We start from the raw sequence: 57671 nt of genomic DNA, 5'->3' as shown, positions 1-57671 counted from the left end.
TTTATCTGATTGAACAATCAGTTCAATGGCAATTTCGGCAGCCAATAGTCCAAATAAAGTAGAAAACTTGATGATCGGGTTCAGGGCTACCGATGATGTGTCTTTGTATGGATCACCAACAGTATCACCAATAATTGTAGCATCGTGTAATGGTGTGTTTTTCTCCTTTAAATCAACTTCAACCACTTTTTTAGCATTATCCCACGCACCGCCTGCGTTGGCCATATACATGGCCTGAAACAAACCAAAAATGGCAATGGAAATCAGATAGGCTACAAAGAAGTTCGGACTAAAGAAGGCAAATGCCAGTGTCAGGCATAAAATTACGGCAAAAATGTTCCACATTCCTGTTTGTGCATACTGAGTACAAATTCTCACAACATTTTTTGAATCTTCAATGTCGGCTTCTGTCTTGTCCAAATCAATATTCCTTTTGATGTATTCAACTGCACGATAAGCTCCGGTAGTAACAGCCTGCATGGATGCGCCCGAAAACCAGAAAATTACAGCCCCACCGGTAATCAAACCAAGAATAACAGATGGATCGGTCAATTGAATTTGCAGCAATGATTCACCATTCGAGAGAATAGTTCCCTTAAGCAAAAGGATAATTGCAAAAATCATTGTTGTTGCACCAATAACTGCAGTACCAATTAATACGGGTTTGGCCGTAGCTTTAAAGGTATTTCCGGCAGAGTCATTCTCTTCTAAATTGTGTTTGCCACTTACAAAATTAGGTTCAAAACCAAAATCATTAAGAATTTCTTCTTTAATGTTTGGAATCTTTTCTATCTGTGATAGTTCAAAAACCGATTGAGCATTATCGGTTACAGGGCCATAACTGTCAACAGCAATGGTAACTGGGCCCATTCCCAAGAAACCAAAAGCAACTAATCCAAAGGCGAAAATTCCAGGATAATCGCCAAATATGGCAATGTCTTGAACGGTGTAAAATGCAGTTGCCATCAAAGCCATCATTACCATACCTTTCCAAAAAGCAGAGAAATTACCGGCTACCATTCCCGAAAGAATCGTTAAGGAGGCACCGCCTTCCCGGGAAGCAGTAACCACTTCCTGAACATGACGGGAACTAGAACTGGTAAATGCTTTGGTTAATTCCGGAATAACCGCAGCAGCAAGTGTTCCGCAGGATATTATTGTTGAAAGTTTCCACCACAATCCTTCAGGCAGATCTGATATTAGGATGTCGCTGACTACATAAGTTACAACAATTGAAATAATCGAAGTAATCCAAACCAAGGAAGTCAATGGAGCTTCAAAATTAAAACGATCAGCTTGACTGTACCTTGCTTTTGCAATGGCTTGATTTACCAAATAAGCGAATACCGAAGTAAAAATCATCAGAACGCGCATAGCGAAAATCCAGACAATAAGAGTTGATGCAAAACCAACGTTTGGCATTAATCCGGTTTCACCAAACATCAAAATAATGAAAGTAATTAATGCAACACCGGTAACACCATAAGTCTCAAATCCATCAGCAGTTGGTCCAACACTATCACCAGCATTATCACCGGTACAATCGGCAATAACTCCAGGATTACGTGGGTCATCTTCACCAATTTTGAATACAATTTTCATTAAATCGGCACCAATGTCGGCAATCTTGGTGAAAATACCACCGGCAATCCGCAGAGCCGAAGCTGCTAATGATTCGCCAATAGCAAAACCTACGAAACAAGCACCGGCACTATCACCGGGTATAAACAGCAAAATAGCAATCATCATGATTAGCTCAATGCAAATTAAAAGAAGACCAACACTCATACCTGCCTGCAACGGAATAGACATTACATCAAAAGGCTTTTTCTTAAGCGCCGCAAAAGATGTGCGGCTGTTTGCGTAAGTATTTATCCTGATTCCAAACCAGGCAACTCCATACGATCCTAATATTCCCAGTACAGTCCAAAGCAGAATAAGCATAGTTTTTGGAATGGATACATGAGCTAAACCAATAAAATAATAGGAAATTGCAAAACCAATAATCAGAAAAAGAATAATTAGAAATTTGCCTTGCTGCAAAAGGTATGTTTTACAGGTTTCGTAAATAATGTTGGAAACCTTAGCCATTGAATGATGTACGGGAAGATTTTTAATTCTATTAAATTGAATCATTCCGAAGAATAAGCCCAGAACGATAACTACAATGCCATAAAATAACAAGTTCCAGCCATTTATGCCACCAAGTCCGTCAAAAATGCTCTGTCTTAAATCGGGAACAACCAGGTCTGCTTCACTGGCAAAACTTGCGAAAGGAGTTAGTAGTACCCCGAACACTAGTAGTAATAATGCTTTTTTCATAGGATAGAGATTAATTAGGTGAATTTCCTATCAAATTATGCATTATTGTAAAGTGAAACAAGACTTTATGGAATTACTTTTTTAAAAAGTAAACTTTATTATATTTTGATTGTATCCTGAATTTCTTATTTTTAACGTGTGAAAATTAGTTCCTTAGGTTAGGGAGCTATTGTTTTGGAATTAATTTAATTGCGGACTTTTAGAGTGTTGTTACCGGAGTAGTAAGTATTTCTATACTCTTTTAATTTGTACTTAGCCTCTGAATCATTAAAAGGCCATCCACCGGTCAACAAACTAAATTTACTTCCGCAAACAGGACATTCTGCGTAGGAACCTTCAATTTTCAGATGTTCTTCTGAATCTTTATCATTGGTGCAGGTTGCATCAAATACAGAAAATTCAGAGGTGCTTGTTCTTACTACAATAAATCCATGCCCGTTATATCCGACAGATGCGTCTATTTCATCAAAGTAAAGGGCATTGCCAACAGAATTTAGTTCGCTGTAAAAATTAAGATATATTGTTCCGTTAACTGGAACATAGGGGATGATTTCATCAACATTCGTATCTTTACTGCAGGAACAAAAAGTGATGTTTATCAAACAGAAAAGGAAAAAAAGTGGTAAATTTGATTTATTGTGACTCATTGCAGTTGGTTTTACTCTTTATATAACGTAATGGTTGCCGTTATTAGTGCAGGCATTCGCAAAATTAAGCTTTTAAATTAATTTTAACAGGATCAGTATGGACGATCATTGGGGGAATATATTATACTATGTTATCGTGGCACTCTTTGTTATTGTTGGTGCTCTCAAAAAAAAGAAGCCGGCAGCTGTTCAGCCTCCCGATGATGAGGAAATTCTTCAACGGTCGGAGCCTGAAATTCAGGGTGGATTCGAATCACTTTTTGAGAGCTTGTTGGGCAACGAAATACCCAAACCTTACGTTCAGCCCGTAGAAGACAAAACTCCCGAACCTGTGGAATCAGTGATGGAAGAATATACAAGATTGCAGAATATGAAGGCGGAGGACCGAGAAGAGAAAAAGAATCCTGTTTTTGCTGATTTAAAATCAATCTATAGTGAGAGTAAGGATGAGAATGAGTTGGAAGAAGATCAGGAAGAAGAAATCGATTGGCGCCAAGCCATTATTTACAAAGAGATTTTAGATAGAAGGTACACCTAAAGCAAAAAATAAAGTATACTTTTATTGATTCCTGTTATTTCATGCAGGAAAGGGTTCATTTATACTAAATTTGTATATTTGCATCCGGAAGAGTTTCGAAAAATCGAAATTCTTTTTGTTTTTTAGATCGTTGTCGATCAAATAGATTAGAATTATAAGAATTTAAATAGGAGGGAATTATGTCTGGTTATTCATATGTAACAGCCGAAGGACTAAAAAAACTAAGAGCAGAAGTGGAACATCTTGAGACGATCGAACGTCCTAATATTTCCAAACAAATTGGAGAAGCAATCGACAAAGGAGACTTGTCGGAAAATGCCGAGTACGATGCTGCAAAAGAAGCTCAGGGTTTATTGGAAGCCAAAATTTCACAATTAAGAAGTATTCTGGCAAACAGCCGGGTAATTGATGAGACTAAAATTGACACGTCAAAGGTTCAGATGATGACTAAGGTTACCATTAAGAATCAAAAAAATGGTGCTGTAATGGCTTATACTTTAGTATCCGAAACGGAGGCTGATTTTAAGAAAGGGAAACTATCAATCAATACACCAATTGCCAAAGGTTTAATAGGTAAGGTTATTGGTGATGTTGTTGAAATTCAGGTTCCAAATGGTTTAATTCCATTTGAAATTATAGATATTTCGTTATAATTACAACGGGTAAAAATCAGAAACACACGGATATGGCTTCAATTTTCACAAAAATAGTAAATGGCGAAATTCCTTGCCACAAAATAGCTGAAGATGAGAACTATTTTGCTTTTTTGGATATCAGTCCTTTGGCATTAGGTCACACTTTGGTAATACCAAAGCAGGAGGTTGACTATATTTTTGATTTGGATGATGATGTTTTAGCAGGACTAAATCTTTTTGCCAAACGCGTAGCAAAGGCAATTGAGAATACCATTGTATGCAAAAGAATTGGAATTGCTGTTATTGGTATAGAGGTTCCGCATACCCACATTCATCTGGTGCCGATAAATAATGTTGGAGATTTAAACTTTGCGAATCCAAAGTTGGAAATAGCATCGGATAAGCTGGCCGAAATTGCCGCAAAAATTAGAGAGAATTTTTAAATAGAATCAATTCTTCCAATAGAGATATCAGCCACTTTTTAAGTGGCTTTTTTTGTGATTCAATTAAAAATTATTTGACCCTGTCCGGATTTTTCTTAACAAAATCAGCCCAGGATTTTGGTTTACCTGCAGATGCAATGGCATTGCTCTGAAAAAAATGACACATTGCTATTGCAATGGCATCCGTTTCATCTGAATTTTGTGGGAATTCCTTCAGATTAAAAAAACGTTGAAGAACGGTTGCCAGTTGTTCTTTCGAAGCCAGTCCGGTTCCGGTAATCGCAAGTTTAATTTTTTTTGGTGCGTACTCAAAAATGGGAATATTGCGATGCAATGCTGCTGAAATTGCAACACCTTGAGCCCGGCCTAATTTAAGCATTGATTGAATGTTTTTTCCAAAAAACTGTGATTCAATAGCTAATTCATCGGGTTTGTACTCATCAATTACCTGCAGTGTACGTTGGAAAATTTTCTGAAGTTTAATGTAGGGATCAGAAATTTTTTTGAGATCCAAGACACCGGAAACCAGGATTTGCGGTTTTTTGTCTGCAATTCTTATTAGTCCGTAGCCCATTAGATTGGTGCCGGGATCGATTCCCATTATTATTCTGTCGTTACTCAATTGAATTGGTTTTTCGAATAAATTTTTGCAGTACAATACCCAAAATGATTAGGACCAGTCCTGCAAGAGTACTAAGATAGATAGATTCTCCGATAATAAGATGAACAAACAGCAAGGAAACAAACGGACTTAAAAAAACCAGATTGCTTATTTTATCTGTTGAACTTGTCATTTTTAATGCTTTTAACCAGAATACAGCTGCAATTCCACATTCTACGACACCGATATATACAGCAGCTAAAATACTTTTGTTGTCAGGCATGCGAAATTCAGAAAACAGGATGATAGATATCAGGATATAAAGAAAGCCAAAAGCCATGTTCAAAAATAGTTTACCCTTTTCTTCTCTTAAATCGCGAACATTAAATAACCAGAACAGAGCCCAAAATACGGAGCTGGAAAGAGCTAATAGTACTCCAAAGGTATTTGGGGTTTGAATGGATGTGAATGAACCTTTGTTAGCAATAATCACAACGCCCGAAAAACTTACCAATATGCATGAGATACTCTTCCATCCAATTTTATGTTTTAATAAAGGGATCGAAAGCAGTACCAAGGTAATTGGCCAAATGTAGTTCAGGCTCAAAGCAAATTGAGCAGGCAGTATCGAGTAAGCTTTTAAAAGCACCAAATAGTATAGAAATGGATTTAAAAAGCCCAATCCTGCCGATCGAATATAATCTTTTGTGCTTCCTGAAAAAGTTTTTTGTAATTGAGATGTGAATAAAAGTAAACAGCCCAAAAAAAGCACGGCTATTCCCGAAGAGATTAGCAGAAGATGAAGAAAATCCATTCCGCGTAATGCAATTTTAAATGCTGTGGCTACTGTTGACCAGCAAAAGATTGCTGACAGGGCGTAAATGTATGCTTTCTTTTGCGTATCCAAAGTCTTGGAAATTATGCTTCTTCCAGCAAGGATGAAAAACTCATTACCTGATTTCTGTATTTTGCTTCGAAAACAGCTTTGGCTCTTGGCTCGAAACTACAGTGATACTTAGTGAATAATTCTTTGCTTTTGAACAGAAGTTGAAGTGAATAGGTTAAACCTTCATTTTCTGTTGCAACCATTACTTTGCAAAAATAATTGGCGGAAAAAGTTCCCGTTTCTTTAAGTAAAGGGATAAATTTTATTTTCATCCATTCACAAAACTCTTTCTCCATAGAATTTTCGATCAAATAGCTGGTATTGTATATAATCATTGATTGTTGTCTTTAGTTTTTGCAAAGGTATTTAAATTTCACTTTCTTAAATCATTTAATTTTTTTCGGGCTTCAACAGAGTATATGCTGTCAGAATATTCAGTCACAATATTTTTGTAGTTCTCCATGGCTTTTTCTGTTTCGTTTAACTTCTGAAGCAGTTCTCCTTGTGTGAACAATGCCTTTGGCGCAAGAGTTTCGTATGGATGTTCTTCTATAATTTTGGACAAGGCCAAAAGTGCTTGTTCTGTTTTATTTGTTTTGATGAAAATTTCATATTTCAAAAAATAAACTTCATCAGTTAGTGAATGTCCCGGATTATTTTTAAGCAATTCATCCAGCTTAAGAAGGGCTAAAGAATCTTTTCGCTGATACATCAGAAATTCTGCTTCAGCATAGATTTTCATAGCTGTGTAGCTTGTATCTAAAGTAGTATTGTCACTAATCAATTGCGATAGGAAAATTGCATCGTTGGCTATTAGTTTCGAAGTACTTCCTTTTAGTGCGTCCAGCTGAGCTTTGGCCCATTTTAATTCGCCCATAAAGTAAGACACTTTGGCTTTTTTGAATTTTGCTTCGAAGCCGATCGTGTTGTTTTTGTTTGATTTTTCGATTTGTGAATACAGTAGAATTGCATCCCATTTTTCGTTGGTAAATAACTTGATGTCTGCCAGTTCAAGTTTTAATTCCGATCTGTTTTGTTGGCTAAGTCCTGAACTTGCCAATGCTTTTTCTAATAGTTCGGTTGATTCTGCCGTTTGATTCAAAAAGAATGAATTGATGTGTGCGTATTGTATTAGAACAGAACTGTTCTGCAAGGCAGTATTTTCTTCCGAAAAGAATTTTTTATATCGTCCGGAAAGCTCAAGCCAATCAGATTTTGAAGTTGAATTTTGTTTTTGAAGCAGAAGATAACGGGTTTCCAAATCACCAACGCGTGCATTTAAATAATTGGGCGATGAAGATCCTTTATCAACAACATGTTGATAACATTCAAGAGCAGTTTTAAAATCATCATTTGTTCTTGCAGCGCTTGCTAAGGATAGCAGGCGGGAACCATCTTCTTTTCCAATTAAATCTATCGATCTGGCTTGTGTGAAAGCAGCCTGAAATTGTTTTTTCTGCATAAAATACCATTGCAGCAATTCCTTAAGGCTGAGGTTTTCAGTTTCAGTTTGTATTTTTTGCAGCAATTGATTTTTGAGAATGGGATCCAAACTTGAATTGATATCCTGAAGGAGTGCGGATTGCAAATGGTTTTCTACAGTTTTTATTTGTGTTGGATCAACTGAAAGTGCCAGCAGGTATTCCGAAACCATCTTTTCAAAATCTCTCTGCGATAGGAAAATAGTTGCCAGTTCCATGTGAAAGAGATGCTCCTGATTGAGAAGTTTTCTGCCAATTTCGTATGTTTTAACGGCGAATTCATATTCGCGTTTTCTTACGAAAGTGTTAGCAATACTAGTGATTTCACTTCTGACAGGAATCAAGTCTTTTAAAACCTGATTGTATTGAGCCAGACTTTGATCATTTTCTCCTGCCGTTTTATAAACAAATCCCAGATCAATTAAAAAGCTTCGGTCGTCCGGATTTTTTTTAATTTCCTTTTTTATCGATTTCTCTGCTTCCTGATAATCTTCAAGTTGAATTAAGCAATCAATATAGTAGTTGAAATAAGTTCTTGACCGTGTAATTTTATGCAGGTTAAAGAATAGGGAAGATGCCGGTCTGTATTCTTTATCACGAAAGTAGTTAAAAGCCAGTTGACTTTCTGTTTGAATGTTGTTTTGTGAATAGCTGTATTCAGATCCTAAGAAGGAAATCAGAATAAGAAAGCTTACTATGAATTTTTTCAAAACCAGTTTTTTAAAGATGATACTCTACTCAAAAATATAAAAAAGCCCGGTTGTTTCGAACCGGGCCATAAAATTAAGTAAATATCTTTTAGTCGATTAGCTCAAATCCAGTGTAAGGAACCAATGCTTTTGGAATTCGGATTCCTTCAGGAGTTTGGTTGTTTTCAAGCAAGGCGGCCACAATTCTAGGCAATGCCAGTGCGCTTCCGTTCAAAGTATGTGCCAGTTCAGGTTTTTTCATATCCTTACCTTTGTATCGTAATTTCAAACGATTCGATTGGTAAGCTTCAAAATTAGAAACGGAACTTACTTCAAGCCATTTGTCCTGAGCTGCAGAAAATACTTCGAAATCGAAGGTAAGAGCCGCAGTAAAGCTGGTGTCACCACCACATAAACGAAGCAGGCGGTAAGGAAGTTCCAATTTCAGGATAAGACCCTCTACGTGGGCTACCATTCCTTCAAGAGCTTCATATGATTTATCAGGATGCTGTAATTGTACAATTTCTACTTTATCGAACTGGTGAAGACGATTTAAACCACGTACATCTTTTCCGTACGATCCGGCTTCTCTTCTAAAACAAGCAGAATAAGCGGTATTTTTTACCGGGAAATCTTCTTCTTTTAAAATAACATCGCGGTAAATGTTTGTTACCGGAACTTCAGCTGTAGGTATTAAATACAGGTTATCCTCAGTTACGTGATACATTTGCCCTTCTTTGTCAGGCAATTGTCCGGTTCCGTATCCTGAAGCTTCGTTAACAACCAATGGAGGAATTACTTCTTCGTAACCGGCTTTGCGGTTTTCATCCAAAAAGAAATTGATTAATGCTCTCTGAAGAATTGCACCTTTGCCTCTGTATAAAGGGAAACCAGCCCCGGTAATTTTATTTCCCAATTCAAAATCAATAATATTATATTTCTTAGCTAATTCCCAGTGAGGAATTGCATCGGCGTGCAGTTTTGGAATAGTTCCACACGTTTTTTCAATAACATTTTCAGTTTCACCTTTACCTGCAGGAACAGATGAATGCGGTGTATTCGGGATTTGAAGCAACAAATCATTTAATTCCTGAACTGTACTGTTCTGAATCGCAGTTAATTCGGCAATAGAATCCTTCAATTCTCCGGTTTTTTCTTTTGCAGCATTCGCCTCATCAGCTTTTCCACTTTTAAAAAGCATTCCGATTTCTTTCGATAAACCGTTCATTTCTGCCAATGTTGCATCTAATTTTACTTGACTTTCTTTTCTTTTTTCGTCAAGAATGATAATTCTCCCGATGATTTCTGTTGCATCGAAATTCTTGATTTTTAAAGCCTTAATGGCTTCTTCCTTATTTTCCTGTAGGTATTTGAGGCTTAACATCAGTATCTTTTGTTAATGATTATATCTATAACTTTCAGGTTATAAAAATAAAAAAATCTCCTGTCTTTATACGAAATAAAGCAGGAGATTTAAATATTTTAAAGCTAAATAATCTATTCAGCTAAAGGTTCAATAGAAACGTAAGATTTATTATCTCTTTTCTTTTTAAAAACCACTGTTCCAGGAATAAGAGCAAAAAGAGTATGATCTCTGCCAATACCTACATTTTCACCTGGGTTGTGTTTTGTTCCTCTTTGACGAATAAGAATGCTTCCAGCTTTAGCCAATTGCCCGCCAAAAATCTTAACTCCTAATCGCTTACTTTCCGATTCTCTACCGTTTCTAGAACTACCGGCTCCTTTTTTATGTGCCATTTTGTTATATTTTTAAGGATTAAGCAACAATTTCTTCAATTTGAATTTGTGAAAGGTCCTGACGGTGTCCGTTCAGTTTTCTGTATCCTTTTCTTCTTTTCTTTTTGAATACTTTTACCTTGTCACCTCTCATGTGAGATAAAACTTTAGCAGTTACTTTAGCTCCTTCAACAGTTGGAGCACCAACTACTATCTCACCATCATTATCCACTAAAAGTACTTTAGGGAACTCTACTTGTCCACCTTCTTCAGCAGATAGTCTGTGAACAAAAATCTTTTGGTCTTTTTCAACTTTAAATTGCTGACCAGCGATTTCTACAATTACGTACATTATTTCTAATTTTACGGTTTGTTCCTGAGGGTGGGTCATTTTAAACATTAAATATACCTCTTGGTGAACCCCCAAAGAATTTTATTTCGGATTGCAAAAATAAAAAAGAATAATTGATAAACAAAGTTTTACTCCTGTAAATGAATCATTTTGATTCTTTTTTTTTTCGATTTGGATCTTATTTCAATTGATTTCACAAAAATAAAATCAAGTGGATAAGTTTCCATGGCTAGTTTTGGATTTCTTTGGCTATAATATGTATCTTCATAAGATAAGGTATAGAAAATCAATGTATGATATATTTACGATTGATGAAAATGAATCAGAAGTTGCTTATTTAGCAGTTTGCAGACAATTTGTTTTTGTAAACGGAAGTAAATCAGCAAGTATTGGCAAATAAGAGAAATAAGCTCAGTTTATTGTTAATAGTGATTTAAAAACAATTCTTATATTTGTTTATTGTTTGGTGAAAAAAAGAGGAGTTTTTATGGGTAAAATAAAACTTAACGTTTTAGGATTGTCGTACAGTCAGACGCAAACAGGAGCCTACGCACTTGTATTGTCTGAAGAAGATGGAGACCGAAGGATTCCTATCATTATAGGTGGTGTTGAGGCTCAGTCAATTGCTATTCAATTGGAGGAATTAGAGCCTCCGCGTCCATTAACTCATGATCTTTTTAAAAGTTTCGCTGAAGCTTTTGCAGTGAATGTTGTTGAGGTTAATATTTATCGGTTGGAAGAGGGAATTTTTTATTCAGAGTTAATCTGCGAAAAAGGGCTTAGTCGTATTCGGATAGATTCCCGCACATCAGATGCTGTTGCTATCGCTCTGCGTTTTAGGTGTCCAATATTCACAACAGAAGAAATAATTGAGAAAGCAGGAATCGTATTAAGTCTTGAGGGAGAATCTGAAGATCCGATGATTGCCGGACAAACAGACCCAGAAGTACCTAAGCCCGAGAAGAGGAGTCAATTTACCGAATATTCTATTGCACAGCTTAGAGGGATGCTTGAGGATGCAGTTCGTGATGAAGACTACGAACGAGCTTCACTGATTCGTGATGAAATTGATCGTCGGGGAGAATCAGTTTAAAAGAAAATACAAAGTATTTTTTGATTATAAAAAATGGCAAGTGAAAACTTGCCATTTTTGTTGTATGTAAACTTGTTTAGTGGTTAAATCCGGCAAGTTGTTTTGGATCGTGCTTGTGTTTAAACAGAATCGCAAAGAAAATAGCAACAACTAGGGAATAGATTGCAAATGTACTCCAAATCCCTTCCCAATTAAAAAGATCTCCCTCGCCTTTAAAGAATGTATCGATAATGAGACCACTTGACCAACTTCCCAAAATGGCACCAAATCCATTGGTCATCATCATAAATAATCCCTGAGCACTTGCACGCATGCTTGAATCGCTCGAGGTTTCAACGAATAGTGAACCGGAGATATTGAAGAAATCAAAAGCCATTCCATATACAATACAAGAAAGAATTATCATCCATAATCCACCTGATGGATCACCAAAAGCAAATAGTCCGAATCGAAGAACCCATGCAATCATACTTATTAGCATGACTTTTTTTATTCCAAATCTCTTTAGAAAGAAAGGAATGGCCAGAATGAAAAGGGTTTCAGATATCTGAGAAATCGACATGATGATAGCTGGATATTTTACAGCAATTAGTTCTTTGTATGCATCTATTTTTGCAAAATCGTGCAAGAATGTATCTCCATAGGCATTGGTAAGTTGAAGAGAAGCACCCAGCAACATCGAGAAAATGAAGAACATTGCCATTTTAGGATTTTTGAATAACCGAAAAGCATTTAGTCCTAACGAATTGACAATGGATTTGTCCCGTGGTTCTTTGTTGATATTACATTTCGGTAAAGAAAATGCATAGAAACCAAGACAAAGAGAGGCAAGGGCAGCTACGTAGAATTGTAATGCTGAAGTTTCAATTTTAAGCAAACTAACAGTCCACATGGCAATAATAAAACCAACAGTTCCAAAAACTCTTATGGGTGGATATTCCTTAACTACATCCATATTCGATTTGTTTAATGCCGAATAGGCAACTGTAATTGACAAGGAAATAGTTGGCATGTAAAAAAACATATTAATTAGCATCAGCCAAAACATAGATGCAGGAGTGTTTGCCTGGGGTAAAAGAGTAAGTATTATTGCCCCGCAAATGTGGAAAATTCCAAGAAGTTTTTCGGCATTAACCCAACGGTCGGCAATAATTCCCGCAATAGCAGGCATAAACAGGGATGCTATGCCCATTGTTGAGAAAATAGCGCCAAATTCAGTTCCTGACCAGCCTTTGTTTTGAAACCAATAACCACCAATAGTTATTAACCATGCTCCCCAAACAAAAAATTGAAGGAAGTTCATTAATATCAGACGATTTTTTATACCCATAACGATGTTTTTAAAAAATAGGTTAGTATTTGCTATGTCTTACTAGTTATTGGTTGTTTTCGTAGTCTCATTTGAAATTCGCCCGAGGATTTGCTGATAAAGATTGAAATCTTTACTCTTTTGAAAATCAGAAGTGTCAAAACTAACTAAAAAAATAGATTCTTAAAATACCGGCATTGTCTTTTTATGACAATTACAAGTGATATGAAAACATTCTAGATAGAGCGGTCTTATTTTTAGCGAACTAATTTGGTAAATGTATGTGTTGGAGATGACCTGTAAATTGATTGAAAAAAGTATTTTTGTACTTCACTCAAGTTGAATATAAATGATTCAGGAAAGTTTAGTTCATGATAAAACCCTGTCGACGAAAGCTAAAATCATTGCAGCTGTCAGGGAATCTATTCCAAAAGCCTATTCCACATCTAAGTGGCTTTTGAGTATCATGATTCCGGTTTCCTTTGGTGTGTTGTTGCTCAACTACACAGGAATATTGGCTTTGGTTTCGGGTTATTTGCAGCCTGTATTCGAGTATATGGGCTTGCCGGGAGAATCGGCATTTGTTTTACTAACCAGTATTTTTACGAATATTTATACGGCGATTGCTGTAATTACCAGTTTGGAGATGGAGGGGCGGGTGGTTACAATTTTAGCAGCAATGTGTTTGGTGGCACACGGTTTTATAATTGAAACAGCGGTTCTAAAAAAAACAGGATCGTCGATGTTTCGAATGATAATTCTAAGATTGACAGGAAGTTTTGTTCTTGGATTATTTTTAAATTGGGCTTTGCCGGCAGATTCATTTCAGGTTCACAGCAACCTTTTTGTGCAGCAGGAAACTTTTAATTCAATGTTTACAGCTTGGCTTTTGTCTTCGTTGGTATTAAGTTTAAAAGTGATAATTTTGATTACCTTGTTGATGATCTTGCAGCGAATTCTGGAAGTTTTTGGAGTTATAAAATGGCTGTCACGAATGTTGGCTCCTTTACAGTCAATAATGGGACTGCCCGATTCCACCTCGTTTTCTTGGATTGTGGCCAATACTTTGGGTTTGGCATATGGTTCGGCCATTATGATAGAACAAGTTGAAAAGGGACAAATGACAAAATCGGAAGCTGATTTATTAAATCATCACATTGCTGTATCCCATTCACAATTAGAAGACCCGCTATTATTTGCAGCTATTGGTGTGCCTTTGGGCTGGTTGATTATTCCTCGTTTATTTTTAGGAATTATTGTGGTGTGGTTATATCGTTTCGAACTATTTATAAGGAAGTCGTTAAATAGTTTTATCTTTAAAAATTAAATTTTGACAATTAGTTATGCAACAATATCTTCACTTATTAGAAAGAGTTCTCGAAGAAGGGAATAAGAAAGAAGACAGAACCGGAACGGGAACCGTAAGTGTTTTTGGTCATCAAATGCGCTTTGATTTATCCAAAGGATTTCCTCTTTTAACCACTAAGAAACTTCACCTAAAATCTATAATTCACGAATTGCTTTGGTTTTTAGATGGAGATACCAATGTGAAATATCTTCAGGACAATGGCGTTAGAATTTGGAATGAGTGGGCTGATGAAAATGGCGACTTGGGGCATGTTTACGGGTACCAGTGGAGATCGTGGCCAAAAAGCAATGGAGAATCAATAGATCAGATCACGCAAGTGGTGCATGATATTAAAAACAATCCTGATTCAAGAAGGTTAATTGTAAGTGCATGGAATCCGGCAGATATTGAAAATATGGCTTTGCCTCCCTGTCATGCACTGTTTCAGTTTTATGTAGCCAATGGCAAACTTTCCTGTCAGTTGTACCAGCGCAGTGCCGATATATTTCTGGGAGTTCCGTTTAATATCGCTTCCTATGCTATTTTAACAATGATGATGGCTCAGGTGTGTGATTTGGAACCAGGTGAGTTTATACATACCTTGGGTGATGCACATATTTACATGAATCATATGGATCAGGTAAAGTTGCAATTGTCGAGAGAACCGAAAGAACTTCCGGTACTTAAAATAAATCCTGAGGTTAAAAGTATATTCGATTTTAAATTTGAGGATTTTAGTTTGGAAAACTACGATCCACATCCTCATATTAAAGGAGCAATTTCCATTTAAAACTAAACATTATGAATGTATCAATTATTGTTGCCGTTTCCCGAAATCAGGTAATCGGAAAAGATAATCAGTTAATCTGGAAGCTGTCTGCCGATTTAAAAAGGTTTAAAGCTTTAACCACAGGCCATACCATTATTATGGGAAGAAAAACTTTCGAATCAATAGGTAAGCCATTGCCAAACAGAACTTCTGTAATTATAACCGGTCAAGCGGATTATGTGGCAGAAGGATGTGTTGTTGTTAATTCCTTAGAGGAGGCTTTGGAAAAATTTTCGGATCAGGAGGAAGTTTTTATTATTGGCGGAGGAACTATTTATAAAGAAGCTTTGGCTAAGGCTAATAAGATATATTACACAAAAGTTCATAAGGATTTTGAAGGAGATACTTTTTTTCCGGTTTTGGATTTAAAAGAATGGAAATCTGTCAACAGAGAGGATTGTCTTCCGGATGAAAAAAACGAAGTCCCTTATTCATTTATCGATTACATTAGAAAATAGCAGTATATATGAGGCGTTTTATTTCAGGTTTAGCATTATCCTTTTGTGTTTTATTGGTGAATTCATGTTCAACAGGATCTGATCCTGAAGATATTATTCTTGATGTGTTCTCTGTTCCTGCCGAGCTTACTCTGCAAATAGAAAATGTGTTTAACGATTTAGCAATGGATGTGAATGGTATAGCGATGCATAAATTGGAATTCACAGGTGATTTGATCACAACAAATGTAGCTAAATGCCTGAAGGCTTCAGTTCATCGAAATTCAGAAACGTCTGTGCTTGATTCAATTGTATTGGATTATGGAACAGCAACATGTTCTTCGAATGGTGCCGCGTTTAAAGGAAAAGTAATTGTAGATCCTAAAGATGGAGATCTGAAATCTTTTGATATTCGTTTAAGGGATTTTTCATCTTATGGGTATTCCATAACCGGAACAGTTGATTTTCAGATAACCGGAGAAACCGCTGGAAATGATTTTTCCATGAAAATGGAAAATGCGGAATTTTTAATTAACGGAACCGGGGAAACGGTTTATACAGTTACTGTTGCAAGTATAAACAATGTTTACACTTTTCTTAAGAGCGAAGCAGGTTCGCCTGCTTATATTGATGATGTTTTTAAATTTACAACGAGTCTTTCGGGGGAAACTCCTGATGGAGTATTGTTTAATTTGGAAAGTAGCAGTGACTTAATCTACGCTTATTCGTGCAAGAACATTATAGGCGGGAAGGCCGATTTCTCATTAAGTGATATTGGTGATGGTATAGTAAATTTTGGAGGAGGAGATCCTGAGTCTGATTGTGATGCTAAGGCCACAGTAAGCGCATTCGGAGCAAATATATCAATAACATTATAAAGAAAAAAGCCGGATATTATCCGGCTTTTTCTATGCGACTTTTAAACGCTTGAGGTTTATTTTTTCAAGTTTCTCACTTGCGTACTTTCTGTCAATATCAATTTTCTTCTGACCGCTTGTTGGTAATTCAAACATGGCATCAATCATGATGGCTTCGCAAATGGATCTTAATCCACGGGCTCCAAGTTTAAATTCCAATGCTTTATCTACAATATATTCCAATGCATTGTTTTCAAATGTCAATTCGATATCGTCAATTTTAAATAGCTTGGTGTATTGTTTTAAAATTGCATTTTTAGGCTCTGTCAGAATGTTTCTCAATGCTCTTCTGTCCAAAGGTTCTAAGTAGGTAAGAACAGGTAAACGACCAATAATCTCAGGAATTAAACCGAATGATTTCAAATCCTGTGGGGCAATATATTGCAATAAATTATCCTGATCAATCTGTTCTTTTTCTTTGTTGGCATTGAATCCAACAATCTGAGTATTTAATCGTTGAGCAATTTTTCTTTGAATACCATCAAATGCACCACCACATATAAACAGAACGTTTTTGGTATTTACCGGTATCATTTTTTGATCAGGATGTTTTCTTCCTCCTTGTGGCGGAACATTAACAACCGATCCTTCCAGTAATTTGAGTAATCCTTGCTGAACACCTTCACCTGACACATCTCGGGTAATGGAAGGATTATCGCTTTTTCTGGCAATTTTATCTATTTCATCAATAAACACAATTCCTTTTTCAGCTGCAGCAACATCATAATCTGATGCCTGAAGAAGCCTTGTTAAGATCGATTCAATATCCTCACCAACATAACCAGCTTCGGTTAGTACTGTGGCATCAACAATAGTGAATGGCACATGAAGCATTTTGGCAATTGTTCTGGCTAATAGGGTTTTACCTGTTCCAGTTTCTCCAACAAGAATAATATTCGATTTTTCAATCTCAATATCTTCGTCATCTCTCTCCTGAAGTAATCTCTTGTAATGATTATATACCGCAACTGCAAGATATTTTTTTGCATTATCTTGTCCAATTACATACTGGTCAAGAAATGTCTTTATTTCTGTTGGTTTTAATAATTGAATCTCTTTTAGGTTGATATCAGTACGATTCTTCAATTCTTCCTGCACAATAGCGTAGGCCTGTTCGATACAGCTATCGCAAATATGACCGCTGATTCCGGCAATTAGAAGATTTGTATCCTTCTTTTCTCTTCCACAAAACGAGCATTTATCCATATTTCTTATTTGTTATACTAAAAATGCAAAGTTAAGAATTTTACGCTTAACTCTGCATTTTGTTATTCTGATTTCTATTTAGTTAGCTTATTGCTCACGGATAAGCACTTCGTCAATCATTCCGTACTCCTTTGCTTCAGCGGCTGTCATCCAATAATCACGATCAGAGTTTTTCTCAACTTTTTCGTAAGTATTTCCAGAATGATCAGCAATAATAGTATAAAGTTCTTTTTTCAATTTTAAAATTTCGCGTGCAGTAATTTCGATATCCGAAGCCTGACCTTGAGCACCACCCATTGGTTGGTGAATCATTACACGTGAGTGTTTAAGTGCAGACCGTTTTCCTTTTGTTCCTGCAGTTAATAAAACAGCACCCATCGAAGCGGCCATTCCCGTACAAATGGTAGCAACATCACACTTGATGTACTGCATGGTATCGTAAATTCCTAAACCTGCATGCACCGAACCTCCGGGAGTGTTGAAATAGATCTGGATATCCTTTGATGGGTCTGTTGATTCTAAAAACAGCAATTGTGCCATGATAATATTGGCTACATAATCATCAATTGGAATACCAAGGAAGATAATCCGATCCATCATAAGACGGGAGAACACATCCATTGACGCAACATTTAGTTGTCTTTCCTCAATAATAGTAGGAGAGATGTAGCTGTTGTGGATTGAAGTGTATCTATCTAAGTTTAGGCTGCTTATGCCCATGTGCTTTGTAGCAAATTTATTGAATTCATCTTTTGGTATCATAGCGAAGTGATTTTATATTTCGTAGACCTAAATTAGTTAAATTTTCCCCATTTGAAAAGAATGGCTTAACAAAATCTGTATTTTATAAGACAAAAAGAAAACCACGCTTTTTTAAAGCGTGGTTTAATGTCTTATTAAGGTGTACCGACTTATTCAAACAGCTTGTTGAAATCCTCAGTAGATATCTCTTTTTCGTCCAGTTTAACGGCTCCTTTGATGTATTCAACAACTTTATCATCAGCTTTACGCTCATAAATTTTTCTTTGCTCGTCTTGATTTTGCATCATTTGCTGAGCGTAGTTGTTTAGGTACTCTTCAGGTACATCCATCATTCCGTATTGCTGGAATTGCATTAATGCTTGTTTTTTAGCAAATTCCATAACTTCTTCCTGGCTAACTTTCAGATCATTTTCCTGAATTAATCTGTTTTTGATCAATTGCCATTTGAATTCGTCAGCATAATTTGCAAAATCAGTATCAACCTGCTCTACGGTCATATCCTTGTTTGTAGAAACAATCCAACGTTTCAGGAATACTTCAGGAAGTTCAATTTTTGCTTTTTTCACCAATTTAGCTTTGGCATCGATCAGGAATTTGTAGTCACTGTCGTTAACCAATTGTTTTTCGATATCTTCTTTAATTTTATTCTTGAATTCTTCCTCTGAAGATACAGTTCCTTCGCCAAATACTTTGTCAAATAATTCCTGATTCAATTCAGCATTAACAAATTTGGTGATTTCGGTAATTGTAAATTGGAAATCAGAGTCTAATGTTTCAGCTTCTTCTTTCGAAATGTTTAGCATAGAAGCGATGTCTGATTTGTTTTCAAAAGCTTTCGCAGGATTGAAAACTACTACATCATCTTTTTTAGCTCCAATGAATTTCTTTTTAGCGTCTTCGTCTTTCATGTATTCTAAAGACATGGCAACATTTTCGCTGACAATTCCTTCTTCAATTAGTTTTCCGTCAGCATCAACCTGAGCGTAGTTACCTTTCAAAAGTTCTTTTTCTTCAACAACTTCAGCAGCATTGTTCGATCCGAAACGACGGGAGTGCATATCAACACCGCTCTGAATCATTTTCTCGTCCACAATAATTTTGAAGAAGTCGATTTTATCTTTCTTGCTTAGGTTAAGTGTATATTCAGGAGTTAAAGCAATATCAAAAGAGAATTCGAATTCAGTGTCTTTTTCCCAGTTGATTTCCTTTTGCTCAGTTTCATTTGCAAGAGGTTCGCCCATGATATTTAAATCATTTTCACGAATATACTTCATTAGCTCATCGCTAAGAATTTTATTAATTTCATCAGCTAAAACAGGAGTTCCGTACATTTTTTTTATCACACCCATAGGTACTTTACCTGCACGGAAACCATTGATATTTGCTTTTTTACGATAGTCTTTCAACACATTGTTTACTCGGGTTTCGTAATCTTCTTGAACAATCTGTAATTTGATTACAGCATTTAAATCATCAATATTGGTTTTTGTAATGTTCATTTTTTAGCTATTATAGATAAAACCTCTTTAATTGAAAAAAAACCGCCTCACGATCGACACATATCAGTATCGGAAGTACGGGCGGTTTAAGGTTATTCTTTTTATTGTGCGGATGAAGGGACTCGAACCCCCACGCCTCTCGGCACTAGATCCTAAGTCTAGCGCGGCTACCAATTACGCCACATCCGCGGGTTAATTGCGGTGCAAATATAGAGCTGTTTTTTATAATTTGCAATACCTGCCAGAAAAAAAAACGAAGTTTTTTTGAGTAATATACTAAGTCTGAATTTTGATCGAATACTGATTCAATTCAATTCTCTTGAAAATGAGCTATTTTGCAGTTCTTCGAAGCTCAAAGTTCTTCCCTAAATAAACTCTTCTTACATCTTCATCTGCTGCAAGTTCTTCAGCAGTTCCTGATTTAAGGATATTACCTTCGAATAAAAGATAGGCTCTTTCAGTAATGGAAAGAGTTTCCTGTACGTTGTGATCGGTAATTAGAATTCCAATGTTTTTATCTTTTAAGTGTCGAACAATGTCTTGGATATCTTCAACCGCTATTGGGTCGACACCTGCAAACGGTTCATCTAAAAGAATAAATTTTGGTTTGATCGATAAAGCTCTTGCAATTTCGGTTCTTCTTCTTTCGCCACCCGATAGTTGAATACCAAGACTTTTTCTGATTTTCTGCAGGCTAAACTCATTCAGCATTTCTTCCAATCGTTCTTTCTGGTATTCTTTTGAGAAATCAGACATTTCAAGTACAGCTCTGATGTTGTCCTCCACACTTAGCTTTCGAAACACAGAGGCTTCCTGAGCCAAATATCCAACACCTAATTGCGCTCTTTTATAAACAGGTTCATTTGTAATTTCGCGGTCGTCTAAAAAGATTCTTCCACCGTTTGGCTGAATCAGCCCAACAATCATGTAAAATGAAGTGGTTTTTCCGGCACCATTAGGTCCAAGTAAGCCAACAATTTCACCTTGTTTAACTTCAACAGAAACACCTTTAACAACAGTTCTGGTTTTGTATCTTTTTATTAAATTTTCAGCTCTTAAAATCATCGTTGTTCAATATATTTAAGGATCGGAATGGTGCAAATATAGAAAAGATCTGTGAGAATTAAACTTTGTATATAAGTTTAAAGCCGGTCAGTAATTTCTTCTGATTATTAAAAAGTAAATTGGAACATCGCCCGGATACCAAAATTTTCAAAATCCTGATATGGATTGTCTTCCAAATGATTTAATCGCCACATAGCATCAATTCGGATAAACTTAAATATGTTTTCAATTCCAACACTTGCTTCAAAGTAGGGTTTGCTTACATCCGAAAGTCCATTAGGGAAAATCATTTCAGCTTCAGTATTGTTTAATGAGCCATTGTTCTTGTCACTTAAGCTGCCAATTAGTCCTTTTCCCGATACAACAGTTCTCCATTTTAATTTCCTGAATAATGGGATTCTGTTTAAAATGAGTCCGTTAAAGTGATGTTCAACGAATAAACTAACGTATTGATCACTTGTGAATTCGTAATAGTTCATCATGTTAAATGCATACGGATCAAAAGCGTAAGTCTCGTTTCCTTCGTGCAAATGAAGGAGTGGGTAGGGAACTTTTCCGAATAATTTCCCTGCAGTAACCAAGTAGTACAGATTTCCCAAGGGAGGTAATTCTATGGTGTGTTCGATGCTTAAATCAATTTTTTGATAATTGTGATCGGCACCCAAAACATCTTTCATGCCCATAGTAAGGTAAAGATTGAATATTGGGAATGGTCCACCCAGATGAACTCTTTCGAATTCACCCATTATTACTCTTTCATTTTTGGTAAACCTGGTTCTTAGCTCAATTTCCGAAGATGTTATTCCAGGAACAGGTATTCCTCCGCTTACATCAGGAGCATTAAATGGAACATACTGGGTTGGATTAATGTCACGATAGCGAAATTTTAAAGTGTTCGAAAATCCCTGAAACCATTCTTTCTCATAATGAGTTTCAAGTTGATTAACCATCGTGAGTTTATTGTTTGGGTTTCTTTTCAAAATAGAGGATAGAATATTCCCTTCGGTAAATGCATTTGGACTTTTTCCTAATTGCTGAATATCATGTTTGTATTGTACTCCGAAAGTTTCTCTTGGGAGCTTATTGATCATGTAAAGAAAACCCAATCCATATTTGAATTTATTGTCTTTATCACCGTAGGCTAAATGACCGTTAAACATTATCTTGGTGCTGAATTGATTCGAAGTTCTCCCGCCAAACATGAATCTGTTTCCTTCAATTTCGTTGAAGCTGTAAAGTTTATAATACGGGCCATATTCAAAGTTCCCTTTCACGTAATAGCCTGTAACAAATGTTTGGATAATATCAATTATATTTTTGTATAAGGGTACGTTTTGAATCGAATCAACCATAGCGTAAATGCCTGATTCTCTTTCTGATAATTGATACGGACGGGCATTGTCCCAATACTCTTTGGGCTGTTTTAAGGCTGTTTCTTCAACAATAACATTATTGTCGAGCTTAATTATTTCCTCCTTTATTGGTTCATTTAGTTTAATATTTTTGTAGGAAATTGATTTTCTGCCAAAAAAGCCCATTTGTTTGGTTGAATCTTTTTCTGTTATCATAAAATCAACAAAAAGATTTTGCTTTTTTAAGAACCAGGTACTGTCGTTTAGTTTCTGAAATTCATTGTTGCTAACCAAATCTTTAACCCAATTAAGGTTCACATCTTTTGCGATACGCATCTGCATGTTTTGTATGGCAAATGTGGTGTCGGCTACCCAAAAATCTCCTACAAAAGTTGGTTCCTGTTTTCTTTTAGGCTTAAATGACATGTGATAGCACCAGCTACCTTCCCTGAATGCGCTGTCTGTTAAGTAATATTTGTAATAGCGAAGTCCGCCATCTGCAATAGGACTTACAAAACCCATATTGAAAAGATCAATAAAGTTGTCGTAAATATTTACATTTTGATGAAGCTGACCTGTAAATTGTGCCAAACTGGCGTTGTCGTTTATACCAGACATTTGCGATGCCTTTATAATTTCCCTTTCCACTCTTGGCTTTTTCTGAAAATGATAGTCCGAAAGAGATTCGGTAATAAAAACAGGTAAATAAGGTTTTCCGGTTATTACAGAGGTGTCAATGTAATCAAAAACAAACTGGAATTGCCGCATGATTTTTTTATTCTTAAAACTGTCTTTGATATTATTCAAATCCATTTCCATTTTGGTGTAGGATTCGTATTGGTACGAATCAAACCGGGAAGGATTATTGGCTTCTTTTTTTGCGATAATTTTACGGAGAAGTACATGTGCAGGATTCTCTCCGGGAGTAACAACAATTTCTGCCAAGTCGAATGTTTCTGATTTTAATTCGACATTGATAGTTTGAAAGCTGGCTTTTTGAATTTCAAATACCTGTTCTTTATAACCTACAAAAGAGATGTACAATAAATCTGATGGTGTTCTTGTTTCAAGAAAATACTGTCCATCAAAATCCGAAGTTGTACCAATGGTAGTTCCCTTGAATGCAATATTTACAAACGGAAGCGGTTCTTTAGTTTCCGAATCAATTATTCGGCCTCTTATTTTTGTAGTTTGTGCAAAACTAGAGCAGGTTAAGCCTGAAATAATAAGAATAGTAAAGAGTAAAAATCCTTTTTTTAGAATCTGATTCATAAATATACAATAGTGATAGTCCGGATAAAAAATAACCCAGACTTTAGTCATGTGAAAATACAAATAAACTGTGTAATTGTTTAACCCAAATTTGCTTGTTGGTTTTTTTGAACCCGCTTCGAGATTTTAATACCTATTTCGTAAAGCAACATCAATGGTAAACAAACCAGTATCTGACTAAAGATATCCGGAGGAGTGATGATTGCTGAAAGAATTAAAATTAAAACCACAGAGTGTTTTCTGTATTTTTTTAAAAATTCAGGGGATACCAAACCTATTTTACTTAAAAAGAAAATAAGAACGGGCAGTTCAAATATTACACCACTTGCCAAAACAATTGAAGTAATAGATGAGATGTAGGATGTTAGGTTTATTTGATTCAGAACCTGATTACTTATGCTGTAAGATCCTAGAAAATGGACTGATAGTGGGGTTATAAGGTAGTAGCCAAAGAGAACTCCAAGAGCGAATAAAAATGAAGTGTAAAAAATAGATCCTCTTGCATGCTTCTTTTCATTATCGTATAGAGCTGGTTTTAAAAAGCTCCAGAATTCGTAAAATATGTATGGGAAACTGGCAATTATACCGATCACTAAGGAAACACTTATGTGTGTTGCAAATTGCCCGGCCATGTTAATATTTATAACCTGAAATGGATGGGTGTTAATTTTCAGAGATTCAACTCCTGTATACTCGGATAGTTTGAAAAACATTCTGTTTGTAAAGAATTCAGGGTTTTTGGGCGCAAGAATCAATACATTAAATATGAAATCATAAAAGATAAAAGCAGCTATTGCAAAAACCATAACGGCAATAACCGATCTCATTAAGTGCCATCTTAGTTCTTCCAGATGTTCAAGAAAACTCATCTGGTTTTCTTCATTTGTTGCTTCTTTATCCGACATACGTATTGATTTACAAATTGCGACAAGTTATACAATTCCTTCTTTTAAGATGTCATGCAGATGAACCATTCCTACATATTTTTCATTTTCGACAACTGCAAGCTGAGTGATGTTGTTGTCTTCCATTAGTTGGAAAGCCTTAATTGCAAGTGAATCCGGATCAATAGTCTTCGGTTTTGGAGACATAATATCGCGGGCAGTTAATTTACTTACATCTTCATTTTGTTCAAGCATTCTACGAAGGTCACCGTCAGTGATTATTCCAACAAGTTTATTCTCTTTATCAACAACGGCAGTAGCCCCCATTCTTTTTGAGGAAATTTCAAGGATAATCGGACGAATATTTTCTTTTTCGGATACTTTGGGAGCCAGATTAATTTTGTAAAGATCACTAACCCGTAAATATAATTTTTTTCCGAGAGCTCCTCCCGGGTGATATTTTGCAAAATCCTGACTGGTGAATTGTCTGCATTCCAATAAGGAAACTGCTAAAGCATCTCCAATAACAAGCTGAGCAGTAGTCGAATTTGTTGGGGCTAAATTGTTTGGATCGGCTTCTTTTTCGACAACGGCTTTTAAAACATAGTCCGATTCTTTTGCAAGAAAAGAATCCAATCCGGAAACCATCGCAATTAACGTATTTCCCATATTTTTGATGAGTGGCACTAAAACTTTGATTTCCGGTGTACTTCCACTTTTCGAAATACAAATAATAATGTCATCAGGAAGGATCATTCCTAAATCCCCATGAATAGCGTCGGCCGCATGCATGAACAAGGCTGGGGTACCTGTTGAATTTAGGGTTGCCACAATTTTGTTGGCAATGTTGGCGCTTTTACCAATTCCCGTAATTACAACCCGACCTTTACTTTTTAAGATCAATTCAACAGTATTAACAAAATCTCCATCAATGTACTCTTTTAGTTGACCAACGGTTTTTTCTTCTTCTGCAATTGTTTTTATTGCAATTTGCTTAATATCGTATGTAGGCTTCAAATCTTCTTGTTTTTATTTTATGTACAAAGCTAATTAAACTCAGATAAATGAAACTTTAATAATTAGTTAAAATCTGTTAATTGCAGTTTTTGTTTTGAATTGTACAAGTGTTTATCTAAATTTAAAATACAAAAGTATCGAAATTTGTAATACGGGAATGAATGGTGATGTGAAAATTACCATTTAAAAATTTTAGGTTGCTAAGTAAAATGTTAATTTAGCCGACCGCATATATTTTTGGGAAAAAAGCATATCAATAGGAAACATGGGAAAAAACTTTGAATTATCAACTAATTTAAAGAAGTATTTTGGATTCGAGAATTTTAAGGGAAATCAAGAACCGGTAATTCAAAATATCTTAAGTGGTAACGACACATTTGTGTTGATGCCCACGGGTGGGGGAAAGTCATTGTGTTATCAATTGCCTTCATTAATGTTGGAGGGTACAGCAATTGTTATATCCCCATTGATCGCTCTGATGAAAAATCAGGTTGATGCAATGAGAAATTTTGGTGAAGATGATGGCGTAGCTCATTTTTTGAATTCGTCACTCTCCAAATCAGCTACCTTAAAAGTAAAAGAAGATGTTCTGGAAGGCAGAACCAAGCTTTTATATGTAGCTCCGGAATCGTTAACAAAAGAAAGTAATATTGAGTTTCTTAAGCAGGTGAAAATTTCTTTTTACGCTGTTGATGAAGCGCATTGCATTTCTGAATGGGGGCACGATTTCAGACCTGAATACAGGAAGATTCGTTCAATAGTTAATGAAATTGGTTCGGCTCCGATAATTGCACTTACTGCAACAGCAACACCAAAAGTGCAGCATGATATTCAAAAGAATTTAGGAATGTTGGATGCTTTGGTTTTTAAATCATCATTTAACCGGCCTAATTTATATTACGAAGTTCTTCCAAAAGTAAATGCGACTAAAGAGATCATTAAGTTTATCCGGGCAAATCCGGGGAAATCAGGAATTATATATTGTTTAAGCCGGAAAAAGGTTGAGGAACTGGCCGAAACGCTTCAGGTTAATGGAATTAAAGCAGTTCCTTATCATGCAGGAATGGATTCTTCAACACGTTCCGGAAATCAGGATAAATTTTTGATGGAGGATGTGGATGTTGTGGTTGCTACAATTGCTTTTGGAATGGGTATTGATAAGCCGGATGTTCGGTTTGTAATTCATTACGATATACCAAAGAGTTTAGAAGGCTATTATCAGGAAACAGGAAGAGCCGGCCGGGATGGAGGAGAAGGGCGATGCCTGACTTTTTACAGCTATAAGGATATTCAAAAGCTTGAGAAATTCATGCAGGGAAAACCTGTAGCAGAACAGGAAATAGGCAGACAGCTTTTGTTGGAAACAGTTTCGTTTGCAGAATCGGCTATTTGTCGCCGAACAATTTTACTTCATTATTTTGGGGAGAATTATATTGATGCAAATTGTGGCAATTGTGATAATTGTTTGCATCCTAAGAAAGAATTTCAGGGAGAAGAATTTGTTATTAAAGCATTGAAACTGGTTAAGCTGGTTAAGGAGCGTTTTAAAATAGATCATTTGGTTAATATACTTACCGGAGAAATGAATTCTTCGATTAAATCATATAAGCATGATGAGTTGGAGATGTTTGGTTGCGGTAAAGATAGGGATCAGCATTTTTGGAATATGGTTTTTCGAAGAGCGTTGGTTCATTCTTTAATTGAAAAGGATATTGAGCAGTATGGGGTGATTAAACTTAAACCCGAAGGGCGTAAATTCCTGAAAAATCCGGTGCCTTTTATGCTTACCGATGATCATGATTTTGAAGGTGTTGATTTGGAAGCAACAAAAGCGGCCAGCACGGCAACTGTCGATACTGCATTGTTGTCAATGTTGAAAGATTTAAGAAGGCAGGTTGCTAAGAAAAAAGAGGTGCCTCCATATGTGGTTTTTCAGGATCCTTCTCTGGAAGAAATGGCTATTCATTATCCGGTAAATATTGAAGAACTATCTCATATACAAGGGGTAGGAGCTGGTAAGGCAAAGCGGTTTGGAAAGGAGTTTGTTAGTTTAATTGGCAAGCATGTTGATGAGAATGATATCGAAAGACCGCAAGATATGGTTGTTCGCTCTGTAGTTGACAAATCTAAATTTAAGGTTTATATTATTCAGAGCGTAGACCGGAAAATGGATTTGGAAGATATTGCCGAAGCTAAGGGAATGGCATTTTCTGATCTGCTTAGTGAGATGGAGGCTATTGTTTATTCGGGAACGAAACTGAGTCTGAATTATTATGTGGATGAGACGATTGATGAGGATCGTCAGGAGGAAATCCTGGAGTATTTTGACGAAGCCGAGACCGATAGTATTGAAGTGGCTCTTGAAGAATTGGGAGAAGAAGATTTTTCGGAAGATGACATTCGCTTAATGCGGATATTGTATCATTCTGAAAATGGATTGTAAATTATTCTAGGTAAAATAAAGTAAAAGCTGCTCAAAGTCGAGCAGCTTTTTTATTTTATAATTACAGAACGTTTAAATTCTTTTGTTTCATCGAATAGTTTTCGGTAAGTATAATGAGTTTTGTAGATTTTTGCACCAATGTGCTCCATCAAATGGCTCATTCTTGGATTGAAATCACCAATCCAATTCATTTCTAAATTTAAAAATGGAAAGTTGGAATCAAAACCCGATTTGGAGAATTCGTAAATCATTGCGGCCTCGATACCACGCTTTTGAAACTCAGGAACCACTCCGAATATTAGACCCAATGCATTTTTGTTTTTTTGCAGGTGCTTGTAGTAGATGAAGCGAAGCTTTGCATAAAGGTTCATTTTACCATTTATATGCTGCAGAAGTTCATTTAAGTCCGGAATCATTATGAAAAAGCCAATGGGTTCTTTTTTGTGATAGGCAAACCACATCAATTTTTCATGCATGATTGGTTTTAAGGTCTTGAACAGGTCTTGAGTTTGTTGTTCGGAAATACCTTCAATGCCAGGTATCTCCTTCACCCAGGCTTCGTTGTATACGTGTACAAAATCCTTTATGAGTTTGTCTGAGTCTTTTTTGTTGAAATGGATTATCTGGTATTCGTTGTTGTTTAGAAGTCTTTTAGCTTTCCATTTTATAATTTCACTTAAGCTTTCGACTGCAAACTTAGTTCGGTAAGTATATTGTTTAAAGTAGATTTGGAATCCGTAAGAGTCGAAAAAATTCTGATAGTATTTAAAATGGTAAGACATACAATAAACAGGTTTGTGATCTCCGTCAACATGAAGTCCCCACCATTGATGTCTTTCTCCAAAATTAATTGGTCCATCCATGGCTTCAATTTGTTTGTCTTTCAGCCAATTTTTGCAAGTGTCAAATAGAGCGAAGGCTGCGTCTTTATTGTTAATGCATTCGAAAAAGCCCAGTCCTCCTGTTGGCTGCTCGTTTAAATCTTTTGTTTTATGGTCTATAAAAGCTGCAATTCTGCCTATGGTTTGTTTGTTATGGTCCTGAAGAATCCAGCGGATACACTCCCCATGAGTAAACATTTTGTTTTGTTTCGGATCAAAAACCTTCTCAATGTCCGAATCCAGAGGCCGAATCCAGTTTTTCATTTTCTGATAAAGTCGTACCGGAAGTTCAATGAATTCTCTTTTTGAATGAAGATCGTTAACTTCAAAAATGGTAAAATCGATTTTCATCTCAAATTTTGGACTTTATTAATTTAACTTGCTTTCGGTTTGCTATTGGGAGAGCAATTACTGAGGCTGCACCTAGTATGATAATCATAGCTGTTTGTGCACCGTGCACAACAAGAGCAAAGCTTTTCGACATGGTTTCGATGTTGGCAACTTCAGGAAGGTAAATCAGGAGAGTTCCGATCACCATAAAATGCCAGGCACCAATTCCTCCTTGAACTGGAGCAACCATTCCAAAACTACCCATTACGAAAACGGTCAGTCCGGCAATCGCGGGAAGATTTGATGTAAATCCGAAACTGAAGAAACAGATATACGTCATCAAATAATACATGATCCAAATAAAGACAGTATGGAAGACAAACGACCATTTGTTATCCAGTTTCTTAATGGCACGAAAGCCAGCCATAAAATTGGAAAGAGTTTGATCAATCTTCTTAAAAACAACTGTGTTTTTAAATCTTTTTCTTAAAATCCAGATTAGGATTGAAACAGCAGCAATTACATATATGGTATTTGCGGATGCAAATACATTTGAGAGCTTGCTGCTGACTTCAGGATTATTTGAGAAGAAATGAGAGATAACCGAAAACTGTGTTGACAATGCGATTAACAGAAAAATGATTAGCATGATTATATCCAGTACTCTTTCAAGAACTACTGTGCCTATTAATTTGGAAAATGAAATGTTCTCGTACTTGCTGATTAAGCCACATCTTGAAATTTCGCCCATTCTTGGAAGTGCAAGATTTGCAAAGTAACCAACCATAACCGCAAGAAAAGTATTGATTGTTCTGGGTTTTTTCCCTAAGGATTCAATGAGCATGTTCCATCGAATGGTTCTGCTGATGTGACTTAGCAGACCAAAAAACAGTGAAAGAAGAATCCAGTAATAATTGACTTCATTTTTTAAAGTGAAAATTAGCTCAGAAGTATTTTGACCTCTATAAACGTACCAAAATAAGAAACAGCTAATTGAAAAGAAGATTAGAAATTTTATGATATGTATGAGATTTTTCTTCAAAATTGATAATTTTAGAGTTAGGATTTTATAGAAAAAACTAACTGAGGTTAAATTTTAAGCAAGTATAAGCTGTGTTTCTATTATTAAGTCCTAAATTTGCCGGGCGATTAATCAGCTACAAAAATAAGTAAATGTTTGAAATCTCCTTTGAAAAGCTGCTGTTTTTAATTTTTGTTAATTTGAGATGCTGAAATAAAAGGGATTAATTGGATGGATATGGGATACGTTAGGGCAAAAAAGAGTTTAGGGCAGCATTTCTTAAAAGATTTGAATATTGCCAAAAAAATAGTGGCAAGTTTGAAGGCTGATGGTGTTTCGAAGGTGCTTGAGGTTGGTCCGGGAATGGGAGTCTTGACTCAATATTTACTTAAAGAAGAGGGGTTTGAAACTCATGTTGTTGAGATAGATAGAGAATCCGTAGCTTATTTAAATGAAAATTTTCCGGAATTATCAGGACGAATAATTGGAGAGGATTTTCTAAAATATGATTTATCACGACTATTTTCGGAGCCTTTTGCTGTAATTGGGAACTTTCCTTACAATATTTCCTCTCAAATATTCTTTAAGGTTTTGGATTATAGAGATCAAATCCCTGAAGTTGTAGGAATGATTCAGAAAGAAGTTGCCGAAAGAATGGCAGCTGTTCCTGGAAATAAAACATACGGTATCTTAAGTGTGCTTATGCAGGCTTTTTATAATATAGAATATTTGTTTACTGTTAGTGAAACGGTATTCGACCCACCTCCAAAAGTTAAATCTGCGGTAATTCGTATGGAAAGGAATACTACCGACAGATTGGCTTGTGATGAAAAACTATTCTTCCGAGTCGTTAAATCCGGATTCAATCAGCGCCGGAAAACCTTGCGAAATTCTTTAAAATCGGTATTGGGCGATTACAAGCTAGATGATGAACTTATGGCGCAAAGGCCAGAGCAATTGTCAGTAGATCAGTTTGTTTATTTGACCAATAAAATTGAAGAATTAATAAACACGGAATTAAGAGAATAAAATCACAACTAAAATACATTGATATGCAATTTGAATTGACTCGCGAGTACATCGATCAGTTAAAAAGAATTATCGAAGAGAAGGATGAGGCCGGGGCAATTGGTATGATGGATGGATTGCATCCTGCTGATATTGCCGAAATATATGATGAGCTAAATACCGAGGAGGCTAAGTTTCTGTATTTGCTTCTCGATATTGATACGGCAGCAGACGTTTTAGCTGAATTGGAAGAAGATGACCGGGATCGGTTTTTAAAAGTTCTTCCTATTGAAGTTATTGCAAAGCAGTTTATTCACAGGATGGATTCTGATGATGCCGCTGATGTGATTGGTGGTATGTCGGAAGAACAGCAAGAGGAGATCCTCTCCCATATTGGAGATATTGAACAAGCCGGCGACATTGTAGATTTACTTCATTACGATGAAGATACTGCCGGCGGATTGATGGCGAAAGAGTTGGTGATGGTTAATGAGAATTGGACCGTTCTGACCTGTTTGAGAGAATTAAGCCGCCAGGCTGAAGATATTGATGAGATTTACTATGTGTATGTTGTTGATGATGATGGTATTTTAAAGGGCACTCTTTCCTTAAAGATTATGATTTTGAGTCCGACATCGGCAAAAATCAGTAATATTTATCAGCCGGATGTTATGTCGGTGCATACCGATGAGCCGGATGAGGAAGTGGCCCGGATTATGGAGAAGTATGACCTTGTAGCAATACCGGTTATCGATAGTATCGGACGATTAATGGGACGCATTACTATTGATGATGTTGTAGATGTGATTCGTGATGAGGCTGAGAAAGATTACCAAATGGCATCTGGTCTTACCGAAGATGTTGAGTCTAGTGACTCGGTTTGGATTCAAACAAGAGCGCGTCTTCCGTGGTTGCTAATTGGTTTAATGGGGGGACTTATAAGTGCCTTTGTAATATCAAGACACGAAGGTGATTTGGGAAACTATACAGCTATGGCATTTTTTATTCCGTTGATTACTGCAATGGGAGGAAATGTTGGTGTTCAATCGGCAGCGATTATTGTGCAGGGGTTGGCAAGTAATTCATTGGGTTTTGAAAGTACAATCAGTCGGTTGTTAAGAGAGCTGATGGGTGCATTCGTAAATGGTATAATTTGTTCGGGCTTGGTTTTCATTGTTAACTTATTTCTGGTAGGGCATTCTTTTAGCTTAACAATAAGTGTGTCGGTTGCTTTGTTCTCAGTTATTATTTTTGCATCAATATTTGGTACACTAATTCCATTAACTCTGCATAAAATGAAAATTGACCCTGCTTTGGCAACAGGTCCCTTTGTAACTACCTTGAATGATATCGTAGGTCTTTTTATTTATCTATCAATTGGAGCCTATTTTTTAAGCTTTATTTAGTTCTGCTTTTTGGGAGTAATTTTATTAGAATGGAAATTTCAAGTATAAAAAAATAGATCCTTGTATTAAAAGTTACTTGATATTATGATTCAATGAAAAAGTTCAATAAAAATCTTTTTTAGACGGTGTTTTTTTTTAGGTTTTTCTTAACTTTGCATGAGGTTTTTTAAGGCTGGATAAGTATCTGCTATTAAAGTATTTACAGCCTTGTTTGAGCCGGTTTTATTTTTCGAGAGAAAATAAAATTTATGCCATTTTATAAAAATATCCAAATAAGAGAATTATGAAGAGAGCGCTGATTAGTGTGTTTGATAAAACAAATGTTGTTGAATTTGCTAGAGAATTAACCGGTTTAGGATGGGAAATCATCTCTACAGGTGGAACTTCTGCTAAATTTAAGGCCGAAGGAATTCCTGTAATGGATATTTCAGATCTTACTAAATTTCCTGAATGTTTTGATGGACGGGTAAAAACGCTGCATCCAAATGTTGAAGGTGGAATTTTAGCAATTCGTGATAACGAAGCCCACATCGCTCAAATGAATAAGCTAGGGATTGAGCCTATTGATATCGTTGTTTGTAATTTGTATCCATTCAAAGAAACAATTTTAAATCCTGAGGCTGGTCACGAGGAAATTATTGAAAATATTGATATAGGTGGTCCGACAATGTTGAGAGCGGCAGCAAAGAATTACAAATTTGTTACTGTTATTACCGATCCTGAGGATTATTCAAAAGTAATTGAAGAATTAAAATCAGACAACGATACAAGTCTTGAAACAAAAGAATATTTAACAGCAAAGGTTTTTGAACATACTGCTCATTACGATGCCTTAATTTCAGGGTATTTTAATAAAAGACTGAAAATTACATCTCCTAAAACATTAACGATTACATACGAAAAGAAGCAAGATCTTCGTTATGGAGAGAACCCTCATCAGAATGCAACTTTTTACAGTCAAATTCAGGAAACTGAAGGAACTTTAACTGCAGCTAAGAAAATCCATGGTAAAGAACTATCTTACAACAATATTGGAGATACAGATGGAGCTTTGGAAACCTTAAAAGAATTTGAAGAGCCTACAATTGTTGCAGCTAAGCATGCTAATCCATGTGGAATTGGTAGTGCCAAAACAATTTCAGAAGCTTTTCAGAAAGCTTATGATGCTGATCCGGTTTCAATTTTTGGTGGAATAGTGGCTTCAAATCGTGAAATTGATAAGGCAACGGCAGAAATTATGAGTGGGATTTTTCTGGAAGTAATTGTTGCTCCATCATTTAGTAAAGAAGCTTTGGAAGTATTAACAGCGAAGAAGAATTTAAGATTATTGGAATTGCCGGAAATTTTAAAATCAGATTATTCCTCATTTAAAGGGAAAACTGTTTTAGGAGGTTTCTTAATTCAGGAAATGGATAAGGAATTAATTGGTGAAAAATTAGAAGTAGTTACCGAAAGAGAACCATCGGAAAGTGAAATGGAGGATTTGATGTTTGCATGGAAAACGGTGAAACATGCAAAATCAAATGGAATTGCCATAGCAAAAAATAAAACTACATGTGGTGTTGGCCCGGGACAGGTAAGTCGTATTTGGGCCTTGGAGAATGCCATTCGTCAGGGGGCGGATCGAATTGCAGGAAGTGTTTTAGCTTCTGATGCATTTTTCCCATTCTCAGATTGCGTAGAAGCCGCTCACGCTGCAGGAATTACTGCAATTATTCAACCAGGAGGTTCGATAAGAGATAAGGATTCTATTGAGGCAGCTAACAAATTTGGAATTGCTATGGTATTTACAGGAATGAGACATTTTAAGCATTAAAATAAGATAACAGAGATTTATACTACCATATGGGATTTTTTTCATTTTTAACTCAGGAGATCGCGATTGACTTAGGGACAGCAAATACGATTATTATCTGTAATGATAAGATTGTAGTTGATGAACCATCAATTGTAGCTATTGATCGTCGCACCGAAAAAATGGTTGCGATTGGCGAAAAGGCTCGCCAGATGCAGGGCAAAACCCACGGAAACCTAAAAACGATTCGTCCGCTTAGAGATGGCGTAATTGCTGATTTTAATGCTGCAGAGCAAATGATTCGCGGGATGATCAAAATGATCAACAAAAAACCTCGTCTGTTTCCACCATCATTACGCATGGTGATTTGTATTCCTTCGGGAAGTACGGAAGTTGAAATGAGAGCGGTACGTGATTCTTCTGAGCATGCCGGAGGACGTGATGTATACATGATTTATGAGCCAATGGCGGCAGCTATCGGTATCGGTATTGATGTTGAAGCGCCTGAAGGAAATATGGTAGTAGATATAGGAGGAGGAACAACTGAAATTGCAGTGATCTCATTGGGTGGAATTGTAACGAATAAATCGATTCGTATTGCAGGTGATGATTTGACTTCTGATATACAGGAGTATATGCGTCATCAGCACAATATAAAAATTGGTGAAAGAACTGCTGAGGAAATAAAAATTCAGGTTGGATCTGCATTGTCTGAGTTGGAAGAGCCACCAAATGATTTCCGGGTGCAAGGACCAAATCAGATGACAGCACTTCCAATTGAAGTGCCTGTATCTTATCAGGAAATTGCTCATTGTCTGGAGAAATCAATCTCGAAAATTGAAATCGCAATTTTAAGTGCATTGGAGCAAACACCTCCGGAATTATACGCTGATATTGTAAATAGAGGAATTTACCTTGCCGGTGGTGGTGCATTGCTTCGTGGATTAGATAAGCGATTAACAGATAAAATAAATATTCCATTTCACATTGCGGAAGATCCATTAAGGGCAGTTGCACGTGGTACTGGAATTGCATTAAAAAATGTAGATAAGTTTTCGTTTCTGATGAGATAATCAGGAACGAAACTTATTTTGGTTTAACAGGGATTTGATTTTTTGAATGAAGAATTTATTACATTTTATCGTAAGATTTCATTTTACGATCATTTTTGTTGTAATTGAAATTTTTTGCATGTTATTGTTAGTCAGTTACAATAACTATCAAAAGACAGAGTACCTGAATTCGAGTAACGCCCTTACCGGAAGTCTTTATGAAAAAGTTTCATCAACGACCGATTATTTGGCTTTGGCTGAAACAAACGAAGAATTAAATAAAGAAAATACCCGATTGAAAAATATTCTGGCTGAATCATACAAGATGTCAGTCGATTCGTCTGTTCTCTATAATGATTCCTTATATCAACAGCAATACCTTTATCGAACCGCCAAAATAATTAATAATTCTGTTAATAAACAACTGAATTATATTACTTTGAATAAAGGCAGGTTAAATGGCATTCAGCCAGAGATGGCTGTAGTTACAGATCATGGTGTTGTTGGTGTTGTAAAAAGTGTTTCAAATAATTTTTCAACCGTAATTTCTTTATTGAATAGCCGAATAAGTGTTTCGGCTAAAATTAAGAAGAACAATTATTTTGGTTCCCTTTCCTGGGATGGAAGGGATTATAAATCAGCGCGTTTGTATGAAGTTCCGATACATGTGTTAATTCAGACAGGAGATACAATTGTTACCAGTGGTTATTCATCAATTTTTCCAGAGGGAATATTGCTGGGTACAGTACAGGAAATTTTACCAAGCTCAGGAGGTAATTTTCATGAATTGGTAATCGCCTTTTCCAATGATTTTAAAAGTTTGTCATACGTGAAAGTTATTGGTGATTTGATGAAAACTGAACGCTTGGAACTTGAAAAGGAGGTGGTCGAATGAATCAAATCGTAAAAAACATAATAAGATTTGTGGTTCTTGTATTTATTCAGGTTGCCATATTAAATAATATTCAAATAAGTGGTTTTTTAAATCCTTATATGTATATCTTATTCATCTTATTACTTCCATTTGAGACTCCAAACTGGCTTTTGTTGGTTTTGTCGTTTTTTTTGGGATTAAGTGTAGATGTTTTTTCCAATACTCTTGGTATGCACGCATCCGCCAGTGTCTTTATGGCGTACTTGCGTCCATACATATTAAATTATTTGTCTGTAAGAGATGGTTATGAACAAGGAACAACGCCGAGTATTCTTCATTATGGATTTGGATGGTTCTTTAAGTATTGCTTGATATTAGTCATTGCTCATCATAGCTTTTTGTTTTTTATAGAAGTATTTTCTTTTTCCAATCTAAGTGAAACCATAACCAGGATCATTCTTAGTACATTATTTACTTTAAGCTTACTCATTACATCTCAATTCTTACTGTTTAAAAAATAGATCAATTAATAATATAAAATGAATAATTTCTCAAACCGAAAATACATTATTGGCGGAATATTCATTCTGGTTGTTCTAATTTTCATTATCCGTTTATTTAACCTTCAAATAATTGATGACACCTATAAATTATCTGCTGAGAATAATTCTCAAAGGCAGGTAACACAATATCCGGCAAGGGGATTGATTTATGATAGGAATGGAAAATTGTTGGTGTACAATCAGGCCGCTTACGATCTGATGTTGATTCCCAGACAATTGGAAGTTTTTGACACGACAGATTTTTGCCAACTATTGGGAATTGAAAAATTAGAATTAATTGAAGGGATTGCTAAGGCAAAGCATTATTCTTATCGAAAGGCATCTATTTTTTTAAAACAGTTGTCGTCTGAAAGATATGCTGTTTTGCAGGAGAAGTTATATAAATTTCCCGGTTTCTTTGTTCAGACGAGAACATTGCGGAAATATCCATTAAAAAGTGCAGCTCATGCATTAGGATATCTTAGAGAAGTAACCAACCAGGAGATTAAAAGTGATCCGTATTTTAGACAAGGAGACTATATTGGGAAAAGTGGTATAGAAAGAACATATGAAAAAGAGCTTCGCGGCGAAAAGGGAGTAAAGATTTATTGGGTTGACGTTTTTAATCGAATAAAAGGATCATTTCGGAATGGGAAATTCGATGAAAAAGCAGTTTCAGGTAAAAATTTGCACACGAGTTTAGATATAGATTTACAGCAATACGGTGAGTTGTTGATGCAAAATAAAAAAGGCGGAATTGTTGCGATTGAACCCCATACTGGTGAAATTTTAGCAAAAGTATCCAGTCCGGGATATGATCCTGAAATGTTTGTTGGGCGTGCAATGAATAAGAATTATCAGATGATGGTTCAAAATGACTCATTGAAGCCTTTGTTTGACCGAACAATGCAAGCGCTGTATCCTCCAGGGTCAATATTTAAATTGGTAAATGCATTGGTGGCTCTTCAGGAAAACGTAATTAGCCCTGCTGCAAGATTTGAATGTCACAGCGGTTATCATGTTGGTAATTTTACGATGGGATGTCATTCTCATGCATCTCCTTTGGATTTGCGTCATGCAATTCAGCAATCCTGTAATGCTTATTTTGCAAATGTATTTCGTTACATTTTGGAAAGTCCTAAGTTTGGTTCTGTTCAGGACGGGTATACTGCATGGAGAAAGGATGTCACTTCTTTTGGTTTCGGAAGTGAACTTGGCATTGATTTACCGAATGAAAAAACAGGTTCTATTCCCACAAACGAATATTATCAGAATAAGTATCGTAAGAATTGGAGGGCCTTAAATGCAATTTCCCTGGCTATAGGACAGGGTGAACTGCAGATAACACCAATGCAGATGGCAAATATGGTAGCTGCAATTGCCAATAGAGGCTATTATTATATTCCTCATATCGTAAAGGCTGTTGGTGAGGATGGGGCTTTGGGGAAAAAGTATCTGGAAAAACATTATACTAGTGTAGACTCTTCTAATTTTACACCTGTAATTGATGGTATGGAAATGGTAGTTACAGGAGGTGAGGGAAGTACCGGAGCATTGGCAGCGATTAAAGATATTCGTGTGTGTGGTAAAACAGGAACAGTTCAGAATTCTGACGAAGCAGATCATTCTGTTTTTGTTGCATTTGCACCAAGAGAAAATCCGAAGATTGCTATTGTTGTTTATGTTGAAAATGGAGTGTGGGGAAGTAGATATGCAGCCCCAATTTCAGGTTTAATGATCGAGAAATATCTAAAAGGGGAGATTTCTGAAAACAAAAAATGGCTGGAAAAGAGGATGCTTGATGCTGATTTAATTAATCAGGCAGCAGCTCCCAGTACAGGAGTTGTTGAATAAATATTAACGTTGGGATGACAAGAAAGGTAAGTTTAATAAAGAATCTGGATTGGTGGACAATTTTTATATATGTTCTGCTTGTTTTTCTTGGATGGATAAATATTTACGCCGCAGTATACAACGAAGAACATCAAAGTATTTTTGATATTAGTCAGAGATATGGAAAACAATTAATGTGGATAGGAGCAGCTTTCTTCCTTGCGATGGTTATTCTGATTATAGAAGGTAAATTTTTCTCCGCATTCGCTTATCCCACCTATCTGGTCATGATTTTCCTACTTGTTGCCGTACTAATATTTGGAAGGGAAGTCAACGGTGCCCGATCATGGTTTGAGATTGGCGGAATTCGTTTACAACCTGCAGAGTTTGCAAAATTTGCAACTTGTCTGGCCATTTCACGATACATAAGCCAGTTTAATTTTAAAATACACAAATTTAAGTCTTTGGTTGTAGCAGGAGTTATTTTATTTACTCCGGCTGTTTTAATAATTCTGCAGCGAGACGCCGGATCGGCTTTGGTATATGTGGTTTTCATATTGGTGTTATACAGGGAAGGACTTTCAGGTGTTGTTTTATTTGTTGGTTTTTTATCTGCCGTATTATTTATAGTAACACTTCTTTTAGCCAAGTTATATGTGCTTCTGATGATTTTAGGATTTTCTTTTGTATGTCTGAAGTTTATGGGGCTTCGGTTCAAACAAATAATAATTGGTCTGTCAGCATTATTTATCGGTTTTGGTTTGGTTTGGGGTGTAGTTAAAGCTTTGCAATTGGATGTTTCCACCTATATGATATTAGTACTATCAGTAAGTTTAAATATTGTACCCTTCTTATATTATATTTATAGAGAACGACTTAAGAATGTCGTTTGGGTTTTGTTGATTGCTGTTGGCAGCTTGTTTCTCACATTTTCGGTGAGTTATTTGTTTGAAAATGTTTTGGAATCTCATCAGCAAGAACGCATAAACGACTTGTTGGGAATTGAGTCAGATCCTTCCGGTGCAGGATATAATGTGGCTCAATCAAAAATTGCAATTGGATCCGGAGGATTTTCAGGAAAAGGATTTTTGAATGGAACACAAACGAAATTTAAATTTGTTCCCGAACAAAGTACCGATTTTATTTTCTGTACAGTAGGCGAAGAATGGGGATTTATTGGTTCTGCTGCGGTTTTATTCCTTTTACTGATATTAATAATCCGTTTGTTGTTTTTGTCCGAAAGGCAACGATCTCCTTTTAGTCGGATATATGGATATGGAGTAGCTTGTATATTGTTTTTTCATATGGCAATAAATGTTGGTATGACAATTGGCCTTGCTCCGGTTATAGGAATTCCTTTGCCGTTTTTTAGTTATGGTGGATCTTCCTTGTGGGCGTTTACAATTTTGTTATTCGTTTTTCTTCGTTTAGATGCCAATCGTATGGAGTTGCTACGATAATTTGATGTTCATTGCTGACATAGCTAATGAGAGCACTCATGAAGCAGTCAAATTCAGTTTCAATATCATCATATTGATCGAGGAGTGTTTTTATTGCATAATCGGTCTGATCGGGCAAACTGGTTCTGCGTGACATGATTTTTAATGCAGTTTGTAAACCGTCAATTGTTGAATAGCTTTCTAATCTTCTGCTTTGAATTAAGAAGGGAAGAAACAGTTTTACTTTCTGAGGAAGAATCAAATAGTTCTTCACTAATATTTCATGTGATTTGCTGACAAAGCTTGAAATGGGCTGAGTATGATATTTATTCCATTTTTTTGCTAAAAAATGGTCATATATCATATCGACAATAACTCCTGAGTATCTTTTATATCCATTTTTAAGTCTGTTTGAACTTTGTAAAACAATTGGATGATGATCAGTGAAGTGATCAATATTTCGATGCAGGAGAATGCCTTTTTGAATTTCGGGATGATAATTCTTGTATTTATTACCCTTAATGTAATCACCAATAAAGTTCCCAATCTTCACTTTCTCCGAATCACCTGAAAGGTATTGGTGTGCTAAAAAATTCATGTTTCATCAGTCTTGTTTCCCGAAAATAAGCAATAAATAATAATTTCGATTCAATTTTGTATTTTCTTTTTTTAAGGGAAAGTGTTTGGGTATTGACAATATGGAAGTTTAAAAGTTTTATAACAACGGAAAAACTAAATAAGTTATGACAGTTTTGTGACAAAGTCAATTTTTTTGCTCGTGTTAAGCAACAGGCTCAAAATCTATAACTTAAAGTCGTTAAAATTAGAAAAAATCCTTTAAAGTTTTAATTTTAAGTATTCATACCTAATATTAATTTTAACTTAAGAAACAGAAGTTATGGCTAAAAAGAATGTCATTATTATTGGTGCTGCAGGTCGTGATTTTCACAATTTCAACACTTACTTTAGAGACAACTCGGAGTACAATGTAGTTGCATTTACTGCAGCTCAAATTCCTGATATTGATGGAAGAAAATATCCTGCCGAATTGGCCGGAGAATTGTATCCGGAGGGAATTCCAATTTATGCAGAAGAGGATTTGGTTAAATTGATTAAAGAACATTGTGTAGATGATTGTGTCTTTTCTTATTCGGATGTTCCGTATAAAAAAGTAATGAACGTTAGTGCGGTTGTTAATGCGGCAGGATCTAACTTTAAGTTATTGGGACCTGGGGATACTATGATAAAAAGTCATAAGCCTGTTATAGCTGTGGTTGCAACAAGAACCGGTTGTGGTAAATCACAGACGTCCAGAAAGGTTATTGAAGAATTAATGAATAAAGGATTAAAGGTGATTGCAATACGTCACCCAATGCCTTATGGGGATTTGGTTGCTCAAAAAGTACAACGTTTTGCAACAGTTGATGACTTGAAAAAACACAATTGTACTGTTGAGGAAATGGAAGAATATGAACCACATGTTACTCGTGGAAATATAATTTACGCCGGAGTTGATTATGAGGCGATTGTTCGTGCGGCAGAGGAAGATCCGGATGGATGTGATGTTATTTTGTGGGATGGAGGTAATAATGATTTCTCTTTTTACAAACCAGATTTAACAATTACAGTTGCGGATCCTCATCGTCCGGGAGCCGAAATGAATTACTATCCGGGAGAAGTTAATCTTCGGTTGGCTGATGTTGTTGTTATTAATAAAATGGATTCAGCCGCTCCGGAAGGAATTCAAACAGTCCGCGAAAATATTGCATCGGCAAATCCAAACGCCATTGTAATTGATGGAGCTTCACCAATCACCGTTGATCATCCTGAGTTGATTCGTGGCAAACGTGTTTTAATAGTAGAAGACGGACCGACTTTAACTCATGGTGAAATGAAGATTGGCGCAGGCACAATTGCTGCACGTAAATTTGGCGCTGCCGAAGAGATTGATGCCCGACCTTTTCTTGCAGGCAAGTTGAAAGAAACCTACGAAATTTATCCAAACATTGGTAATATTTTACCTGCGATGGGCTATTCCGATCAACAGCTTAAGGATTTGGAAACTACCATTAACAGCAGCGATTGCGATTCTGTTATTATTGGTACTCCAATAGATTTAAACCGGATTATCAATATTAAAAAACCTACAACGCGGGTTTATTATGATTTGGAAGAGATTGGGTATCCAAAATTATCTCATGTAATAAATCAGTTTACTGAAAAGCATCATTTGAATAAGGAAATGGCTTAAATAGTGAAGTAATTTTATTTTTATTGTAAGAGAGTAGATTTAATCTGCTCTTTTTTTTATTATAAAATATGAATGAAAACAAAACTTTATTTAGAAAATGAAGTATACATTTTTTGTAAATAAGAGATAAAACACTCTTATTTAGACTATAACCACAATAGGAAATTACTACTACTTTATTTATGAATAATTCCATGTTTCTAAGTTTAATACAGAATACTGCAATATTGCTGTCGTTTAGTATGTTGTATGATTATTTGTGGGTGAGAAGAACTGGTCTTAAATCCATATGGGAGCAATTATTAGCAGGTGGAATTGTAGGTGCTATTGGTGTTGTTCTTATGCTTTCTTCCTGGGAAATGGCAACTGGAGTCGTTTTTGATACGCGTTCGGTTATTCTTTCCATTTCCGGGTTATTTTTTGGCGTAATTCCTACCATTATTGCAATTCTAATTACAGGTACCTATCGGTTTATTTTAGGTGGAGAAGGAATGTTTATGGGAATTGCTGTTATAATCAGTTCTGGTGTGATAGGTATTTTATGGAAACAAATATGGACTAAAATAGGTGTTAAATCTTATTGGTTGAAATATTTACTTTTAGGAGTCGCCGTTCATTTGGCGATGATTAGTTGCTCTGTATTTTTGCCTTCAGAAAAAACGATGCCAACTTTGCTGCAAATTTCCTGGCCCTTGCTAACTATTTATCCACTGGGCAATATGTTGCTGGGATTATTCATGAACCGACAATTACAAAACAGGGCTAATAAAATCGCGTTAAGCAGAACAAAGGAAAAGTATTCGCGTTTGTATGAAAGCATGAACGATGCATTTGTTGTTTTGGATATGGATGCCAATGTGATCGAATTTAACACAGCATTCAAAGAAATGCTTGGTTACTCCTCTGACGAGTTGCTGCACATGAATTGTCATGATTTAACCCCTTTAAAGTGGCTTGAATTTGAGCAGAAGATAATGGAAGAAGAGGTTCTCGTATCCGGAAGTTCCAGAGTATATGAAAAGGAGTGTATAAGAAAAGGTGGAAGTTTGATTCCTGTTGAACTGCGTATCTATTTGTTGAAGGACGAAAAAGGTAAACCCAAAGGATTTTGGGCTATGGTTCGTGATATTTCTTTGCGTAAGAATGCCATGGCGTTGGTTGAAAATGAAAGAGCTCATTTAAAAATACTGATAGAAACTGTTCCTGAAATGATTTGGTTAAAAGATCCAAAGGGAATATATCTGTCTTGTAATAGAAACTTCGAAAAATTTAATGGGTTAAAGGGAAATGCTCTTATTGGCAAATCAGATTATGATTTTTATCCGCGGGAGATTGCTGATTTTTACTGGGAAAAAGATTTGGAGGTTTTAAATAGTGCGAAAAGCGTTCGCTTTACCAATTGGGCTGTTTCAGCTACCAGTGGAAACAGACTTCTAACTGAGACGATTAAAACTCCAATGCACGATGTAGAGGGAAAGTTACTCGGAGTTCTAGGTGTTTCAAGAGATATTACGGATATAAAGCTGGCTGAAAGAGAGCTGTTAAAGGCGAAAGAAAAGGCTGAGGAAAGTGATAAGTTGAAATCGATTTTTCTTGCTAATATGAGTCATGAGATACGTACTCCAATGAATGCAATTATGGGATTTTCAGAATTGCTTGTTGATTCAGAATTGGATGATGCTGAAAAATCCCAGTATATAAATATTATTCAAAATTCAGGGAATAGACTGTTACAGCTTATTGATGATATTGTAGATATTTCTAAATTGGAATTGGATCAGGTGGCGGTACATAGAATGGAAACCAATTTGCACGAATTATTTGTAAGTGGTATAGAGGTGGTTAAAAGAGGAGTGTTATTAGAAAGCAAACCCAATATCGAGTTGGTTTTGAATTTGCCGGAAGAGTATGAAAGACTTTCTGTTTTTACAGATTCTAATCGGTTTCATCAAATTCTGGATAATTTGCTTAATAATGCAATCAAATTTTCAGAAGTGGGTAAGGTGGAAGTTGGGTATAATTTTAAAGAATATTTGTCGCAGACAGTAATTGAAGTATATGTGAAAGATGAAGGCTGCGGAATACCTAAAAACAGACATGATATCATTTTTGAACGTTTCAGACAAGGAGATGAAGAGCAGTTTACTGATGGAACAGGATTAGGTTTAAGCATTTCAAAAGGACTTGTTGAGCTTCTGGGAGGTGAAATCAGGTTCGAATCGGTAGTTGGAAAAGGCAGTACTTTTTATTTTACACTACCTTATTCTAAAAATGAAACGATTGGTGCTGATGATTCACAAGTTGTAATGCGGGCGGAGTCTATTGGCCGAAAATCGGTATTAATTGCAGAAGAAGATTATAACTCATTTCTTTATTTGCAAAAATTATTTGATGGTGAAGATGTTACTATTTCTCATGCTTCAAATGAGAATATCATGATAAACATGTTGAATGAATTAACGCCTGATTTGCTTATTCTTGATATGAACATTTATAGTAAATCGACGAAAGATTGTTTGGCTTTAATAAAAAACGGGAATCAGGATACAAAAGTGATTGCTCAGACAGCTTATACTATAAAAGGGGAAGAAGAGCGTTGTATTGAAGCCGGATGCCATGGTTATATTACAATGCCAATTACTAAAGATGATTTTTTAACCGAGGTAAAAAGGGTTCTGAATTAATTCGATTTCTGTCGGATATCACCAATCGTGATTAGTGCAATTCCCAAAATGATAAAAATCCCACCTAATAATTGATAGTTGTCAGGCAAGAGATCCATAAAAAGAAAGGCTCCTATAACAATAAAGAAACTTCTTGATGTACAAATTAAGGTAGTGATTGACGCATCGACAAATTTTAAGGAGGCGAATGTAAGGGTTACACCCAAAAACGGCCCAAAAATGGATCCGATACTGATGTAAAGCAGTGAGTCTGCCGTGTAGTGCGGCACTTCGAAGATGAAGAGGTTATACAATGCAAATCCCAGAAAAAGAAACGACGATCGGCAAACCGTAATCATCGTAGAAGGAATTGTTTTAATCTCAGATCGGGCAAGCACCAGGCTTACTCCGTAAAATAGTGCAAAAACAAGCGCTGCAATACTTGCCGGTGTTACAAAACTTCCCAAATCAGAAACAGTTTTGTTATAATTGATTAGAACAACGCCGCTAAGAGTAACTACAATTCCGATTACAGCCATGAAATTGTATCTTATTCTCAGAAAAACAAATCCAATGAAAATTACAAATATAGGGCTGGTATTTGCAAGGAATGAGACTATTGCAGGATTTTCAGTCAGTTTTATTGAGAGAAAGAATGCAGACATTGATATTACCTCAGAACATCCGATTAGAATTAAAATAAATTTTGATTTTTTTGATAATGAGTTTATTTTTTTTCTGTCAGTAAAAAAATAATAGTACAGATAATTGTACAGCAGGGCAAAGGCAAACCACAACAGCCCAAAAGAGGCAAGATTGACATCTTTCATCGCCAGTTTGCTGAAAATATATATGTTCGAAAAACTGATGGTTGCCAATAGAGCCAACAAGCTTCCTTTCAGTTTAGATGAGTACTGCATCGTTCAGGGCATTTTTAATTGTGGCAAATGTAAATAAATTAGTTTGTTTTTATTAAGGAGATTACGCCCCGTTTTATTAGATATTATAATTATATTCGTTTGCATGGAACTAAATTTACTTTTTGCAGCTCTCTCAACTTTTATTTTGAATGTACCATTTGGATTTATCAGGCAAGGATTTAAAAAATTCTCAGTAATGTGGTTTGTCTGTATTCATGCACCCATTCCATTTGTAATCCTGTTTCGGCATTTGTTTGGTTTGGGCTTTCAGTTATACACCTATCCAATTATGGTGAGTGCTTTCTTTTTGGGGCAGTTTGCGGGGAAAAAAATACGGATTCGAAGGAATACAAAAAAGAGTTTAGCAGAAGAGCTGCAAAGTGAGGAAATAAAAAAAGATCAACTCTAAAGCTGATCTTTTTTTAATAGTATTGAAATTGAGACTACAACTTCTCTTTGATTTTTTTAGTTTCTTCCTCGAAACCTGGTTTTTCAAGCAAAGCAAACATGTTGCTTTTGTATGCTTCAACACCGGGTTGGTCAAATGGGTTTACATCCAAAATGTAACCGCTTACACCACAGGCAATTTCAAAGAAATAAAGCAATTCACCTAAGTAGAATTCATTCAACTGAGGCATTTCAATTCTTAGATTTGGAACACCGCCATCAACATGAGCCAATTGGGTGCCTAATTCTGCCATTTTATTCACCGCGTCAATGCGTCTTCCAGCCAAAAAGTTCAAACCGTCAAGATTGTCTTTATCTTCAGGAATAATTACAGTATGGTTGGGTTTAGCAATTGAAATAACAGTTTCGAAAATATTACGTTGTCCTTCCTGAATGTATTGTCCCATTGAGTGTAAATCACTTGTGAAATCAACACTTGCAGGGAAGATACCTTTGTTTTCTTTTCCTTCACTTTCACCGTAAAGTTGCTTCCACCATTCGGCTACATTGTGCAGTTTTGGATTGTAATTGGCTAAAATTTCAATTCCTTTGCCTTTTGCGTAGAGAGCATTTCTGGCAGCTGCGTATAGCAAAGCAGGATTTTCTTCGAATGCCGTTGCTATTGAATATTCCTGCATCGATTTAGCGCCTTTTACCAATTCCTTGATGTCGTGACCTGCAACCGCAATAGGAAGCAATCCAACAGGAGTTAAAACCGAAAAACGACCACCAACATCATCAGGAATTACAAATGTTTTGTAGCCTTCCTGAACAGCAAGAGTTCTAAGAGCTCCTTTTGATGCATCTGTAATAGCGATAATTCTTTCACGAGCTTCCTCTTTGCCAACATTTTCTTCCAAAAGTTCTTTTAACAAACGAAAGGCAATAGCAGGTTCGGTAGTTGTTCCCGATTTAGATATTACACAAATACCAAACTCAAGGTCTTTTAAAATGTCCATTAACTCGAACAGATAGTCCTCGCTGATATTTTGTCCGGCATACAATACAAGCGGATTTTCGTTACCGATATTCAGTTGATCGAAACTATGAGCCAAAGCATCGTTAACAGCTTTTGCACCCAGGTACGATCCTCCAATACCAATAACTACCAATACTTCTACTTTATCTTTCAAAGATAAAGCGGTTGCTTCGATATCATTTAGCTCCTCTTCAGTAATCTGAGAAGGTAAATCTACCCATCCAACATAGTCATTTCCCTTACCGGTTCCTTTTTGAAGAGCAGTTAAATGTTTTTGACTCTCTTCTTTAAATTTGAAAATCTCTTCCTTACTTACGAAGTTTAAAGATTTTTCAAAGCTCAACTTGATGTGTTCCATTATTTTCAAATTAAGTAGTAAAATCCAGATCTGTCAGAACCGATACCCCCTCAGAGCGAAAGACAGAAATGGGTTTAATGTGTATAATTAATTAAATGTATTTCAAACTAAAATAATTGATGAATGTTTTTGCAATCACTCCTATTCTGCATTCATGCAATGCGTTACTTTTACTTTTGTAAAATGAAAAGTTTTTCAAAGTACAAATTTACAATTGAAAAATAACTTTAACGTAAATCTTCTGTTAATAATTTGATTTCCATAGCAGGAGATATTTTTTCGTACAGAATATTATAAACAGCCATGGTAATTGGCATGTGAACCTTGTATTTATCATTAATTTCTTTGATACAACTAACCGCATAATATCCTTCGGCAATCATATGCATCTCTAACTGAGCAAATTTTACAGAATATCCTTTCCCAATCATGGTTCCAAAAGTTCTGTTTCTACTAAATTGAGAATAACAGGTAACCAATAAATCGCCTAAATAAGCTGAACTTTTAATATCTCTTGTGATGGGATGAACCGTATCTACAAATCGTTTAATTTCCTGAATTGCGTTTGATATCAGCACGGCTTGAAAATTATCGCCATAACGAAGTCCGTGACAAATACCTGAAGCGATGGCAATAACATTTTTTAGAACAGCCGAATATTCAGTTCCGTAAATATCATCGGAAATGGTTGTTTTAATGTATGCACATTCCATTTTTAGAGCCAAAACTCTTGCTTTTTTTGTATTCTGAGAGGCAATCGTTAAATATGATAATCGTTCCAATGCAACTTCTTCCGCATGGCATGGTCCGGAAATTACTCCGATGTTGTCAATTGGCACATTGTATTTTTCATTAAAGAATTCACCAATAATCATATTTTCATCGGGAACAATACCTTTAATTGCTGATACAACAAATTTATCTTCAAGGCTAACCGTAAGATTCTTAAGTGCATTCTTCAAGAATGCGGATGGTATTGCAAAAACAATGATGTCAGAATTTGTTACGATTTCATCAATATTATGAGAAAAATTGATTTTGTCGATGTCAAATTCCGCACCGGTAATGTAGCGTGGGTTATGACCTAATTCCTTAAATTGGTCAATGGTATCCGGATTGCGCATGTACCAGTTGATTTCTGCTACATTTTCCATAAAGATTTTAGCAATAGCTGTAGCCCAGCTACCACCACCAATTATGGCAATTTTTGATGATTTGTTCATGAATTTATTGATAAGTCTGCTGTTGTTAGAGAATTATTTCTGTAACGATCAGATCTCTAATTTACTAAATATCGGAGGAAGGGAGAAATTCCCGACCTCCGATATGAAAATATTTTAAAGCGGGAATTAAGACAACCACTCTGCTACTTCTTCCTGACTTGGGTTTTTTAATCCCATTTTTAGCTTTTTATTCCAGCCACAAATATCCTGATGAAGTTTTGTCGACTTCTCTTCCTTTAAAGCGCTGACAGTCTGGAATCCTGCTTTACGAATTATTGGCATCCATTCAGGAGCAATCCCTAATGCAACAAATTTGTCATCACTGTCAACTGCAGCTTTCTTCTCAGGTCTCATTTGCGGAAAGAACAATACATCCTGAATTGATTGTGAGTTGGTCATCAACATGGTTAACCGATCAATACCAATTCCCATTCCAGATGTAGGAGGCATACCATATTCAAGAGCACGAACAAAGTCCATATCAATAAACATGGCTTCATCATCACCCTTTTCACTTAATTTGTTTTGTTCCTGAAAACGCTCCAACTGATCAATAGGATCATTTAACTCCGAATAAGCATTACAAAGCTCTTTTCCATTCACCATTAACTCGAAACGCTCGGTTAATTCCGGATTGTCTCTGTGTTTTTTACAAAGAGGAGACATTTCAACAGGATAATCGGTAATGAAAGTTGGCTGAATGTAATTTCCTTCACATTTCTCACCAAAAATTTCATCGATTAATTTTCCTTTTCCCATGGTTTCATCCACTTCGATATTCAGTTTTTTACAAACCTCGCGAAGTTGTATATCATCCATTCCATTGATGTCAATTCCTGTATATTCAAGAATGGAATCAATCATTGAAATACGTTTGAAAGGACGCTTGAAATCAATTTCTTTATCGCCAACCATTAATTTGGTTTTGCCATGAAGATCCATCGCAATTTTTTCAATCATTTCTTCAGTAAAGTCCATCATCCAGTTGTAATCCTTATAGGCAACATAGATTTCCATTACTGTAAATTCCGGATTGTGAGTACGATCCATTCCTTCGTTACGAAAATCTTTCGCAAACTCATAAACTCCGTCGAATCCCCCAACGATCAATCTTTTCAGATAAAGTTCGTTGGCAATACGCATGTAAAGAGGAATATCCAATGCATTGTGATGTGTTTCGAACGGACGGGCAGAAGCACCACCGGGAATAGCCTGTAAGATTGGTGTTTCCACCTCTAAATAATCCTTGCTGTTGAAAAGTTCGCGCATCGAGTTGATGATTTTCGTTCTTTTCAGGAAAACATCTTTAACAGCCGGGTTTACTACCAAATCAACATACCGCTGACGGTAACGCATTTCAGGATCGCTGAAAGCATCGTAAACTTTTCCATCTTTTTCCTTAACAATAGGAAGCGGACGAATAGATTTTGAAAGAATTGTCATTTCGGTTGCATGAACCGAAGTTTCACCTACCTGAGTAACAAATACGTAACCCTTAATTCCAATAAAATCACCAATGTCAGTCAGTTTTTTGAATACTGTGTTGTAAAGGGTTTTATCCTCGCCCGGGCAGATATCATCTCTTGTAATGTAAACCTGTATTCTTCCCTTCGAATCCTGAAGTTCAAGAAAGGAAGCTTTACCCATAATTCTTCTGCTCATGATTCTACCTGCTATACAAACCTCTTGAAGGTTCTTCTTTTCAGGATCGAAATCTTTCAGAATATCTGAAGAAAAGCTGTTTACATGATATTGTGCCGCAGGAAACGGGTTGATACCCATAGACTGCATTTCTTTAAGGGAATTCCTTCTAATGATTTCTTGTTCACTAAGTTCTAACGCATTCATCTTAATCTCAATAAAGTTTATTCGGGTGCAAAGATAATATAATCTGTCCAAATAATTAATTTCAATAGCTTTACTTATTGGATTTAATGCTGATTGCGCTAATTAAAAGTATGAGAATTGATTGTGTTTGCCAGCTTAGGGGGTTTACAAAAGATTTAAAAAGAAAGCTTATTTTCTTTACTGGTGAATTTTTCTATTTCTTAATCGAAAAATGTGTTGTTTCAAATGCCATTGTAAAGACAAATATAATTGGTAATATTGCATGAAATTAATGGTATTTAGATTGAATAAATATAACGAAACATTCACGAAAGAGGCAAAAATATAAGGTATTTCATGAAAAGTTGAAATGTTTCGAATACCTTTGCGTGGATTTATTTTTATTTAGGAATCAAATTTTGCTGTAGTGTTTGTTGCTGAAAATCAATTGATTATTTGTGGTGTTTTGATCAGTTATAAATTGTTGATGAAAAGAGTCTAAAGCGTTTTGAATCATCAGGAAAAATTAAGCAGTAGTAAAATGAAGACAAGAAGAAAACCAGATTGGTTGAAAATACAGTTGCCAAAGGGTGACGATTATGCATACGTGAATGGAATAGTAAAGGAGAATGGATTGCATACTATTTGTTCGAGCGGGAAATGTCCGAATGTTGGAGAATGTTGGGGAAATGGAACTGCTACCTTTATGATTTTAGGAAATATTTGTACACGTGCCTGCAAATTTTGCAACGTTCCAACAGGAAAGCCACTTGAGGCAGATTGGAAAGAACCCAAAAGATTGGCTCGTTCTATTAAGCTGATGAGCTTAAAACATGCTGTAATAACTTCTGTTGACCGGGATGATTTGGAAGACGGAGGATCTGGAATTTGGGCAGAAACCATAAAATGTATAAAAGAAACTACTCCGGAAACCACACTTGAGGTTTTAATCCCCGATTTTAATGGGAAAGAGGAGGACATTCAAAGAGTGATTGATATGAATCCGGAGGTGATCTCTCATAATTTGGAAACGGTTCGAAGATTAACCCGTGAAGTTCGAAGCAAAGCTAAATACGATCTTAGTCTGAAAGTGTTAAAGCAAATTTCAGATTCGGGAATAGTTGCTAAATCGGGAATAATGCTTGGTTTGGGCGAGAAAGAAGAAGAGATTTATCAGGTAATGGATGACTTGCTTGAGGTAGGAGTCAGAGTCATGACAATTGGTCAGTATTTGCAGCCAACAAAAAATCATTTGGAAGTTCAGGAATACATTACTCCGGAGGTGTTCAAACAATATGAGACTGTTGGTTTGGAAAAAGGTTTTGCATTTGTAGAAAGTACACCTTTGGTGCGTTCTTCGTATCATGCAGAACGTCATGTAAATGCGTTAAACTTAAAAAGGAGTTTAAAAGATGACTAAGACTGTATTTCGCGATTTGGGATCGATTGATTATAAAGAAGCATGGGACTATCAGGAGAACCTGTTTAATGAAGTTCTGACATCCAAGCAGGCTAATGCCGATCTTCCGGTTGATCAGAAAAAATTATCAAACAATTATTTGTTGTTCTGCGAACATCCGCACGTATATACACTGGGGAAAAGCGGGAAAGAACAAAATATGCTTCTTGATTTGCTGCAGCTGCAGGCAAAAGAGGCAACTTTTCATAAAATTAATCGCGGAGGTGATATTACCTATCATGGGCCGGGACAAATTGTTGGGTATCCAATCTTAAATTTGGAAACCTACGATATGGGAATTAAAAAATACATCGAAACTCTGGAGCAAGCTGTTATTAATTGTATTGCCGATTATGGAATTGTTGGAACGCGGCTGGAAGGAGCGACAGGAGTTTGGTTGGATGTAGGGAAACCTACTGTTCGCAAGATTTGTGCTATTGGTGTGCGAATCAGCAGATGGGTAAGCATGCATGGTTTTGCTTTTAATGTAAATACCGATTTAAAATATTTTGAGTACATCAATCCGTGTGGATTTGTTGATAAAGGAGTAACATCCTTAAAAAAAGAATTGGGCAAAGAGCTTGATATTGAAGAAGTAAAACATAATTTGAAGAGCCATATCACTAAACTGTTTGATATGACGCTTGAAATTGACTAATTTAGCTAGCCAAATTCTAGAATATGGAAAAGAGATGGGTAATCAATGAGCCGGGAGATGAAGGAACGGTTATAACACTTATGAAATCACTTGGTGTTGACCGTTTAGTCGCTGATTTGCTGGTGCAACGTGGGATTACTACATTCGATATGGCAAAGAAGTTTTTTCGTCCCAGCCTCGATGATCTGCACGATCCTTTCCTAATGAAAGATATGGATAAAGCTGTTGAAAGAATAGAGACAGCAATTCAGAAACAAGAAAGAGTTATGATCTATGGTGATTATGACGTTGATGGAACCACATCTGTTTCTCTTGTTTACACTTATCTTAAAAAACACTTCGATTTTATAGATTATTATATTCCTGACCGGTACTCGGAAGGTTACGGCGTTTCGACAGCAGGGATTGATTACGCCGCGGATAACAATTTTAAATTGATCATTGCATTGGACTGCGGTATTAAGGCCGTTGGTAAAATTGCATACGCGAAAGAAAAAGGCATCGATTTTATCGTTTGCGATCATCATACACCAGGCGATATTTTGCCAGAGGCGATTGCAGTTCTCGATCCTAAAAGATTGGATTGCGATTATCCTTGTGATGCGTTATCGGGTTGCGGAGTTGGCTTTAAGTTAATGCAGGGATTGGCTCAGAAAATGGGATGGCCATTTGAGGAGTTGATACCATTGCTTGATTTATTGGCTGTTAGTATAGCTTCGGATATTGTCCCAATTACCGGCGAGAATAGAGTGTTGGCCCATTTTGGATTGATACAACTAAATAATTCTCCGAGATTAGGACTGAAAACAATATTGAATTTAGCCGGAGTTGACAAAGATCTGACAGTAAACGATATTGTTTTTAAAGTTGGCCCAAGAATTAATGCTGCCGGAAGAATTCAATCGGGCAACCGGGCAGTTCAATTGCTGATTGCTGATACTGAGGAATCTGCCATATTAATAGGAGATACAATTGATGTGATGAACGAAGACCGCAAAGAATTGGATCATAGTATTACGGATGAAGCGTTGGAAAGAGTTGCAAAAAGCAGCGCGTTGCTTGCTAAAAAAAGCACTGTTCTTTTTGATCGGAACTGGCACAAAGGAGTGATTGGTATTGTTGCTTCGCGAATGATCGAGAATTATTATAAACCAACAGTAATTCTTACCGAATCGAATGGTTTTGCTACTGGAAGCGCTCGTTCGGTTGACGGCTTTGATTTGTACAATGCAATTTCGGAATGCAGTGATTTACTGGAAAACTTTGGTGGTCACAAGTATGCTGCAGGTTTAACTATGAAAATAGAGAATGTTGGAGAGTTCCAAAAACGTTTCGAAGATTATGTGGTAAATAACATTTCAGAAGATATGTTAGTTCCTCAGGTTAAGATTGATGCAAATATAAAATTATCTGATATTACACCTAAATTTTTCCGGATTATTAAACAGTTTGAGCCTTTCGGGCCAAAAAATATGACCCCGGTTTTTGTGAGCGAACAAGTTCTCGATTACGGTTATAGTCGTCCGGTAGGAAGAAATAAGGAGCATCTTAAACTTTCAGTTGTTGACGATATTCGCGAAGGAGATGTAAAAGCAGGTATTGCTTTTTCAATGGGGAATTTGTATCCTAAAATTTCGAGTGGTGTTCCATTTGATGTCTGTTACTCACTTCAGGAGAATGAGTACATGGGAAAAGTTGAAACTCAGTTAATGGTTCGTGATATCAAGTTCTAAATAATTTTAGATTTATCAGGAATTGGCTTCTTCCCGCTCATTAATTTATTTCCATTTTTTTTTGATTGTTTTATTTCGATAACCTGAGTGTTTGAAACACTTGGTTTTATTGAATGTTGAACATGATCGTCATAAAGAGAGCTTCTTTAAAAACAACTATTCGGATTTGTTCTTCGAGGCATCCTTGCTATATTTGCGCCAATTTGTAAAAAATCTAAACCTATTTTATGATCCTGTCTCAAGAAACCAGCACACCGAACTTTGATAGTCCCGCGAAAAGAATTATTATCGGGATTCAGTTCTTATTTGTTGCCTTTGGCGCAACAGTCCTTGTCCCGTTATTAGTCGGTATTGACCCATCAGTCGCATTATTTACAGCAGGAATCGGAACCTTGATTTTTCATTTAATCACAAAAGGTAAGGTTCCTGTTTTTTTGGGTAGTAGTTTTGCATTTATTGCCCCAATTGTAGCCGCTACGGAATTGTATGGTTTGCCGGGAGCTCTTTCTGGTTTAATTGCCGTTGGTTTGGTGTATGGCGTTGTCTCTGCAATAATAAAAGTTTGGGGCTTAGGCGTAATCGAGAAAATATTTCCTTCTATTGTGGTGGGGCCTGTAATCATGATTATTGGTCTTTCGCTGGCTCCTGTTGCTGTAAATATGGCAAAAACGAATTGGATTATTTCTTCTGTTTCCTTATTAACTGCAGTTTTAATTGTGGTTTACAGCAAAGGAATGATTAAGCTGATTCCTATTTTTGTGGGAATTATTGTTGGTTACATTCTCTCTATAGTATTAGGAAAAGTTGATTTTACGTCGATTAATGATGCTGCATGGTTTGCGTTGCCTGATTTTGTTCGTCCGGAATTAAACTGGGGAGCTGTATTATATATGCTTCCTGTTGCTTTTGCCCCGATTATAGAACATGTAGGTGACATGTATGCAATTGGAGGTGTGGCAAATAAAAAATTTGTTAAAGATCCGGGTTTGCACAGAACTCTGCTTGGTGATGGTATTGCAACAGCTTTCGCTGGATTTTTTGGCGGACCACCAAATACAACTTATTCTGAGGTAACCGGAGCAATAGCATTAACTAAAGTTACCGATCCGCGAGTATTGAGAATTGCTGCAATTACGGCAGTAGTATTTTCCCTTATCGGAAAAGTAAGTGCATTTCTTAAAACAATTCCACAAGCCGTTTTGGGTGGAATTATGCTGCTGTTGTTCGGTATGATTGCCAGTATTGGAATCAAAACATTAATTGATGCCAAGACAGATTTCTCAAAAACCAGAAATCAGGTGATTATTTCTATTGTGCTAACCGTAGGAATTGGTGGAGCACAAATTTCATATGGAACTTTCTCCTTAGCAGGAATTGGTCTTGCTTCTTTGGTAGGAGTTATATTGAATTTAATTTTACCAGATACTTCCAGACCAATAAAAGGAAGCAAGGAAAAATAAATAAAAATCTCAATGATATAAATAAAAAGCCCCAATTTGGGGCTTTTCTTGTCTGATACTAACTAAATTACCATTTGTGCATCAAGAAATTTATGGGTTTACTTTTTTTCTCTAAAAGAATATCTTCCAAATTCAAAATTATTTGTTTCGCCATTTCGGATATAGTATCCCTTATTATCGCACATACTATCTCCAAAACTATAAAATACCGATTCATTTTCTACTTGAAATTCAGTTTCGCCGGCTAAAATGAACTCGCACGAGCGACTTATTAACAATGGTGTTGATATCTTTGAATGATATTCTCTGTTTTCAGAATTGATTCCATGGCATTCACCGGAAACCAGAAATTGATCATCCCATGGGTTTTCCGGGGTGCCGTATCCGTCAATCCATTCTTTTGTTTTAGTACCTGATATGCTGTATTGTAATCCGTTTGAAGAGGTTAAAACAATACTGTCGTATGAAATAGTGAAGCTAAGTTGGTCAAATTCGTTCAAACCGTTTGATGTAATTTCAATACGACCTTCTATTTTTAAATTATTAATACAAAATTCTTCGAAATGAATAGATTGAAGAGTCTGATTCGTCATGTATCTTCCTGTAATTTCGTTGTGTATTTGTCCACGCTTTAATCTTCCCAGATGATCGGTATGATTACTTGATCCATAGTTGATACTTATTGTTTTTGTGGAAGTTTGAGGTTCATCGTCACCGCTTACTTTAATAACTGGAATTGAATCTCTTTTGGTGTTGTCTTTCGTCTTTGTACCATAATCGGTTGCAATCACATTTTTTTCCACCTCGCAAAGAAGGTCTTCTAAAATGCAGTTCACCATCGCATTTTCTTCAATATTCACAGAATTGGTAATTTGAATCTCCATATTCATATCTTCTTCCGATGTGGAACAGGAAATTATTCCTGGTATAATAAGAAATGCCCAACCTAAGAATATTTTCGTTCTCATATCTTCAGCTTAATTTGGATGTAACATGTTGTTTTTTACGAGGAAAGAATAAAATTGTTTTGACTAACATCACTATTATTTGCTTGAATGATGAAATTTATGGTGTAAACAGATGATGTTTGTTGTGCCCGTGTGATGAATTCACTTTGAGGTAGAGTTTGTTGAATTAGGCATTTAGACTGATTGAATTGTAAATGTTTTACATGGTTTTGAGAATTGATTGAGCTCTTTGATGGGTTTGAGAATATGCACAAAAATCCTCTGTTCCAATATCGGGAATCTCAAAATGAGAGTAAACAAGAAATATTGAGAGTTTGAGTTTTGGTAAATGTGTTTGCACGTTGTGCAAAGTCCTTTTTGGCCTTAAAAAATCAACTTGATTGATGAGCAAAGCCGTTTTTCAAGATGACTTTTAACATTGCTTGTTATGCAAGACGATTTTTCAATTAAAAAATCGCCTCTACTGATAGTGCGGTTAATTTACCAACTGAAAATTCGAATGAACTGTTGTGCAAAGTCATTTTTCAAGGTCGATTTTGTTCTGATCGGTCATTCAAGGTGATTTTTCAACTAAAAAATCATTTCGATTGGTAGTGAAGGATCTTTTTCAAAGTAAACGGCTGACTAATACCTTTAACAACCATAATTTAGAGGTATCCGTCTCCACAATAGCGCATATGGATTTTCGATAAGATTTTAGATTTTTACATTCTTAAAATTCACATAAAAAGGATGTACTATGATTTTTAATTTCACGGCAACGACACGTTTTTATTTTTT

50 protein-coding genes and 1 tRNA gene (1 of these 51 running past the window's edge) are annotated in these 57671 nt (G+C 36.0%); 25 read left to right on the top strand and 26 right to left on the bottom strand.

Annotated elements, in window-relative coordinates; translation table 11 throughout:
* Both BZG01_RS15600 and BZG01_RS15595 read right to left on the bottom strand, forming a co-directional pair.
* Window positions 1-2322, bottom strand: the 5' portion of a protein-coding gene (locus BZG01_RS15600; RefSeq protein WP_101310769.1) for a sodium-translocating pyrophosphatase. The gene continues 207 nt to the left of window position 1, outside the view; 2322 of the gene's 2529 nt are visible here — the first part of the coding sequence; the start codon lies at window positions 2320-2322; its stop codon lies off the left edge, out of view.
* 185 nt (window positions 2323-2507) lie between these two features.
* A complete protein-coding gene (locus BZG01_RS15595) occupies window positions 2508-2969 on the bottom strand; it encodes a Rieske (2Fe-2S) protein (protein ID WP_101310768.1) in 462 nt (153 codons plus the stop codon).
* A gap of 97 nt (window positions 2970-3066) precedes the next feature.
* Here BZG01_RS15595 and BZG01_RS15590 point away from each other — a divergent pair, with 97 nt between their 5' ends.
* The 3 genes from BZG01_RS15590 to BZG01_RS15580 all read left to right on the top strand — a co-directional run bounded on the left by BZG01_RS15590 (window position 3067) and on the right by BZG01_RS15580 (window position 4585).
* A complete protein-coding gene (locus BZG01_RS15590; protein ID WP_101310767.1) occupies window positions 3067-3507 on the top strand; it encodes a hypothetical protein in 441 nt (146 codons plus the stop codon).
* Between the two features lie 179 nt (window positions 3508-3686).
* The gene (gene greA, locus BZG01_RS15585) at window positions 3687-4160 is read left to right on the top strand and encodes a transcription elongation factor GreA (protein WP_101310766.1); all 474 of its coding nucleotides are present in this window, start codon (window positions 3687-3689) and stop codon (window positions 4158-4160) included.
* 32 nt (window positions 4161-4192) lie between these two features.
* Window positions 4193-4585: an HIT family protein gene (locus BZG01_RS15580; RefSeq protein ID WP_101310765.1), complete on the top strand. Its 393-nt coding sequence runs from the start codon at window positions 4193-4195 to the stop codon at window positions 4583-4585.
* A gap of 70 nt (window positions 4586-4655) precedes the next feature.
* Here BZG01_RS15580 and ruvC read toward each other — a convergent pair whose 3' ends face one another.
* The 7 genes from ruvC to rplU form a co-directional block, all read right to left on the bottom strand.
* Window positions 4656-5207, bottom strand: a complete 552-nt coding sequence (gene ruvC / locus BZG01_RS15575) for a crossover junction endodeoxyribonuclease RuvC (RefSeq protein WP_245870393.1) — start codon at window positions 5205-5207, stop codon at window positions 4656-4658.
* Window positions 5200-6093 carry a DMT family transporter gene (locus BZG01_RS15570; protein ID WP_101310763.1) on the bottom strand — a complete coding sequence of 298 codons (894 nt, stop codon included), beginning with the start codon at window positions 6091-6093 and terminating at the stop codon, window positions 5200-5202. Before BZG01_RS15570 ends, ruvC begins: the two co-directional genes overlap by 8 nt.
* An 11-nt stretch (window positions 6094-6104) precedes the next feature.
* Window positions 6105-6407, bottom strand: coding sequence for a DUF4286 family protein (locus BZG01_RS15565; protein ID WP_101310762.1), 303 nt, complete (start codon window positions 6405-6407; stop codon window positions 6105-6107).
* A 38-nt stretch (window positions 6408-6445) separates the two neighbouring features.
* Window positions 6446-8263: a tetratricopeptide repeat protein gene (locus tag BZG01_RS15560; RefSeq protein WP_101310761.1), complete on the bottom strand. Its 1818-nt coding sequence runs from the start codon at window positions 8261-8263 to the stop codon at window positions 6446-6448.
* Between the two features lie 88 nt (window positions 8264-8351).
* Window positions 8352-9626, bottom strand: a complete 1275-nt coding sequence (serS, locus tag BZG01_RS15555; RefSeq protein ID WP_101310760.1) for a serine--tRNA ligase — start codon at window positions 9624-9626, stop codon at window positions 8352-8354.
* A 113-nt stretch (window positions 9627-9739) separates the two neighbouring features.
* Entirely contained in the window at window positions 9740-10000 is a 261-nt protein-coding gene (gene rpmA / locus BZG01_RS15550) for a 50S ribosomal protein L27 (protein WP_101310759.1), read from the bottom strand.
* 19 nt (window positions 10001-10019) lie between these two features.
* Complete coding sequence (gene rplU / locus BZG01_RS15545) at window positions 10020-10331, bottom strand: 50S ribosomal protein L21 (RefSeq protein WP_101310776.1); 312 nt, start codon at window positions 10329-10331, stop codon at window positions 10020-10022.
* 211 nt (window positions 10332-10542) lie between these two features.
* On the opposite strand from rplU, the gene BZG01_RS21430 reads away from it, so the two are divergent.
* Window positions 10543-10731 carry a hypothetical protein gene (locus BZG01_RS21430; protein ID WP_143470923.1) on the top strand — a complete coding sequence of 63 codons (189 nt, stop codon included), beginning with the start codon at window positions 10543-10545 and terminating at the stop codon, window positions 10729-10731.
* Between the two features lie 87 nt (window positions 10732-10818).
* Complete coding sequence (locus BZG01_RS15540) at window positions 10819-11424, top strand: bifunctional nuclease family protein (RefSeq protein ID WP_101310758.1); 606 nt, start codon at window positions 10819-10821, stop codon at window positions 11422-11424.
* Between the two features lie 76 nt (window positions 11425-11500).
* Here BZG01_RS15540 and BZG01_RS15535 read toward each other — a convergent pair whose 3' ends face one another.
* Complete coding sequence (locus BZG01_RS15535; RefSeq protein ID WP_101310757.1) at window positions 11501-12754, bottom strand: nucleoside permease; 1254 nt, start codon at window positions 12752-12754, stop codon at window positions 11501-11503.
* Window positions 12755-13082: 328 nt separating this feature from the next.
* On the opposite strand from BZG01_RS15535, the gene BZG01_RS15530 reads away from it, so the two are divergent.
* The 4 genes from BZG01_RS15530 to BZG01_RS15515 are packed head-to-tail and all read left to right on the top strand — an operon-like array spanning window position 13083 to window position 16225.
* Window positions 13083-14060 carry a nucleoside recognition domain-containing protein gene (locus BZG01_RS15530; protein ID WP_101310756.1) on the top strand — a complete coding sequence of 326 codons (978 nt, stop codon included), beginning with the start codon at window positions 13083-13085 and terminating at the stop codon, window positions 14058-14060.
* A gap of 16 nt (window positions 14061-14076) precedes the next feature.
* Window positions 14077-14871: a thymidylate synthase gene (locus tag BZG01_RS15525; protein ID WP_101310755.1), complete on the top strand. Its 795-nt coding sequence runs from the start codon at window positions 14077-14079 to the stop codon at window positions 14869-14871.
* Window positions 14872-14882: 11 nt separating this feature from the next.
* Window positions 14883-15368, top strand: a complete 486-nt coding sequence (locus tag BZG01_RS15520; RefSeq protein WP_101310754.1) for a dihydrofolate reductase — start codon at window positions 14883-14885, stop codon at window positions 15366-15368.
* Window positions 15369-15376: 8 nt separating this feature from the next.
* Window positions 15377-16225, top strand: coding sequence for a hypothetical protein (locus BZG01_RS15515; RefSeq protein WP_101310753.1), 849 nt, complete (start codon window positions 15377-15379; stop codon window positions 16223-16225).
* 30 nt (window positions 16226-16255) lie between these two features.
* On the opposite strand, the gene clpX is transcribed toward BZG01_RS15515, so the two are convergent.
* The 8 genes from clpX to BZG01_RS15475 form a co-directional block, all read right to left on the bottom strand.
* The gene (gene clpX / locus BZG01_RS15510) at window positions 16256-17470 is read right to left on the bottom strand and encodes an ATP-dependent Clp protease ATP-binding subunit ClpX (RefSeq protein WP_101310752.1); all 1215 of its coding nucleotides are present in this window, start codon (window positions 17468-17470) and stop codon (window positions 16256-16258) included.
* 87 nt (window positions 17471-17557) lie between these two features.
* A complete protein-coding gene (gene clpP, locus BZG01_RS15505) occupies window positions 17558-18232 on the bottom strand; it encodes an ATP-dependent Clp endopeptidase proteolytic subunit ClpP (protein WP_101310751.1) in 675 nt (224 codons plus the stop codon).
* Between the two features lie 149 nt (window positions 18233-18381).
* On the bottom strand, window positions 18382-19731 hold the full coding sequence (tig, locus tag BZG01_RS15500; RefSeq protein WP_101310750.1) for a trigger factor: 1350 nt from the start codon (window positions 19729-19731) through the stop codon (window positions 18382-18384).
* 107 nt (window positions 19732-19838) lie between these two features.
* Window positions 19839-19920 (bottom strand) — tRNA-Leu (locus BZG01_RS15495).
* Window positions 19921-20061: 141 nt separating this feature from the next.
* Window positions 20062-20796 carry an LPS export ABC transporter ATP-binding protein gene (gene lptB / locus BZG01_RS15490; protein WP_101310749.1) on the bottom strand — a complete coding sequence of 245 codons (735 nt, stop codon included), beginning with the start codon at window positions 20794-20796 and terminating at the stop codon, window positions 20062-20064.
* A 107-nt stretch (window positions 20797-20903) separates the two neighbouring features.
* The gene (locus BZG01_RS15485) at window positions 20904-23420 is read right to left on the bottom strand and encodes a DUF5686 and carboxypeptidase-like regulatory domain-containing protein (protein ID WP_180327347.1); all 2517 of its coding nucleotides are present in this window, start codon (window positions 23418-23420) and stop codon (window positions 20904-20906) included.
* Window positions 23421-23500: 80 nt separating this feature from the next.
* Window positions 23501-24325, bottom strand: a complete 825-nt coding sequence (tatC, locus tag BZG01_RS15480) for a twin-arginine translocase subunit TatC (protein ID WP_101310747.1) — start codon at window positions 24323-24325, stop codon at window positions 23501-23503.
* A gap of 27 nt (window positions 24326-24352) precedes the next feature.
* Window positions 24353-25321 (bottom strand): KpsF/GutQ family sugar-phosphate isomerase, encoded by a 969-nt coding sequence (locus BZG01_RS15475; RefSeq protein WP_101310746.1) that lies wholly within the window; start codon window positions 25319-25321, stop codon window positions 24353-24355.
* Window positions 25322-25586: 265 nt separating this feature from the next.
* Between BZG01_RS15475 and recQ the strand changes: the two genes are divergently transcribed.
* Window positions 25587-27764 (top strand): DNA helicase RecQ, encoded by a 2178-nt coding sequence (gene recQ / locus BZG01_RS15470; protein WP_101310745.1) that lies wholly within the window; start codon window positions 25587-25589, stop codon window positions 27762-27764.
* Between the two features lie 50 nt (window positions 27765-27814).
* Here recQ and BZG01_RS15465 read toward each other — a convergent pair whose 3' ends face one another.
* The gene (locus BZG01_RS15465) at window positions 27815-28996 is read right to left on the bottom strand and encodes a hypothetical protein (protein WP_101310744.1); all 1182 of its coding nucleotides are present in this window, start codon (window positions 28994-28996) and stop codon (window positions 27815-27817) included.
* Between the two features lies 1 nt (window position 28997).
* Window positions 28998-30017: a lysylphosphatidylglycerol synthase transmembrane domain-containing protein gene (locus tag BZG01_RS15460; RefSeq protein ID WP_101310743.1), complete on the bottom strand. Its 1020-nt coding sequence runs from the start codon at window positions 30015-30017 to the stop codon at window positions 28998-29000.
* Between the two features lie 216 nt (window positions 30018-30233).
* Between BZG01_RS15460 and rsmA the strand changes: the two genes are divergently transcribed.
* The 8 genes from rsmA to rodA all read left to right on the top strand — a co-directional run bounded on the left by rsmA (window position 30234) and on the right by rodA (window position 39966).
* Window positions 30234-31025 (top strand): 16S rRNA (adenine(1518)-N(6)/adenine(1519)-N(6))-dimethyltransferase RsmA, encoded by a 792-nt coding sequence (rsmA, locus tag BZG01_RS15455; protein WP_101310775.1) that lies wholly within the window; start codon window positions 30234-30236, stop codon window positions 31023-31025.
* A 23-nt stretch (window positions 31026-31048) separates the two neighbouring features.
* Window positions 31049-32410, top strand: a complete 1362-nt coding sequence (gene mgtE / locus BZG01_RS15450; protein WP_101310742.1) for a magnesium transporter — start codon at window positions 31049-31051, stop codon at window positions 32408-32410.
* 283 nt (window positions 32411-32693) lie between these two features.
* Complete coding sequence (purH, locus tag BZG01_RS15445) at window positions 32694-34226, top strand: bifunctional phosphoribosylaminoimidazolecarboxamide formyltransferase/IMP cyclohydrolase (protein ID WP_180327346.1); 1533 nt, start codon at window positions 32694-32696, stop codon at window positions 34224-34226.
* Between the two features lie 29 nt (window positions 34227-34255).
* Entirely contained in the window at window positions 34256-35278 is a 1023-nt protein-coding gene (locus BZG01_RS15440; RefSeq protein WP_101259803.1) for a rod shape-determining protein, read from the top strand.
* Window positions 35279-35324: 46 nt separating this feature from the next.
* Window positions 35325-36152, top strand: a complete 828-nt coding sequence (mreC, locus tag BZG01_RS15435) for a rod shape-determining protein MreC (RefSeq protein ID WP_101310740.1) — start codon at window positions 35325-35327, stop codon at window positions 36150-36152.
* Entirely contained in the window at window positions 36149-36652 is a 504-nt protein-coding gene (mreD, locus tag BZG01_RS15430; protein ID WP_101310739.1) for a rod shape-determining protein MreD, read from the top strand. Before mreC ends, mreD begins: the two co-directional genes overlap by 4 nt.
* An 18-nt stretch (window positions 36653-36670) precedes the next feature.
* Window positions 36671-38527 (top strand): penicillin-binding protein 2, encoded by a 1857-nt coding sequence (gene mrdA, locus BZG01_RS15425; RefSeq protein WP_101310738.1) that lies wholly within the window; start codon window positions 36671-36673, stop codon window positions 38525-38527.
* Window positions 38528-38541: 14 nt separating this feature from the next.
* Entirely contained in the window at window positions 38542-39966 is a 1425-nt protein-coding gene (gene rodA / locus BZG01_RS15420) for a rod shape-determining protein RodA (protein WP_101310737.1), read from the top strand.
* Here the strand turns inward: rodA and BZG01_RS15415 are convergent.
* Window positions 39905-40543 carry an acyl carrier protein phosphodiesterase gene (locus BZG01_RS15415; protein ID WP_101310736.1) on the bottom strand — a complete coding sequence of 213 codons (639 nt, stop codon included), beginning with the start codon at window positions 40541-40543 and terminating at the stop codon, window positions 39905-39907. The genes rodA and BZG01_RS15415 overlap by 62 nt on opposite strands.
* A gap of 300 nt (window positions 40544-40843) precedes the next feature.
* Between BZG01_RS15415 and BZG01_RS15410 the strand changes: the two genes are divergently transcribed.
* Together BZG01_RS15410 and BZG01_RS15405 are read left to right on the top strand one after the other, a co-directional pair.
* Window positions 40844-42196 (top strand): cyclic 2,3-diphosphoglycerate synthase, encoded by a 1353-nt coding sequence (locus BZG01_RS15410; protein WP_101310735.1) that lies wholly within the window; start codon window positions 40844-40846, stop codon window positions 42194-42196.
* A gap of 182 nt (window positions 42197-42378) precedes the next feature.
* Entirely contained in the window at window positions 42379-44880 is a 2502-nt protein-coding gene (locus tag BZG01_RS15405) for a PAS domain S-box protein (RefSeq protein WP_101310734.1), read from the top strand.
* Here BZG01_RS15405 and BZG01_RS15400 read toward each other — a convergent pair.
* Window positions 44877-45779 carry a DMT family transporter gene (locus BZG01_RS15400; RefSeq protein WP_101310733.1) on the bottom strand — a complete coding sequence of 301 codons (903 nt, stop codon included), beginning with the start codon at window positions 45777-45779 and terminating at the stop codon, window positions 44877-44879. The two genes, BZG01_RS15405 and BZG01_RS15400, sit on opposite strands and share 4 nt — an antisense overlap.
* A 103-nt stretch (window positions 45780-45882) precedes the next feature.
* On the opposite strand from BZG01_RS15400, the gene BZG01_RS15395 reads away from it, so the two are divergent.
* Window positions 45883-46188: a hypothetical protein gene (locus tag BZG01_RS15395; protein WP_180327345.1), complete on the top strand. Its 306-nt coding sequence runs from the start codon at window positions 45883-45885 to the stop codon at window positions 46186-46188.
* A gap of 34 nt (window positions 46189-46222) precedes the next feature.
* Here BZG01_RS15395 and BZG01_RS15390 read toward each other — a convergent pair whose 3' ends face one another.
* The 3 genes from BZG01_RS15390 to lysS form a co-directional block, all read right to left on the bottom strand.
* Complete coding sequence (locus BZG01_RS15390; protein ID WP_101310732.1) at window positions 46223-47563, bottom strand: glucose-6-phosphate isomerase; 1341 nt, start codon at window positions 47561-47563, stop codon at window positions 46223-46225.
* A gap of 227 nt (window positions 47564-47790) precedes the next feature.
* On the bottom strand, window positions 47791-48786 hold the full coding sequence (locus BZG01_RS15385; RefSeq protein WP_101310731.1) for an NAD(P)H-dependent glycerol-3-phosphate dehydrogenase: 996 nt from the start codon (window positions 48784-48786) through the stop codon (window positions 47791-47793).
* 126 nt (window positions 48787-48912) lie between these two features.
* Window positions 48913-50634, bottom strand: coding sequence for a lysine--tRNA ligase (gene lysS, locus BZG01_RS15380; protein ID WP_101310730.1), 1722 nt, complete (start codon window positions 50632-50634; stop codon window positions 48913-48915).
* Window positions 50635-51121: 487 nt separating this feature from the next.
* Here lysS and lipA point away from each other — a divergent pair, with 487 nt between their 5' ends.
* From lipA to BZG01_RS15355, 4 genes are all read left to right on the top strand, one after another.
* A complete protein-coding gene (lipA, locus tag BZG01_RS15370) occupies window positions 51122-52033 on the top strand; it encodes a lipoyl synthase (RefSeq protein ID WP_281256439.1) in 912 nt (303 codons plus the stop codon).
* Complete coding sequence (gene lipB / locus BZG01_RS15365) at window positions 52026-52730, top strand: lipoyl(octanoyl) transferase LipB (protein ID WP_101310727.1); 705 nt, start codon at window positions 52026-52028, stop codon at window positions 52728-52730. The genes lipA and lipB overlap by 8 nt, the downstream gene beginning before the upstream one ends.
* A gap of 23 nt (window positions 52731-52753) precedes the next feature.
* The gene (gene recJ, locus BZG01_RS15360; protein ID WP_101310726.1) at window positions 52754-54463 is read left to right on the top strand and encodes a single-stranded-DNA-specific exonuclease RecJ; all 1710 of its coding nucleotides are present in this window, start codon (window positions 52754-52756) and stop codon (window positions 54461-54463) included.
* A 227-nt stretch (window positions 54464-54690) separates the two neighbouring features.
* Window positions 54691-55923: a uracil-xanthine permease family protein gene (locus BZG01_RS15355; protein ID WP_101310725.1), complete on the top strand. Its 1233-nt coding sequence runs from the start codon at window positions 54691-54693 to the stop codon at window positions 55921-55923.
* 98 nt (window positions 55924-56021) lie between these two features.
* On the opposite strand, the gene BZG01_RS15350 is transcribed toward BZG01_RS15355, so the two are convergent.
* A complete protein-coding gene (locus BZG01_RS15350) occupies window positions 56022-56891 on the bottom strand; it encodes a hypothetical protein (protein WP_101310724.1) in 870 nt (289 codons plus the stop codon).
* Between the last annotated feature and the right edge of the window lie 780 nt (window positions 56892-57671).

The sequence above is a fragment of the Labilibaculum manganireducens genome, from assembly GCF_002843385.1.
GTDB lineage: Bacteria > Bacteroidota > Bacteroidia > Bacteroidales > Marinifilaceae > Labilibaculum > Labilibaculum manganireducens.
The sequence above is the reverse complement of the archived record's forward strand: the minus strand, read 5'-3'. Positions and strand labels throughout refer to the sequence as shown.

Excerpts from the sequence above, each read along its gene's own strand:
- BZG01_RS15595 (WP_101310768.1), bottom strand. The coding sequence starts at position 2,969 with ATGAGTCACAATAAATCAAATTTACCACTTTTTTTCCTTTTCTGTTTG.
- BZG01_RS15590 (WP_101310767.1), top strand. The coding sequence starts at position 3,067 with ATGGACGATCATTGGGGGAATATATTATACTATGTTATCGTGGCACTC.
- greA (WP_101310766.1), top strand. The coding sequence starts at position 3,687 with ATGTCTGGTTATTCATATGTAACAGCCGAAGGACTAAAAAAACTAAGA.
- BZG01_RS15580 (WP_101310765.1), top strand. The coding sequence starts at position 4,193 with ATGGCTTCAATTTTCACAAAAATAGTAAATGGCGAAATTCCTTGCCAC.
- BZG01_RS15565 (WP_101310762.1), bottom strand. The coding sequence starts at position 6,407 with ATGATTATATACAATACCAGCTATTTGATCGAAAATTCTATGGAGAAA.
- serS (WP_101310760.1), bottom strand. The coding sequence starts at position 9,626 with ATGTTAAGCCTCAAATACCTACAGGAAAATAAGGAAGAAGCCATTAAG.
- rpmA (WP_101310759.1), bottom strand. The coding sequence starts at position 10,000 with ATGGCACATAAAAAAGGAGCCGGTAGTTCTAGAAACGGTAGAGAATCG.
- rplU (WP_101310776.1), bottom strand. The coding sequence starts at position 10,331 with ATGTACGTAATTGTAGAAATCGCTGGTCAGCAATTTAAAGTTGAAAAA.
- BZG01_RS15540 (WP_101310758.1), top strand. The coding sequence starts at position 10,819 with ATGGGTAAAATAAAACTTAACGTTTTAGGATTGTCGTACAGTCAGACG.
- BZG01_RS15535 (WP_101310757.1), bottom strand. The coding sequence starts at position 12,754 with ATGGGTATAAAAAATCGTCTGATATTAATGAACTTCCTTCAATTTTTT.
- BZG01_RS15530 (WP_101310756.1), top strand. The coding sequence starts at position 13,083 with ATGATTCAGGAAAGTTTAGTTCATGATAAAACCCTGTCGACGAAAGCT.
- BZG01_RS15525 (WP_101310755.1), top strand. The coding sequence starts at position 14,077 with ATGCAACAATATCTTCACTTATTAGAAAGAGTTCTCGAAGAAGGGAAT.
- BZG01_RS15520 (WP_101310754.1), top strand. The coding sequence starts at position 14,883 with ATGAATGTATCAATTATTGTTGCCGTTTCCCGAAATCAGGTAATCGGA.
- BZG01_RS15515 (WP_101310753.1), top strand. The coding sequence starts at position 15,377 with ATGAGGCGTTTTATTTCAGGTTTAGCATTATCCTTTTGTGTTTTATTG.
- clpX (WP_101310752.1), bottom strand. The coding sequence starts at position 17,470 with ATGGATAAATGCTCGTTTTGTGGAAGAGAAAAGAAGGATACAAATCTT.
- clpP (WP_101310751.1), bottom strand. The coding sequence starts at position 18,232 with ATGATACCAAAAGATGAATTCAATAAATTTGCTACAAAGCACATGGGC.
- tig (WP_101310750.1), bottom strand. The coding sequence starts at position 19,731 with ATGAACATTACAAAAACCAATATTGATGATTTAAATGCTGTAATCAAA.
- lptB (WP_101310749.1), bottom strand. The coding sequence starts at position 20,796 with ATGATTTTAAGAGCTGAAAATTTAATAAAAAGATACAAAACCAGAACT.
- BZG01_RS15485 (WP_180327347.1), bottom strand. The coding sequence starts at position 23,420 with ATGAATCAGATTCTAAAAAAAGGATTTTTACTCTTTACTATTCTTATT.
- tatC (WP_101310747.1), bottom strand. The coding sequence starts at position 24,325 with ATGTCGGATAAAGAAGCAACAAATGAAGAAAACCAGATGAGTTTTCTT.
- recQ (WP_101310745.1), top strand. The coding sequence starts at position 25,587 with ATGGGAAAAAACTTTGAATTATCAACTAATTTAAAGAAGTATTTTGGA.
- BZG01_RS15465 (WP_101310744.1), bottom strand. The coding sequence starts at position 28,996 with ATGAAAATCGATTTTACCATTTTTGAAGTTAACGATCTTCATTCAAAA.
- rsmA (WP_101310775.1), top strand. The coding sequence starts at position 30,234 with ATGGGATACGTTAGGGCAAAAAAGAGTTTAGGGCAGCATTTCTTAAAA.
- mgtE (WP_101310742.1), top strand. The coding sequence starts at position 31,049 with ATGCAATTTGAATTGACTCGCGAGTACATCGATCAGTTAAAAAGAATT.
- purH (WP_180327346.1), top strand. The coding sequence starts at position 32,694 with ATGAAGAGAGCGCTGATTAGTGTGTTTGATAAAACAAATGTTGTTGAA.
- BZG01_RS15440 (WP_101259803.1), top strand. The coding sequence starts at position 34,256 with ATGGGATTTTTTTCATTTTTAACTCAGGAGATCGCGATTGACTTAGGG.
- mreC (WP_101310740.1), top strand. The coding sequence starts at position 35,325 with ATGAAGAATTTATTACATTTTATCGTAAGATTTCATTTTACGATCATT.
- mreD (WP_101310739.1), top strand. The coding sequence starts at position 36,149 with ATGAATCAAATCGTAAAAAACATAATAAGATTTGTGGTTCTTGTATTT.
- mrdA (WP_101310738.1), top strand. The coding sequence starts at position 36,671 with ATGAATAATTTCTCAAACCGAAAATACATTATTGGCGGAATATTCATT.
- rodA (WP_101310737.1), top strand. The coding sequence starts at position 38,542 with ATGACAAGAAAGGTAAGTTTAATAAAGAATCTGGATTGGTGGACAATT.
- BZG01_RS15415 (WP_101310736.1), bottom strand. The coding sequence starts at position 40,543 with ATGAATTTTTTAGCACACCAATACCTTTCAGGTGATTCGGAGAAAGTG.
- BZG01_RS15410 (WP_101310735.1), top strand. The coding sequence starts at position 40,844 with ATGGCTAAAAAGAATGTCATTATTATTGGTGCTGCAGGTCGTGATTTT.
- BZG01_RS15405 (WP_101310734.1), top strand. The coding sequence starts at position 42,379 with ATGAATAATTCCATGTTTCTAAGTTTAATACAGAATACTGCAATATTG.
- BZG01_RS15400 (WP_101310733.1), bottom strand. The coding sequence starts at position 45,779 with ATGCAGTACTCATCTAAACTGAAAGGAAGCTTGTTGGCTCTATTGGCA.
- BZG01_RS15395 (WP_180327345.1), top strand. The coding sequence starts at position 45,883 with ATGGAACTAAATTTACTTTTTGCAGCTCTCTCAACTTTTATTTTGAAT.
- BZG01_RS15390 (WP_101310732.1), bottom strand. The coding sequence starts at position 47,563 with ATGGAACACATCAAGTTGAGCTTTGAAAAATCTTTAAACTTCGTAAGT.
- BZG01_RS15385 (WP_101310731.1), bottom strand. The coding sequence starts at position 48,786 with ATGAACAAATCATCAAAAATTGCCATAATTGGTGGTGGTAGCTGGGCT.
- lysS (WP_101310730.1), bottom strand. The coding sequence starts at position 50,634 with ATGAATGCGTTAGAACTTAGTGAACAAGAAATCATTAGAAGGAATTCC.
- lipB (WP_101310727.1), top strand. The coding sequence starts at position 52,026 with ATGACTAAGACTGTATTTCGCGATTTGGGATCGATTGATTATAAAGAA.
- recJ (WP_101310726.1), top strand. The coding sequence starts at position 52,754 with ATGGAAAAGAGATGGGTAATCAATGAGCCGGGAGATGAAGGAACGGTT.
- BZG01_RS15355 (WP_101310725.1), top strand. The coding sequence starts at position 54,691 with ATGATCCTGTCTCAAGAAACCAGCACACCGAACTTTGATAGTCCCGCG.
- BZG01_RS15350 (WP_101310724.1), bottom strand. The coding sequence starts at position 56,891 with ATGAGAACGAAAATATTCTTAGGTTGGGCATTTCTTATTATACCAGGA.